Consider the following 57671-nt stretch of genomic DNA (forward strand, 5'->3'; position numbering starts at 1 on the left):
TACCAAAGGGTGAATCCATCACAATTGGGAAAGTACTACTATCGGGAATCATCATCATTTTTCGTTTCTCGCTCCATTCCCTTACTTTGTCAATGATGCTGGCAATAAAGGATAAACTGAGAATTTGATTCTCCCCGGTAGAAGCTGCAACGGGTGCTTCTATGCCTGTAGTATTTTCGACTAATGTCAGTTCATATTTATCGCTAATTTTAGGAATATATGGAGTCACAGAAATCTCCATAAATATTTCTTGTACTCGCTTTTCTAGTTGCAAACGAAATTGTTGTTCTTGACGATTTCTAACTTCTGTTAACCGCTCGATTGCATCTTGAGTAGCGTTAATTCGTCGTTGTGCTAGAGTTTGCTTGTCTTCATTCAGCTTTTGCTTTGCAATTTGTTTATTTAAACCTTCAATCTCAGTTGTGAGTTGAGCAATTTGCTGCTGATTTGCACCTTGTTCTCGATTCAATTCATCAATTTTACTTTCAATTTCATCTAACCGTTTTTGCAAACTGCTAACTTCTTCATTAGCATCTTTTCGCAACCGTTCTTGAATATTATCTAAATCGCCTTCAATCTGAGATATGCTTTGCCTTAACTGATTAATCCTAGTTTGCTCTCTATCAACTTCTTCCCAAAATCCTACCGCTTGCTTATCAATTTCATCTACTTGAGCTATCATCCTAATTGCAGTTTCTTCCACCGCCGAGGAACCTGCTTTATTTAACCAAGTACTCACATGAGTATGAGAATGATTACCCTCGTGTAATTCTGCACCACAAATACAGCGCTGAGAATTTAGTAAATCATTCACAAATTCTCTTGAAATTCCTAATGTTAACTCACCGCGCTGCTTCAAATCATTGATAATTCCTCGAAACTGGGATGTAGTTTCCGACAATAAAACTGTATAACCTCGTGCGGAAATAACTTTTTTTAGCGCTTCCTTAGTTTTTTTATATTCTTCTTGATTCGCCGTCTTCTGCGATTCTAAATCTTGCCATCTTTCTTGCAATTCTTTAGCAGCGCTCAGTTCTCGCAAACGGTTACTTGTCTCTTTTTTAAAAGTTTGCTGATATTCTAATTCTTCTTTAATTTCAGTTTGTCGTTTCGTAATGCGTTCACGCTCTCGCTCTATCTTTTCTTGCTGTCGCAACAGTTGCTTAATTTCAGAATCACCAATTGCTTTCAACTCATTTTCTAGAGTTTTTTTAGCATCTCCCAAATGTCTGATGGAACGGTTGATTACTTCTACACCCAAGAAAATTTTTGTAGCTTCAGCAATTTCAGCTTTTTTATCAGAACGGACTATTTCTTCAATTCGTTCGCCGTCAAAGAAAAAATATTGATGTAAAGTAGCGGGTAAAATTTGATTAATTATATCGTCTGGTTGCTGAGTTGGAATATTCCATTTCCCATCATCTGCACCAACCCACATCGTTAATTGAGTTTTGCCAGCGTCAAAATCACCTTCGTTTTTATAACCCCGACAGGCGCGTTTAACTCGATAGCGTTTACCTTCATGTTCCCAGCCAATCTCTACCCAACATTCTACAGCATGGCCTTTTTGAGCTTCTGCGATCGCACGCTTATTAACTAACTGTTCTATCGATGCAAATGCTGCACTAAATTTATCATACAATACCCACGTAAAGGCATTTAGTAAACTGGTTTTACCAGAGCCATTATTGCCATGAATAATCGTCGTATTCTGAACATCTCCACCAGCCAGAAGCATCTCTGGTGTCGTACCATAAAAGGAGCGAAAGTTGCATAGCTTGATTGAAGTCAGCTTCATCGCACCTCTTCCTTAATAATGTCCAAAATATTATCATTTATATGGCTATTAATCTTCTTATCTAGCCTGCCTTTTTCCAGCTTCCATACCCGTTCAATAATTCGCCGTACCTCCGGCGGAGCGCTGTTTATTGGCTCCTGTACATCATCGATATTCGTATCTTGTGACATCTTCGGTTTGGAAATATAGATTTTTCATATTTTAACTTTGTCTAGTGCTGTATTTACCACCATAAAGCCACTGTTAGCATTATCTTTAATTTTGTAAAAACTATTTTTTTAAATTTATACTTTTCTTGGAAAAAAGACTTTATTATTAAATTATGTTTTGTTATTATTAATATTAACAATTTAGATCATAATGGGATGTAAGTGAAATTTTAAAAACTACTTACATCCCATTATGATCTAATTCATAATTTTATTATTTCATACTTAGTGCTTGTTTTTTCAAAACTTGAAAATTTTTACAAAAAAATACAACTATATAGTTCATCATCAAATATCTAATAAACCATAGCGCTTTTGTAAATCAAGTAACTTCATTCTTGCTTCCCCTGCATTATCAGCTAAATCGGCAAATTCTACAAAGCGACGCAACTCCTTTTTTAACAGATTGCGCTCAACTTCTATAGTTTCTCTATCTAAATCTGGTGGCAAAACAATCATGTCAAATATAGTGGCGCGTTCTTTACCAGGATGAGGACGTAAAACTCGCCCCCGTCGCTGAATAAATTGCCGAGGATTTCCAGAACTTGATAAAATCACCGCAGTTTGAATTGCTGGAATATCGACACCTTCATCTAAACAACGAATTGCGACTAAACCTTGCAATTCTCCGCTTTCAAATTGATGGCGCAAAATTTCTCGTTCTTGTAAAGTTGTTTGGGCTGTATAGGTGCTTACCTTGTATCCCAAATCCACTCCCAGAATTTTAGCAACAGCTTTAACTTGGCGTAGAGATGAACGTTGTCCTGCATCTTGGGAACCATCACTACAATAAAAAAGTGTGTGAGTAGTTTCGCGGCGAGTAATCATTAAATCCCGCAAGGCATTTAATTTATTTTCCGCCGCACCAATTAATCTTGCCCTTTGCATTAACAACGGCTTTAAATCTTCATTGTCTTCAAAACTTCCCGCTTGTCCATTTTCTCTATCTCGGTAAAGTAGCGATCGCCCAATTCTTTTAGTTAACTTTAAATAAGCAATACTTTCTGCTTCAGTTAATTCCACCAACACCGGATAATAGAGATAATGTACTAAAGCACCTTGAGCGATCGCGTCCCTCAAAGTAAACTCTGGCTGGAGAACTGGGCCAAAATAATCAAATAAAGATTGCGTACCAAAATCATCAAAATACCTCTCTGGTGTGGCAGATAAAGCCAGTCTCAACCCAACAGCGCGCGGCAAACTTTCTTCTAACTTGGGTGCGCCTAAATTATGCGCCTCGTCCCCAATAATTAAAGTTTTGGCGGGAAAATATTTGAGTTGAGACTGAAATCCATCTCCAATTAAAGTGGAGTTCGTAGTGATTACGGTGACAAACCGTTGAGAACCAGAACGTAGATTATAAATTTGCGTAGAAAGTTGACTTTGCCAAGTGCGTAAATTCTCAAAAGCTAAAATGGGTTGCAAATTAAACTTTTCACATTCTCTCGCCCATTGAGTAACGAGATGGCGATAGGGACACACCACCAACAGAACTTGTAAATTAATCTGTTGGTAGAGTTCACAAGCGATCGCTAATGCGGTAATCGTTTTACCACTACCAGTAGCCATTTTCAGCGTTCCTCTGCCATTGTTGGTAAACCAGCTAGCGATCGCTTGTCGCTGATATTGCCGCAATTGCAGAGACACAGGCATTCTTGGGCATCCTGGTAATGGTTGCGGAGTGTAATAACTGCCCTTACTTTCCTTTGCAAACGGTAATTTCAACCGGAAAGTGGGCAGTTGCTGCACTGAATTTTGCGTCAGGTACATATATTAAATACAAAGGTAGTCATGAACCCTAATTAATGGACATTGGCATTGGGGACTGGGTACTGGGCATTGGTTATTTCCCCCTCATCTCCCCCACTCCCCATTCCCTACTCCCCACTTACCATTACTCAGTTGTAACCGCGCCAAACACCAATGAGAGAACCTTGCACCTGCACTTGTTGAGCCATGACTTCAATGGGATTGTACTTAGGATTTGCTGGTTTGAGGGTAACGCGATCGCCTTGGCGATAAAAACGTTTTAATGTTGTACCAAATCCATCGACTCTGGCGGCAACGATAGTGCCATTTTTTAAATGATTTGGTTCTGCTACTGGACGCAGAAATACTACATCGCCATCAGTAATTAAATCTTCAATCATGCTATCGCCAGCTACCCGCAAAGCGTAAGTTTGGGGAGGTAACTCGAAATTAGAAAAGTCTAAATGATCTACAGCATCAGTAAACGGTTCTATTAAACCACCAGCAGCGATCGTGCCCAAAATTGGTACACCTTGCTTAACAGGATGTAAAATCCGGATCGTTCGTGCTTGTCCTTCAGTCCATTCTATATATCCTTTAGTACGTAAATGTTCCAAACGGCTTTGAATTGGTGCTGGTGACTTCAAGTTCATCGCTTGCATCATTTGCCGAATAGAAGGCGAATGCTGGTGCGATCGGATGTATTCTGCCAACCATTCGTAAAGTTCTTGTTGAGCTTCAGTCAGACGTTCCATAAATTTGTGGGAAGTAATTATAAATGTCTCTAGAACATTAGTACTATAAAAAACTCCCCATAACAAGAGAAAAATAAAAATTATGAAAGGCAAAAGCAAGAATATTATCTTTTCTTTTACCTATTTATTTTGAATTTTTTACCAACAAGTAGTCAGAAGCCAATCGCACACTCGCTATTTTGACTCCTAACTTTTGTGCATACGCGATTAATCGCGTCTTTTAACTCTTTTCATTTTGCCCCTAAGATACTGGCAAGTAAAGCTTTTTGAGCGTGCAGACGGTTTTCTGCCTGTTCCCAAACTCGTGATTGAGAACCTTCAATAACAGCTTCAGTAATTTCTTCACCACGATGGGCTGGTAAGCAGTGTAAAACAATTGCCTCTGGGTCAGCAAGGCTTAATAGCTGCTCTGAAATTTGGTAAGGCTGGAAAATTGGCATCCGGTTGTCTGCTTCTGCTTCTTGCCCCATACTCGCCCAAACATCAGTATAAAGTACATTAGAATCCTTAGCTGCTAACTCTGGATCATTAGTTACGAGGACTTCAGTTTTGTTATTAGCGATCGCTCTTGCTTGTTCTACAATCTGAGAATCTGGCTCATATCCGGTAGGGGTGGCAACTCTAACATTCATTCCTACCAAAGCACAGCCCAACATCAGAGAATTAGCCATATTATTCCCATCACCCACGTAGGTTAAAGTTAACCCAGTAAGGGTGTTAAAGCTTTCTTGAACCGTCAATAAATCGGCTAATACCTGACAAGGATGTTCTGCATCGGTAAGCGCATTAATCACCGGAATCTTGGCATAGTGAGCAAAAGTTTCCAAATCTTGCTGTGCAAAGGTGCGAATTGCCAAAATATCCAGATATCGGTCTAACACCCGCGCTGTATCCTGTAACGGTTCCCCGCGGCTAACTTGAGTAACATTAGGATTTAGATCGATTACCTGTCCACCCAGTTGGTACATCGCCACCGTAAAACTTACCCGCGTGCGAGTAGAAGCTTTGGAGAACAGCAATCCCAAAACTTTATTACATTGCAACTTCAGCTGTTGTGATTTAAGTTGAGTTGCCAATTGCAGGAGTTCTTGAACTTCCGTAGGACTGATGTCCGCTAGACTTAGTAAATCTCGTCCGAGCAATGCTGCCATGCTTGTAATCTGTAAAAAATAATTATATATTTCTGCTCCTTTATTCAGCCGTGTCAAGAAAATACAGTTTTACAACTGCACCCAAAATTTTTGCGCCCAACCCAGGATTGGAGTTAGCTTTTGCCATGCATATTAATTTATCAACTTTATCAGCGATCGGAATCACTACAATTGCAACGCTAACTCAACCATCTAGATACACAAAAGCAGCGATATTGCCAAAATCTCTCGTCTTCTAGCCTTATTTGTGAAAAAAGAGATATTTTTTAGCAACTATAGCTAGACAAATAAATTGATTATGGTAAGATAATAAATTGTGGTTGCTAGTTGAGAGTAATCAGAAAATTGCCAGCATAGCACAGTGGTAGTGCATCCGACTTGTAATCGGAAGGTCGCGAGTTCAAATCCCGCTGCTGGCTTTAAGTATAAATAAAGATTTGAGTTGTCGATTGTGTAAAGTAATTCAGGTAATTGGCAATTTACTGGAGTGCATTATGTCTTAAAACTTCTGGAAGGAAACGAAAGGACAAATTGAACGGGTATCCTCCAGAATATCTTCAAGTTATGCAAAATTAACCTAATCTTTTAATCTTTATCCATATACACTGAAACAGATTAAAATAGTAAATCTTTTGTATAGATGGAGTTTATACTAAGCATCACTACATTTTTTACCCTCTTATATCATTAAGTATTGTGAGCTTACTTTATGGTATAAACACCTGTAATAACACGAAAGTTTACCAGCCTCTACCTTTCTAGCCTCGACGCTAATATCCGTAATATCATAGGTCAGAATAGTTAAAAAAGTTTCAGTCGTCAACTATGTTATAATTAGTATGGTTGAGAAATATTTTCGGTCATGTAACTGACTATATATAGACGCTTCTCCGAATCTAAATCTCTACACCCTTTGATTCTAGAGGTGTTTTATGTCAGTTGCTATTGCCAATCTATGCCTTTAAAGATGAGAGTCTTCAAGATTGCGAAAACGGAAATTCTGACTTAGCGCAACTTTATTGGAATATTTCGTGTAAAACTGATACATCTGACTGCCCAAAAATGTGCTAGGAGAACGGAGAAGTTTAGTGTGTCACAAGCCCAGATAATATACAGTTAGTACTTGAACTTATGCCAACGGAGATAATTACCCGTCCTGAGTCACTCACAGAAGATTGCTTTTTTACTTATGCCCTTGGGACTGATTTGCACGATACTAATTTGACTGCCCAATATTTACGCAGAATCAGAAAAGAAGATAAACCCTATATCGATATAGCTGTTTCTCCCAGACCAGGCTATCGATTTGAGGTCTGTCTTATCCCTGTTGAAGGGTTCGCTAAAGAAACAATATTGACAAAAGATGGATTCGCCCAAGCTTTAGCGATTATTTGTGCTGTATCTAACAAAGCTAGGAAGCGATTTCCGTCAGGAAATGGACAAGAAATTGTCCGGTGTCAATTTAGCAACTTAGCTGATGCAGTCGCTGTAGCGAACAGATTGTCTGCATTACCCTCTAATATGTATGAAACTCTCGCCAAGCTGCCAAATGCCTTGTGAGATGCCGTCCGCTTGAAGATTTATTTTTTAGGACTGACGTAAAGACATTTTAATGGTAAGTAACTAGACGGACAACAGAATAAAAAACTCAATGGCTCATATTTTATCTATTGAGAAAAGGCTTGTTATACAAGACTTTTAACCCTAGTGGACAATTTTCCTGTTTTTGCATAGTGATCCATAATTCAAAGTGAGTTTTTTTTATGCCTACAAGTCCTTTGCGTGAAGAACCTCGTAACCAACGAGCGCCTGTAATTCGTACAAGTAATGAATTTATTCTTTTAGAATGGTTAAAGTCAACTGGTCGTCTAATAGAGCGGGAACATCAAGAATCTGAGTATCTAAATGAAGTAGAAGAAATTTCAGAAATGATAGACCTTGACGATATCCCTTATGATCATGACGATGATGATGGTGATATTGATATAGAAGCCTAGTAGCGTAATTCGTAATTCGTAATTACTTATCCCAAAGGTTTCATTGATTTGGAATGTGTAATTTATTTACGCTTAAAGGCTAAGATTCCCGATTTTTTTAGATAAGTTGGGAATCTTAGTATTAATATGCAAGTTTGTTTAATTATTGGACTTGATTAATAGATAAAATAATTGTCCATTGCTAACTGTGACACCAGCGCGATCACCTGCTATTTTACCAGTACCTAAAAAATAATCTACCCTGCCTGCACCTTTAATTGCGCCTCCGGCATCTTGGTCAAGAACATAGCGGCTAACGATGCGCTCCTCCATCTTTCCGGTAAGATTAATAAAGGGAATAGAAGCGCGAATCAACGCTAAAGCACCAGGAGGCATGAGGGATTTATCTGTAGCGATAGAACGCTCTGCTGTTAGTGGTACGTTGATAGAACCTTGCGCTGGTTTCCCGTGGTTTTCTTGAAAAAAAACAAAACTGCGATCGCGCGGAATATAAGTATTTAATTCTTGGGGATGCTTTTGGAAATAGTCGAGAATAATTGGCATAGTCATACCTTCTAGTGGTAATTTGCCATCATTCGCTAATTCTCGCCCAATACTTTTGTAGTTATAAGCGATATTACCCGCATAGCCGATTGTTGTCTGAGTACCATCGGGAAGCTGAAGTCGCGCTGAACCTTGAATTTGAGCTAGATATGGTTCAAGGCGATCGCGAAACCAAAACAACTCTAATCCTCGCAACTTCCCTTTTGCACCTTGTAAACCATCTGCTCCTTCTAACTCTTCGCGGGTAGGATGAGGCCTACTCCAAGAGTTTAAATCAGGAGGTAATCGATAAACAGGATAACGATATTCTGCTGTGGGGACGCGGCTGGCTGCATAAAGTGGTTCATAATAGGCGGTGAATAAAACGGAACCTTTGGTGTCTTTACCAACTGATTGGTAAAGAACAAATTCCCGCTCGATGGCTTGGTGTAATTCTGTTGCAGAATTAGTTGTTGATAGGAGTTCGCGGAATCTTTTCAAGCTTTTAAAGACGCGATCGCGCGTAATCCCAGCCACCTGATAGTTTTGATAAGCAGCTCCAGCATTAGCCGTTTGCAGGTATTGGAGACTGCGAGCGATCGCACTCACCAGCGCCTTTTTGTCTGGTATTTCTCCATAGATAACCTCATCCAAACAAGAGATATCACCTTGACAACAAGTTATTGGTAACCTCTGAATTAATGGTGATTTTTGATTTTCAGCAGTCAAGGAAATTGGTATATCCCACTTTTTCACCTGACATTCTGGCGAAATGAGTTCCCGACGCGCCAAAGATTCCATACGTACCAGGAAAATTGACAAAATTACAGGGAAGCTGATGGCGATAACTTTGTTAAACTTTCCTAAACCAGTAAGTATTTTTTTCATCAAAATTCAAATTTCTGAGATTATCCCACTTCCCTCAAATTCAAAAATAATGTAATTATTTAACAATACCAAAATCTTTCCCCACTCCCCACTCCCTATTTCCTACTCCCCACTTCTTATTCATTCATATTACGATAAGTAGCAACTGCTGAAGGCGATATTCGGTTTAAATACCGGAATATCCAGTATTTAAAAATTGTATCTAAAATCACTGGGAATGTAGCAATAAATAAGAAGATAAAATCCCGATTTGCTGGTAATCCCCAATGACGCGATACACCTTCTAGAAGTACTTCCCAGCCATGAGGAGAGTGAAAACCTACAAATATATCGGTAAACAAAATAATGATAAATGCTTTAGCACTATCACTAAGTCCATAGACAATATGATCAAAGAAATCTTTGATCACAGCAATAGAAGATTTACTGACGACTAAAAGCCAGATAAAAGCAACCACTGAAAACATATCTGCAAAAACATTTTTGATAGCATTAGAACTTTCGTGGCGAAATTCTTCAGCAAGCCCAACAGCTCTCTTTTTCAGTTCAACTTCAATCTGATCAGGTAACAACGGGGGGGCATTTCTAATGAGATTTTCAAACTTGAGCTTTTCTTCAAATCTTTGTAATTCTACAAGAGCTTCTTCTTCCATTTCGGGATTGAGGAATATCTGTATTTGCTCATTGTGTCTAAACTCCTCAACAAGTGGCCCTACTACGAAAGCTTTTGCTATTTGATGCGTTAGAAGTGGTACGATAATTAATAGTAAAATAAACCTGATAGATATAATTGTTCTTCTTTGAGCTTGACGAAAATTATGAATTACCTCTTGTTCAGAATTAGGGTCTAATTCAACTTGCAGGCGAGTGATAGTACTCAATATAGAGCGTGGTAAAACGCCCATAGTATCGGCTTTAAGCTTTGATTTTGGTTTCTTGTCCGAGTCTATAGTTGGTATTTTAGGCGGTACTGTTGGAGTATTGACAAGCAGCGAATTATCATCAGATATCACATTAGCTGGTATATTTGGAGGTTTGACTATTAAAGCTTTAGAAGTTATTTGAGCAGAAGTTGTTGTGTATTTGGATATAACTTGATCGATAAAGTTTAGCTTTTCCAAAACCAAAGAAGGGCTGAGATGCTCGATACCTGCTTTCTGAGCAGCTTTTTGATTCTCTTCATTTAAAAACCAACGGCTTGCTCTAAACTCTGTTAGCCGCATTTTGGCAGTCTTTAATAGCTTATTTAGGTCTGACTCAAAATAATCCATTACGCTGTTGCTGTACATGGCTGAGTCAATGTCTATTTTATTACCATTGAAATGCTTATTTTCTATTTCCTTAATCTTTAATGCTGCATCGTAAGCTTGATGTAAAGAACGTTCAGGAGTCTGTAAGTACCATCGGTAAGTATCAAGTAGAAAAGAATAGATTTTTTGGCTAAAAACAGAGTTTTTCATTGGAGACAATCATCCAGCATTGTTTGGTGATTCTTAACCTTAAGTTAACGCACGAGGTATATTAACAAATCTATAAGGAGAGAGTTTGTGATTTCTCATTCGGTTTGGATTGTTGGCAATAGCCGCAGTGGTAAGACGACTCGCTTGGTAGAGCAATTTTGTAGTTGGGTACAACCTGATGAACAGTACTGTGAATCATTTTATACTAAAAAACAAGTGCGTAAGAAAGGCGTTCATATACCCGAATTTTTATATCTTAAACAAACAGAACCAGGAGTTTTAGTCTTAGCTGCCAATGATGATAATCGTCGAGAATTGGGAGATATAATCGTTACATCAACATTAGGGAAATATCCGGTGCGTGCCAAGACACCGCTAGGTTTTTTCCAAGATGAAGTTATTTTATTTTGGCCGTTGCTAATTAACTCGTTGAATTTAAAAGCACAGTTTCCGGTAAGATTGCGGCCAGAAACAGAGCAAGAATTAGCAACTAAACTCTGGCGTTCCCAATTAGACGAAGAAATTTTACGGATTGCGGGAGTGAATGAGTCTCGCTTGGTGCGTCGCATTCTAGACTTGTTGCAACTAGCTGCTTACAGTGGTGTACATTGCGAAGATATTGCCCAGATTTTGACAAGGGGTCTGGGGGAAAATACTACAACTTTAGAGCCGGAATTTTTGGCATCTTTGCTACTAGATTGGCGTAACTGGTGTTTAGAAAGGGGGTTACTAACTTATGGCATTATTACCGAACTCTATAGTCAATATTTGTTAAGCGATCGCAACTACCAAGAACATCTAGTTAAACGCTATCAGGCGGTATTAGCAGATGATGTAGATGATTATCCTAGCGTAGCGCGTCTTTTGTTTGAGTTGCTATTAGATCAAGGTGCAGTCGGGGCGTTTAGCTACAATCCCGACGGTGCAGTGCGATTAGGGTTAGGAGCAGATCCTAACTACCTAGAAGGGCTAGCAGAACGCTGTCGAGTAGAAATCTTGGCTGGGCCACCTCCAGAGTCTCTTGGTGAGCAAGCTAAACAGATGGTGGAATTAGTCACAGAACCAATGGTGCTGTTTAGCTTACCTGAGATTGTGCATTCAATTCAAACCACCTCCCGCGCCCAGCTATTGCGACAAACAGCAGAGGTAATTGCTAATGCTATCCAATCACAGCAAGTCGAAGCAGAAGAAGTAGCGATTATTGCACCGGGTTTAGATGCGATCGCTCGTTATACTCTAGTAGAAATCCTCATCAAGCAAAATATCCAAGTCCAATCGCTCAATGACCAACGTCCCCTAATTAGTTCACCCGTCATTCGCGCATTACTCACCATGTTGGCACTAGTTTATCCCGGCTTAGGCCGCCTCGTAGACCGGGATGCCGTGGCAGAAATGCTGGTTGTATTGAGCAGGAAACAGCAAGCACCAGAAAGCTCCTCACTTCTAACTCCTAACTTCTCACTTACCACTGATATTGACCCGGTACGCGCTGGTTTGATTGCAGATTACTGCTTTGTACCGCATCCCGATCATCCCAACTTGTTGCCAGTGTCAGCCTTCGAGCGTTGGGATAGAATCGGCTATGCAGCTACTACAGCCTATAATGAGATATTACAGTGGCTAGAACAGCAGCGATCGCAACAAGAACTGCGTTTAATTCCCAGTCCTATTTCCCTTTTAGACAGAGCAATTCAACGCTTTTTGTGGAATGGTAGCAATCTTCCCTACGAACAACTAGCAGCACTGCGGGAATTATTAGAAACCGCCCAACACTACTGGGAAATTGACACCAGATTACGACAAATTGCCCCAGCTGAGACAACGCCTCACACAACTCTTATCGAATTCATTCAATTACTGCGACGTGGTACAATCACTGCCAACCCTTACCCTGTGCGTCCCATAGGTGGAGCAAGAAAGGCCGTTACCTTAGCAACTATATTTCAATACCGATCTAGTAGGCGATCGCACCGTTGGCATTTTTGGCTGGATGCTGGTTCACCCCTGTGGGCTAAAGGTGGTGCAGCAACTTTGTTTGGTGCGCCGTTTTTCCTGCGAGACAGGTTAGGCGAACCTTGGACAGCAGAAGATGAGAAATTGGCAGAAGAACAACGACTGCGAAGAATCTTGACAGATTTATTGTCTCGTGTATCCGAGAGAGTTTATTTGTGTCACAGCGATTTAGCCGTAAATGGACAAGAACAATTAGGTCCGCTGTTACCCTTAGTGAATGCTTGTGTGACGGTTATTTCTGAGGCTACTGCTAAGTAAAGCTCAGATCCCCAACTTCTTTAAAAAGTCGGGGATATTGTTGTAAAATATTTGTTTGTATTGGGTAGTAATTGTCGCTTTTTTAATATTAAAGCTTGGGGTTGATCTTTGCAAATTTCGCGACTGTGGTTGAATTGGAACAGGAAAACGACCGGGGACTTGATCGCGCCTTAAGAGTAAAGGAATACTGAGAATTCCCAAAATAATTACTACTCCGGTCATTATCCAAACCATTAACCTATTTGGTTTATAATCTGCTCGTTCAATTTGCCAGAAAACTTGATTGTATCGCCACGCAGCTAACGCAACAGTCAAAATTCCAGAAATTACCAAAGCCAAACCCAAATTTTCCGAAGTGGATAATGGATTTACCGGAGGTTCCTGTTGAGTAATAGCAATATTCAACTGGCGCAGAAATATACCAAATCGCGCGATCGCAAAACCAAAGCTAATCAATGCGATAGAAGTGCGTAGCCAAGCAAGAAAAGTACGTTCGTTCGCTTGATGCTCCCTTTGACGATCAATTTTTGGTATTTTATCCATGAGTATCTTCTAACGCCAATTTACCTTTGAAAAGTTTCATAATTTCATAATATTGATGAATAGGATGGACTAGCGCCACAAGGTTAACAAAGCCCATTGAAGTAAAAGCCTGTACTTAGGACTCTGAGAAAACCCCAAGCGATCGCGAGAATCTTTAGAATAGTAAATAAGGTAAAGATATATATCATCAAAATCAATGGGACTATTCGGATTTGGCAAAAAGTCAGTTATGCCCACACCTGAAGAAGCTTTGTCAGGAAGGGCACAATCTATGTCAGTACCCGCAGATCATTATGTCAACAAGAATCCCTTAACACCTCCTTATCCCGATGGATTAGAGAAGGCAATTTTTGGCTTGGGCTGTTTTTGGGGTGCAGAACGCAAATTCTGGCAACTTAAAGGAGTTTACACCACCGCAGTAGGTTACGCTGCTGGGTTCACACCCAATCCCACCTATGAAGAGGTATGTAGTGGGCGAACAGGTCACAATGAAGTGGTGTTGGTTGTGTTTGATCCTAAAGTAATTAGTTATGCCGAACTGCTCAAAGTCTTTTGGGAAAGCCATAATCCTACCCAAGGGATGCGCCAAGGTAATGATGCTGGCACTCAATACCGTTCGGGAATTTATGTGTATTCTGAAAGCCAAAAGCAGCTAGCAGAAGCATCGCGGGAAGCTTATCAGGAAGCCCTCAACGGTGCTGGTTATGGCAAGATTACGACAGAAATCTTGGATGCACCGGAATTCTATTACGCAGAAGCTTACCATCAGCAATACCTGGCCAAAAATCCTAACGGGTATTGTGGTTTGGGAGGGACAAATGTTTCTTGTCCCGTGGGTGTAGTTGAATCGCAAGTTAGTGGTTAGAAATAGAGTTGGTGGGGTAGTCAACTTAACATGAGTTCGACGAACCTCTCCCTGCCTTGAACTAAAGTTCAAGTCTATCCCTCTCCAACTCGGAGAGGGATATCTTTTGTTTAGTTAAGAATATTTGTAGTTGAGGCTTTGCTAAACCCAACAAACCCCGTAAATTGATTATCTACAGCTAAAAAATTTAATAACGAATCGCTTGGCTATGACAGTTTCATAGGGTGTATTAGCACGAAAATACCGAAAGTATTGGGATGGTGCATTAGCCAAAGGCATAACGCACCCTACAAGATTACGAATTACGAATTAAATGAGCTATGCGTTTTAACACTTTGACAACAGTATGTAGGTCATCCCCACGATTTAGTGACAGTGTGTAAGATAATGCATATCTTGGTGTACCCTGTTTCATCAACTTAATAAATTGAAATTCCCGACCATTGATCACAAAACCAAATGTAGGTTTATCATTACCAGCATTAGCCACCATATAAGCTAATGCTTGAGGAATTCCTACCTCCAAAGAATAATCTGCTCGTTTTGCTTCAATAACAAGAACCCAAAATGGAGGATGGAACACCAGGATGTCAATACGTCCTCTGATAATCGTGCCTTCGTCTTCAGAAGAGATTTTTACCTCGTGTTCTGAGGCAATGTAGAAAGGCGGTTGATAAAAACCTGCTAAACGCAATAGTGGAAATAGCACCACCATTTTGACTAGAGGTTCCAAAACAGGATATTTCGATAGATGCAAATATTCTGCCTTGACTTCGTTGAGAGATTCCTTTTCTAAGTCCCTCAACTCAGGTAAATCATGCCGCCATTCTGAAAAAAAATCTTCGTTGTCTGCAAGTTGTAGGCCAAATTCATCAATCAGTTGGGCTAGGGTGATATCTTTTCCTTGAAGAATTTGAACCATTTGTAAACCCTTATACTTATCTGCCTAAAAAATCTTCGCTTGATATTTACCCAAAAGACTGACTTACAGTGCAGATTTGAGTACAGCGATCGCTCGAAGCCACAGCATAAGACTAATAGGCGCTCCAAGTAGAATTCCAGCGATCGCCCAGCCTCTCTGATGCGCTTTGAATTGTTCAACATTGCGCCACGGCCTACTTTTCCAAGCCCATTCATTGCCTTTAGCACCAAGAGCGATCGCCATTAACCACCAACCGTGGGGTATAAAACAGAATAGCCCATACCACACTTGATTCGGCCACATCCACAACCAAGGCATCAGAAATGCGCCCCAATTCCAACCGAGAATTTCCTCTGGGACTGTTTCATTGTAATTATTTATCCCACATCCAGAATTGTTGATTATCTCTTTTAGCGGCAAAACTTGATTCTTGTTTGCAGATTTGACAGCCAGACCAGATTTGAGAGCATTCAGCGCTTGGCGGGCATCAGTAAATCGTTGTTCTGGAGCAGGTTCTATCAACTTTTGTAGCCAACTGACAAAACTGGGACTGAGATTAACTCGGTCGGTAAATTGCAGCCGCAAATCTTGCTGGGGTAAATCAGAGGGCGAAGTTCCTGTTAGCAAATGAATTAAAGTCGCACCCAGTGCATAGAGGTCTGAAGCTGGAACCGCTCGACCACCAAATTGTTCCATTGGGGCATAACCATAAGTACCGACAACAGTAAAAGTAACGCCCTCTCTTGCCGCTTTGTCCTGAACTGCACCAAAATCAACTAAATAAATCCGATTATCTTCGCCCCAGATTAAATTACTCGGTTTAATATCTCTATGCAAGACCCCTGGATTCAAGTCATGTAGATACGTGAGAATATTTAAAACCTCAATAGCAATTTTTCTAGTTCGCTTTTCAGTAAACCTTTTGCCATCAGCAAGTTTTTCCTTAAGCGATTCACCAGGGATATATTCTTGTATTAAGGCAAACCAGAGGGTGCGATCGTCAATACAAAAATAATCTATATATCGAGGGATGCGGGGATGATTTAGCTGTTTAAGAATTTGTGCTTCCCTCTCAAAAAGTTTCAAGTCATCCCACTGTACAGTACCGCCAAAGGCCAAAAGTTTGACCACAACGGTCGATTTTTCGTCACTAGAGGCTTGTAAATCCTTAGCTAGCCAAGTTTGACGAATTCCATTATTGCCGAGTTGGCGTTGGATTTGATAACGATCTTGTAATATCTCTTCTGGTTGCAGCATCTTACACCTGCTGGCAGTTTACGATAATCTGATTCCCTTACTATTCAAGGATAGTCATTATCTAGAGAAATTGTAGGAACCAGATAATTGACTAAAACCAGTTGAAGATTTCAATAGCCGTGAGGAAATTTAGAAGACTCGATGAATTTGAAAAAGAGTACTTCCGCAATCATCCAGAAGAAATCGACGATTATTTGACCGAGATATTTCAGGAATATGCAGAAGACAACGATTCCGGCGCATTATTGGCATCCTTGCGCGTCGTTGCTCGTGTACGCGGAATTAGTGAGATAGCCGAGCAAACAGGCATGACACGCCGAGGATTACAAAAAGCCTTATCCAGCAATAGCAACCCGCGCCTTGAAAACGTCAATTCCATTATGAAGGCGCTGGGATATTGCCTTACGCCGCAAAAAATTATGCCTTCAGCGCCAGAGTAAATCACAATAGTAATTATCGATTGTGACATTATTGCAGAATGTGGGTTAAAGATAATTTTTACGATAATAAGCTTGATATTCCGCAGACAGCAGAGGTTCCCACCAATCACGATGATTGAGATACCATTGAACTGTTAAACGTAAACCCTCAGCAATTGTTACTGAAGGTGTCCAACCAAGCTGAGTTTTAATCTTGTTCGCATTAATTGCATATCTTCTGTCATGTCCAGGTCTATCCTTGACAAAAGTAATCAACTGTTTTGCCGGATGCACTGGTAAATCAGGTGCTAATTCATCCATCATCTGACACAAAAGCTGCACCAGATTGAGATTTTCCACCTCATTGTTACCACCAATATTGTATGTTTCCCCTGGTTGACCGTGATTAATTACCACATCTAAAGCACGACAATGATCGCCTACATAAAGCCAATCGCGCACATTTTTACCATCACCATAAACAGGTAATGGCTTACCTATCAAAGTGTTGATGCACATCAAAGGAATTAGCTTTTCGGGGAACTGATAAGGGCCGTAATTATTAGAACAATTTGTGATAATTGTTGGGAGGTTGTAAGTATGGTAATAAGCCCGCACTAAGTGATCACTCCCGGCTTTTGAAGCTGAATAGGGACTATTGGGAGCGTAAGGTGTAGTTTCACAAAAAGCTTCATCATCTGCGCTCAAACTACCGTAAACTTCATCAGTAGAAACGTGTAGAAAACGATAATCACATGGCTGTGCTTGAGCCTCCCAATGTTGCCGAAAAGCTTCTAGCAGCGTGAAAGTTCCTACTACATTAGTTTGGACAAAAGCAGCCGGCCCAAGAATTGAACGATCAACATGAGATTCAGCAGCAAAATGGGCGATGGTATCTATATTTTCGGTTGATAATAACTCGTCTATGATGGTGCGATCGCAAATATCCCCCTGCACAAACTGAAAATTCTCTCTTCCCTCAACTAGTGCCAAATTCAGACGATTTCCTGCGTAAGTAAGCGCATCCAATACCACCACACGATCGTCTGGATAAACCTGACACCAGTGATGCACAAAATTTGCCCCAATAAACCCCGCACCCCCAGTAACTAATAACCGCCGAATCATTGAATTTCCTCTTTTGTCTCTGTGATCTGTGCGCCTTTGCGATTCATTTCTATTATTTAAACTATTTCTTCCTTAGCTTCCCGTATATCTTCTGAGCGAGTAATTTTGCCACACGTATTTTTGTCAAACTTTTAATATTAGATGGCTGCTGAATTTTGTGATCAAAAAACTCATTTAACTCATTCAGAATAACTTGGAAACGTTTAATAATATTTTTAGTTCGATATTCAGCCAAAAACTCTTCAGACAAACTAAAAGCTACTGAAGAATCAATCACCTTCAGAATACGTTGGACATCATATTCTTGTGAATATCCAGCTATTTTATAACAATTAAATCCAGGGTCTAAGTAATCAGCTAGTCCACCATTGACGCTAGAAAATACTTGACAACCACAAGCAAGAGCTTCCATTGGTTGTAGACCAAATCCTTCACTAACACGCTGTTGTGCCCAGTACTCAGCCGAATCATAGAGGTAAACCTTAGCTCGGTTGAATAACCCAGGTAAATCCTCTACATAGGAATCAACAACCAATACTTTACAACGTTTTTGTAACGCTGGAATCAATTCTTTAATTAAATACTCAGAAGACTTCCGAACCTGAACTAAAACATCAATGTCCCGTTCTAGTCCTAAATTTTGAAACTCATCAGAAATTTGATTGGGTAAATAATAAATGAGAGAATTAGGTGATTTTTCTCCCCAATATCCCATTGTATAGCGGCTAACAGTGATGATCGGAATACTGGGAGGTAGCCTAAATGGATAACCTGCACTATGTGCATGGTAAATGACATTGTATTGCTTAAGTTTAGCCACAAGTTGAGCTACATCAAATCCCCAACTGATCACAAAAATTACATCACTTAAATTGTTCTCTTTTAGCAAATCATCAATAAAAAGCTTATCTTTTTCCCGTTGACGGTAAGTTACAACATCAGCACTACAGAACTGTTGAACCAGATTAAGTGCTTTTAATTCAGCCCAAAGACCACCACAGGCAAATTTGCCATCTGTACCAGGGAGTAAGAAGTAAAGTTTTCTCATAATTTTTTAGGGGAATACCGCAAGGCGGAAGTCAAAAGTCAAAATTCAAAAGGCTTTAATTTTGGGCTTTATGGCTGTTTTAATTTAAATGGTAAGTTTATTTCCGCTGACCTGTACTAGATGGAGAAAACTATGTAGAAAATTTTTTTTTGTCTCCCTCATCCCCCTCATCCTTCCTCTTGCCAACCCACTTTAACAAAATGTGCCTCACGCCCCCAAACATCGCGTCTACAGGTAATATTTTCAATTGTTAGGTTAAAAGGAATGGCTGTTGTTAGGTAACGCTGTGCCATAGAACCTAAATCAGGTGCGAGTTCGGCCGCTGTCGTCGCTGCTAACCCCAAACCAATAAGTTGCTCGATTGGTCGAAATGGTAGTAACAGATGCACACCTACAACTAGTCCAGCAGTTAAGAGCATTGCTACTGATAAATTTGTACCGCAACGAGGATGTACAGCCAAATTCCATTCTCCACTGGTGAGGCGATGTCGAGCAAGTATGACCGCACGCCGCAAATCACTTATATTCACCTCACCATAGAGGTAAAATCCCTGCTCAGTAGACAAACCGCCTAATAGTTCGTTATCTAATTGAACGTTAGTAGGTTCACCTTTAGCAGGATAGGCACTTTTTGATTCGCTAAGAACCCAAACAGTAGCGTGTTCTAAAGCGTGAACCTGCCGTATCATCAGAATTTCTTTCAACCCTGGAATAAACGATAGCTGTCTGAGTAAGTCGGCATCTTGTGTGGGTTGCGGAAAGTCTAAGGGTCGGTATTCTGGGCCCGAAACTTTCTCAGATACAGGTGTCGTAAAATCAAAGTTAAAAAATTCAAAGGGAGACGAGCCACCCTGAAAAGAAGCAGAAGTATTCATTGGAACACTGCTCTCCAAGCCGATGGAGCAACATAGATTTCTTTTAAATGTAACGCTTGCACCACTGAATTGTTGCTAATTTTTATGGATGATTGTTGAGTTTGGGCATGGGGCATTGGGCATTGGGCATTGGTCATTAATTATTCTCCTCTGCCCCTTTGCTTTTCTGCGTAAGTTTTAAATCTTGTGCCCGGAATTTGCAAAGGAATTCTGATGTTTTATAGTTTCCGAGTCCGAGGGTCAGCTGGCTCCACTAAGATAAACTCCGGCTGAGTGAAGGACTCGGAACTTTTGGTAGAATGTTCACACTGAAAACTTAGGCGTGAAGAGGGGAACAATCACTAAACCTCAAAGTTGGCTTGCCGTTATACCAGACCAGAGCAATTACTTTGCTACTAGTAAATTGTTTATTCGATCTGGTTAGGCAGAAGACAGCAATTGACATCATTCAAACAGACTTTGCCCCACTGTAACGCCCAGCGGACAAGAGCTACTCGATTTTCTGTCTCGGTTTTGGTAAGAATGTTACTGATATGGTTATCAACTGTACGCTTGCTAATCTCCAGTTTTCCTGCAATCTCTTGGTTAGTTAAGCCAGCGGCTACTAAATCGATAATTTGCAGTTCTCTGTCTGACAGACTAACGGGGGTCTCAGACTTGCCACCAGCCATGACTATTTCTATCCTCCCTTGGTATATGTACTTAATCGCTCTTTCTAATTCTAGAAGATTCTTTTGTTGGGAGGGGTTTCAAGTGTTAGCAGTAATCCAATTGTCAATATTTTCTTTGGATTTAAAGTTAGCAAAAATATAAGGCAAAAAGATACTTAAGTATTTTAATATACTAAAATAATGTAATTTTTTGGTGTAAGTACTTAGATTGCTCGGTTTGTGCTCAGAAGCATATAGATGTTATGGGGTAATAAAAATTGCTATTTAATTCTATGAAGGACTGGCGACAGATTAGCAAAAATTGTTGTAGATTTTATACTGTAAATTTCTAATCCAAAATCAAAATCTAAAATCTAAAATGAAATGAGCAATCCCCGTGTTTTATGCCTCGGCGAAGTTTTGTTTGATTGTTTAGCCGATCAATTAGGGCTAAAGCTGGAAGAAGTCAAATCTTGGACTCCCTACCCAGGAGGAGCACCAGCTAACGTAGCCTGTGCTTTAGTCAAGCTGGGGACACCAGCAGGATTTATCGGAGCCGTTGGTGAAGATGAACCAGGAAATGCACTGGTCAAGCTATTACAAGATGTAGGTGTAGAGACAACAGGGGTACAACGTCATCCTACAGCACCAACGCGGCAAGTTTATGTTACACGTGATCTGGCTGGCGATCGCACCTTCGCCGGATTTGGTCAGTATGACACCGCAGAATTTGCCGATACTCGCCTGCAAGCCAAACAATTGCCAAATTCGCTGTTTGAAGACGCAGATTTTCTGGTTTTGGGTACTTTGGAATTGGCTTATCCTGAAAGTGAACAGGCAATTCACCACGCCCTAGAGTTAGCAGAACGTTATGATCTGAAAATTATGCTGGATGTCAACTGGCGGCCTGTATTTTGGGACGAGCCAAATATCGCTCATCAAAAAATCCCAGAATTATTTAAGCAAGTCGATTTTCTTAAACTCTCCAAAGAAGAAGCTGAATGGCTATTTGAAACCGCAGATCCTGGAGCCATCACTTACCGTCTGGCTTCAATTGAAGGAGTACTAGTAACAGATGGAGAAAACGGTTGTGCTTATTGTTTGGGTGAGAATGAAGGCAAATTACCTTCCTTTTCCATGCCAGTAGTTGATACAACTGGTGCAGGAGATAGCTTTTTGGCAGGATTCATCCATCAATTGAGTCAGCACGGCATCCACAGCTTGCGGGATGCAGAAACAGCAAAACGTATTGTCACTTATGCCAGTGCTGTTGGAGCGCTGACTACCATTAAAGCAGGTGCGATCGCTTCCCAACCGACTGCTGCTGAAGTCGAAGCTTTTCTCGCCACACATCAACTCTAGGAACTAACATAAGCCACTGGGATATCAGCCACCACAGGCTGATACTCCCCACTAGAAAATAGACGAAAATCGTCATCCCATTCTGCTTATTAAATAATTTTAAAACCCTAAGATAAACACTTTTGCATTGGGTGCAAACGCTTCAGCCAGAAGCAAGGAACATATACGCCCTCTGGGGAACTTAGTTTAGAGCCTTTATTAAGCTTGATAAAAAATATATTAATTTTTAATACAATAAATTAGTTTTCTAAATCTCAATTTTATTTAGTTTTATCATAGGTCTAACAGAAGTTATTGGCAACCTTTGGTAATGATTAAAGGTTACTTGCTTTAAGGCATGAAGTACAAGGGAAGAAGGTTTAAACTGCCTGTATTCGTGGAACTTGTGGCAATAACTCAGATTCAACTTTAAAACTAGATTGTGATGCATAGGTCTGCAACCCTTGCACCGCAAAAATGATGGAGTTTTATTTCTTAAACCTTCTGAATTCTGACTTTTAAGAGCAGAGGGAGAGAAAGACATTTTCATACTTGGCGATGAAACTTATTTCATTGGGACTGCCTTCTGCCTTAACCAGCCTGTTATTGATTACCAAAATCTGACAATAAAAAATTTTAATAGAAATATGGGGGCTGTATACATGACTTCCAGCATTCCAAAAGATATCAAAATACATACTCCTTTAGTAGGAGATGTGAATAATAAAAGTCGAATTACTTACCAAGCGAGTCGCACAGCGATCGCTGGATTCAATGGAATCTTAATGACAGCAGCAGAGGCTTATATCAATGGGCTAAAAATCCCCGAGCCTCTGCTTAAAATCCTTTTAAATCTATCTATCCAAATCAGTTACAAGTATTTTCCGTCTCTTTTAGTTCCCTATGAATGGCTGTTACAAGAAAGCGATCGCCTTGCAGAAGGATCACACGAACTAATGAAGGTTCAATACAACCTACCCGAAGAAATGTTCAGTCTGATCTTAAAAGAAACAGAACTTTTATATCCCAAATACACGATGGCTTTATGGGAGAAAGGAGCATTTAACCTTGAGCAAGCTCAAATGGATATGCTCGACGATTTAATTGCAAAAGCAGGCATCGAAGATGGAGACGAAATTCTAGATTTGGGATGCGGTTGGGGTTCTGCATCAAATTACATTCTTTCCCGGTTTCCGCGTGTGAAAGTAACGGCTGTTAATTTGAGCCATCAACAATGCGAATATATGCGGAGAAAAATGCAAGATCCTAGCAGTTACCTCAGTTCAGATAGATTCACTCTATATGAAGAGGACTTTAATGATATTGATTTGGAGACTAAGTTTGATAAAATTATGGCGATTGGGCTATTTGAACATGTAGGTAATTTAACAAAATCATTCACAAAACTGGCTTCTATTCTCAAAGAGGATGGTAAGATTTTAATTCACATAATCACAACCAAACTACCTTACAATATAACCCATCCTTTTATCAATAAATATATTTTCCCCAATATGCGGGTATGGAATTATGATGTTATACCAAAGATTAATACAGACCTAAAAACCATTAATCAATGGTATTTAAATGGTGCTAATTACTCAAATACCCTGAGAAATTGGTTGATAAATTTTGATCAAAATCAAGCAAAAATTAAAGATTTAAATTATGGCATGAACTATGACAAGTTCTGCCGGATGTGGAGGCTTTATTTGCTCTTGTGCATACAGTATTTTGACGGTTGTAATGGTGAAATTCTTGGTAACGGTCAATACCTATTGGTTCATACGTGACAATTTAATTGCTAATACCAATTTAATGTGAAGTTGCATATATCTCGATCCCCCTAAATCCCCCTTCAAAAGGGGGACTTTGAGAGATTTTTCTGATTCTCCCCTCTTATTAAGGGGAACTAGGGGGGATCAAATTCTATGCAGCCTCATAAAAAATTGGTATAAGTCCTAATAATATTAGCGATCGCCTAACCTATCGAGAGCAATCCTTCGCTCCTTAGCTTGCTGCCATAGAGTATCAACAGTCACAAACTCATAACCTTGTTGTTGTAGTTTCGGAATGAGGATTTGAAGTGTGGCAGCAACATCTTGTCCACCACAAGCACCATCATGTAAAACAATCAACGAACCATTTTTGACCTGTTGCATAATTCGCTCTATCACAGTGTTTACGCCTGGGCGCACCCAATCTTCTGGTACAACGCTCCACATAACTGGGCGGTAATTCCACTGTAAAAACAATTTTAAAGTAGCAGGTGTAAACAAACCATTGGGGGGGCGGACATCTCGCACATGTTCAGGTTGCAGATTGCAGGCATTGTAAATAGCAACTTGAGTTTTTTCTAAACTGTCCTTCAAGTCATTTGGGGAAAGCATCGGAAAAGAGCGATGATCGTAGCCATGCAATCCGATCCAGTGTCCGCGATCGCTAACGGCTTTGGCAATGTCTGGTGAACGGTTAACACAAACACCCAACCAAAAAAAGCTTGCTGTAATCTGATAACGATCTAACACTGCCAAGACTTCGGGTGTGTATTGAGGATGGGGCCCATCATCAAAGGTTAGAGCGATCGCTTTAGAATCACGATTTCCAGCCCAAAGGCAGTTGGTAAAACTTGGCTGGAGAATGCGGTAGAAAATTGGGAACAGGGGAGCTAGCTGCATAAAGTTTTGTCTTTTTTGCGTAATCTTGCATAACTACACTGATTACTTAATATGAGACTGTTAAGCGGTGGGAACCACAGCTTAACTCTCTTATATCTAAAATTTAAGCATTGTAAAAATAGAGAGTTCTAGATACAAGCGCTCCTTCTAGGTTCAAACATAAGAGCGATCGCTTTGGTATGGTAATCACTACCCCAAAGTCAGTTGGGAAAGGTCGCCTGGAGAATGTCAATACTCTATTTTGTAAAAAATCTGTAACAGCAATACTCTTTGACCTAGCACTCGTCTAAATTGGTGATAAATCTACGAATAAACACTGCATAAAAAGTTAATGTTGTTCAAAGATATACGAGACTATCAAATTTCATTTCTGGGCTTGTTCCTAGTTGTGGGAATCGGTACACGAGATTGGACATTGCGGCCAGAGTTAATTGCAGTATTGATTGCTACAAGTCTTGTAAGCCAATGGATATTGTCATCGTTAACAGGCAAAGAACAAGTAGCAAATCTTCGCAGTGCTTTAATTACCTCACTGGGACTGAGTTTACTGTTGCGGGCTGATCATTGGACGACAATGGTAATAGCCGCAGCAAGTGCGATCGCTAGCAAATTTATCTTCAAATTCGGTGATAAGCATTTCTTCAACCCTGCTAATTTTGGTATCATATCTGCCTTAATTCTGACCTCCGATGCCTGGGTTTCGCCGGGACAATGGGGTGAAGAGTGGTGGTATGCACTCTTATTTGCCGGAACCGGCGGCATGATTTTGCAGCGCGTTGGTCGCTGGGACACCACAGCAGCTTTTTTGGGTAGCTACTCCTTGCTAGAAGCGATTCGTAATCTCTGGCTGGGTTGGACTTGGGATGTTTATTGGCATCGACTGATGAGCGGGTCTTTACTGCTATTCGCCCTATTTATGATTACAGATCCGCGATCAATTCCCAATTCCCGAATTGGGCGGATAGTTTGGGCATTTTGCATCGCCGGATTAACTTTTATCCTGCGAAATTATTTTTTTGTTCCTACCGCAGTCTTCTGGGCATTATTTGCCCTTGCGCCATTGACCATTCTGCTAGATGTTCTCTGGTTAGCCCCACGATTTTCTTGGCAAGAGGGAGATGTAGCTTTAGCTTCCCGCAGGGTAGGAACAGAGGGAGAACTCCTAACTCTTAACTCAGCACTAAAAAATCAGCATTAAAAAACTAAAAAAGTAGAGCTATAAAATGAAGATTTTTCGACTTTTAACGCCATTACTATTAACAATAGTAGCTGTATTTTGCTTTGCACCCGCAGCTTGGGCATTTTGTGGATTTTATGTAGCTAAAGCTGATACGAAGTTGTATAACAAAGCTTCTCAGGTAGTGATAGCGCGAAATGGCGATCGCACCGTCCTGACAATGGCAAACGACTTCCAAGGCGAAGTCAAAGATTTTGCAATAGTAGTACCTGTGCCAACAGTGCTGCAAAAAGAGCAAGTTCGTGTGACTGAACCCAAGATTATGGAGCGTTTAGATGCTTTTAGTGCGCCACGATTAGTAGAATATTTTGACCCAGATCCTTGTGCCTCACTACCAATATTTTCTGGAAACACGATAAATTTCTCAGCAGCAGCAAGAGGAGATAGTCTGGAAGTTCAGAAAACTGATCGCAGTTTGGGTGTGACAGTTGAAGCGCGTTTCAACGTGGGCGAATACGACATCGTGATCCTCAGTGCTAAAGAATCTCAAGATGCATTACAACAAACTTGGTTGTATTTCTGCCGTAATGTTTGTGAAGGTTTGACAGGTCAAACCTATGATCCCAGTTGTGGCAGTGTGATCACCTGGCTAAATGCTTACCTAAAACGGAGATTACAGGACTTTTACATTAACCAGAATCGGGAACAATCCACAACAGTCCCCCTTCGGGTTCGTCAATCTATATCAGGTGGAATAAGAGAACCCATTGATCCTGTAGATAACCTCCCAGCTATGCCCCAAGCACCTCCCATTTTGGAAGAATTGGAGATATGGGCTAAGACAGATTCCGAAGGAGAACTGTGCGGTACTTACATAAAAGGGCGTCCAGATGTCAATTGTCAGGTGTTAATTCTTAAACGCTTACCCCCGGAAGTTAGCTGGAAAGAATTATCTGAGGAATTTGGGTTGTCAATTCCAACATTAAGTAGTTTTTATCAGCGCCAATGTTTACCGCGTTTGCGTAAATTCGCCGAATTTGAGGGATTGTTATAAACAAGGAAAAAGGAAGCCAGTCTGTTATTTTCCAAAGATAAAAAGACCTCTAAAAGGTTTTACTACGCAAAACCTGTTCCTCTCTGAGTCGGCTATGGTGTACACACAAGTCTTTCTGAAGGCAATTTCCGGTTAAGTAAGTCTCACAGCCACTGAGATACCTCACCCTGGTTTTACTATGTAAAACCTGTCCCTTTCCTTAGTAAGGAGAGGGATGTCCAATAGGACAGGGTGAGGTTTTGGAGGACTTTTGACTAATTACATAACTTGTGTGTACACCGTAGCTTTGAGTTGGAGAGGTTCGTATCACTTGCTAATAGACAAAGCCCAATCGCCTAAAAGTTGGTTTACTTTATCGGGTACTTCATCATGGGGACAATGACCGGCTGTTAGGAAATGTTCTGTGAGTTCAGGATAATATTGACGAAACTTTTGGGAACGTTCTCTAGCATTCATCCAAGGATCAGCTTCTCCCCACAACATCAACAATGGACAAGTTAATTGCTTTAGTAGCACATCAACTTTTTCCCCTTGAGGAGTGCTAAAGACTGACACAAATACTTCCATTGCACCAGGATCGTAAGCAGGGCGAGCAATTTCTTCTACTAACTGATCTGTAATTGCACTTTTGTCAAGATAAACTTTTTCTAAAGTTTGGCGAATTACCCAACCTTGTCGCACGTATTGAAATAACAAAGACTGGGCTAAAGGTTGTTGAAAAATCCATTTAGTGCCGTCACCAAGAAGTTTCTGCAAAGTAGCGGGTTGTTTAGGAGGCTGAATTTCTGATTGTAAAGCTTCAGGCTCAGGCGTAGGCTGGCTTTCGCTAAAAGGCCCTGCACTATTGAGCAAAACTAAACCAGCCGCACTGTCGGGACGTTGCGCTGCAACACACAAGCCAGCGTAGCCACCAAGAGAATTACCAGCTAATACCGCTTTTTGACCAATTACTTCACTGATAAAATCATGGAGTTGGTCACGCCACAAGTCGGCGCTATACTGCAATTTTGGTTTTGCCGATCGCCCGAATCCTAAAAGATCGATCGCAAATACTTCAAAATCTTGACACAATCCTGTGATATTCTTGCGCCAGTGGTCTGTGGAAGCACCAAATCCATGTATCAAAAGCAAGGGCGGACGTTGCGCTTGCTTCTCTCCCGCACGCACATAGTAAACGTTATGCCCGCGCCACTGCCAATATTTTCCAGGAATTGGGGTTGTAGAGGAGGCTGTAGTTGCCTGCATAATTCAAAGAATTGTTAAGTAGCTTTAATAATTGTAGGCTAGTCAAAGGAGTGGGGAAGCAGGGGAGCCTGGGGGGAAATCACTAATGATTAATAACTAATAACTAATGACTAAAGAAAGATTAATTACAGGCAAAACTAAGCTATTAGGGGTAATTGGGCATCCGGTGGAGCATTCGCTCTCGCCAGCAATGCATAATGCTGCAATCGCTAATTTAGGATTAGATTACGTTTATCTTCCCTTTCCTATAGCACCAAAGAATTTAGAAATAGCGATCGCAGGTTTCGCGGCTATTGATGTTGTCGGTTTTAGTGTGACAATACCTCATAAACAGGCAATCATGCCTCTGCTTTCAGAAATTACCCCTCTTGCTCAAGCTATCGGCGCAGTAAATACTGTTAGTCGCCAAAATAATCAATGGGTGGGGACAAACACAGATATAGAAGGATTTATCGCTCCTTTGCTGACAACCTATAAGCAAGATTGGAGTCAGAAGGTAGCAGTAATTTTAGGCAATGGTGGCGCAGCTAGAGCAGTTGTAGCAGGTTGTCATCAACTAGGTTTTGCGAAAATTCATGTTGTTGGGCGGAATATGCAGAGATTGCAAGAATTTGGCAATAGTTGGAGCAATTCACCTATTAGTAAAAATTTACAAATTCATCAATGGGAAGAATTACCAAAGCTAATTCCCCAAGCTAATCTGCTGGTAAACACAACTCCCATAGGGATGTATCCCAAGGTTAATGAGTCGCCTTTGAGTGGAGAGGAAATAGCAAATTTACCAAAGGGTGCGATCGCTTATGATTTGATATATATTCCGAAACCGACGCAATTTCTAGAGCAGGCAGAAAAACAAGGTGCGATTGCGATCGATGGTTTAGAAATGCTTGTCCAGCAAGGAGTAGCAGCATTAAAAATTTGGTTACAGCAAGAAACTGTTCCTGTAGAAGTGATGCGTCAAGCATTGCAAAAACATTTGGGCTTAAGTTGATAAAATCCGGAGAACCTCACCCCGCCAAAGCTGTGCTTTGTTTCCCCTCCCCGCCTGCGGGGAGGGGTTATTTTATTAGTAATCGCTATAAGATTTATGTTTCCTAAACCCAAAATAGTTTTCTCATGGCTTGTACTCTTACTAAGTTTTGCAAGCCTATTTCTTAGCTCTTGGATTATTCTTCCGGCTCCAAATATGTTTTTACTCACGCTAGCAGTGGGAGCGCCAGAAGTTAGCCCTTGGTTATTTTTATTAAATTTACTCTTTTTATTACTTGCTTTTTTCTTCATCCGTCGCCGTAAATTACAACGTTTAGCTTATATTTTCAGCTTAATAGGATTGCTAACCTGTGCATGGGTGCTAGTGAATATCCCACTCGCTCAAATGCAGATGGCTAAAGCAATGAAACAAGGATTGGGAGCAAATTATCTAGAGCAAATTCCAGCCCAAGTAAGGGCTAAGATGCAAACCCATCCCTTTGATTTAGTTAATTTTTTCGGGGGTATTGCATTAGGTAAAACCCGTCATCAAAAAGATATTATCTTTGCTTCTCCTGCGGGAGTGCCTTTAAAAATGGAAGTCTACCAACCCGCAGAAGTAGGGAAATATCCAGCAGTGATAGTAATTTATGGTGGAGCTTGGCAATATGGTAACCCTCATGCAAATGCCGAGTTTAATCAATATATCGCTCATCAGGGATATACAGTATTTGCGATCGACTATCGACACGCACCTAAATATCGGTTTCCATCTCAGTTAGATGATGTGCGTACAGCCTTGAATTTTATTCGCAAAAATGCAGCAGCTTATGAAGCCGATCCAGAACGTATGGTGATTATAGGACGTTCTGCGGGAGCGCACCTAGCAATGCTAGCGGCTTATCAACCAGATGCACCATCCATTCGGGCTGTGGTGAACTATTACGGCCCTGTTAACTTACCTGGAGGATACAAAACACCCCCATTTCCCGATCCTATCAACACCCGCGCTGTTTTAAAAGCATTTATGGGTGGTTCATTAGAAGAATTGCCTAATCAATATAAAATTGCTTCACCAATAAATTATCTAACGCACCCTTTACCACCAACTTTATTAATTTACGGCAGTCGTGACCATTTGGTAGAAGCACGATTTGGCAAACAAATGTACGAACGTTTACATGACTCTGGCAACACTGCGGTTTTTCTAGAAATTCCTTGGGCAGAACACGCTTTTGATGCCGTTTTTAATGGTGTGAGCAATCAATTAGCGTTATATCATACTGAAAGGTTTTTGGCTTGGGCGTTGTTCAAGCAGTAATTTCATCAACGTACAGCAGCAGTTAGAGCATAAAGGCTGATTAATGGAGTTCAAAAACTCATTCATGAGTATCAAAGACTCATCCACGAGTATAAAAGACTCATCCACGAGTATAAAAGACTCATTCACGAGTATAAAAGACTCATTCACGAGTATAAAAGACTCATTCACGAGTATCAAAGACTCGTCCACGAGTATCAAAGACTCATTCACGAGTATAAAAGACTCGTCCACGAGTATCAAAGACTCGTCCACGAGTATCAAAGACTCGTCCACGAGTATCAAAGGCTCGTCCGCGAGTATCAAAGACTCATCCACGAGTATCAAAGACTCATCCACGAGTATCAAAGACTCAATGAGATTTACTCCTAACTATTTCTGCGGCCACCGCCAATTATAGCGATTCCATTCGTAAATTCCTTGAATTTCATACTCAGCGCCGTTGAAGAAGCGGACGACGCAGTTAGTAGAGGAATCATCACCGTTGTTAATTTCCTCGACCTTAATCACCATACAGGGAAACCATTCGCGCTTACAAGGCCCATCCTCTTGCACCCATTCCCATAGTGCATTGGAAACTTCAATGCGATCGCCTACTCTTAGCTTTAGTGCATCCTCAAAATAAGAATATTTATCAAAATGATATGGCTCTACACGATTGAGCCACTGTAAACCATAGCGTTGCCGAATAAATTGTACTGTTCCAGAGTCATTTTGCAATAGCCAGTCGTTGAGTAATTGCACTTTCCAAGTGCGGTTGCGTTGTTCTTCATCCTTAACAAACTGTAAAAATGCTTCTAACTCCTCTGCGGTAAGTTCGTCTAAGGGATTAGCAATAGCTGATGCTCTAGAGGTAGAATTTCCCTGAATTTGCTCCACGACTTGCAGTAATATCTCTTTCTGCGTGTCAGTGAGAGGACAGCTTGCTGCATCACAATCATTAAAGGCTGCGAGCATAGATGCTTCAATCTCATCTGGAGTCATAAGTTAATAGCAATTGAGGGTTATTTCCCTAATTATTACAAAGGTTAAATTAAAGTCTTCAATTCCTTGTAGTGAAATTCAGGTAAGCTGAGATTATAAGTTACATATTGTTAGATTAAGCCACGGAGTCTTTTATGCGCTTGCGCTCACTCACGGTCGTTTTTATTTCCTGTCTCATCACCTTTCTATCGTGGGTGAGCATTCCCCCTGCTGTAGCACTGACACAAGTTAGATTATTTGATGTTTCCTATAAAGATTGTCCACCAGAACTAGCACAAGGGGCTGTTATCAGTAGTGGTAGCGCGGCTGCTAATTGTTTTCTTGTCTTTGGTAAAGCAGAAAATGGCACTTACAAAACAGTTTACGACGCAGATATTTTTGGACGCATCTATGATGCTAACAATGACTCGGTAATGCAAAACCGCACCCGCTTAGGTTCTATTGCTGAGGTTCCACCTGGCATTAGCGATTTTGAATTGAGAATTTCTGTACCTGCGAATCAGCCTACTCCGTTGAAGCTGAAGCAATTTAAAGCAGCTGGATTTAGCGGCCAAGTGCGTAAGTAATACCAATATTTAGATTTGAGATTTTAAAGGCAGTGCATTGGTATTAATGTTAGCGAAGTGTAGGAGCAACCCATCACTTTCCAGGAAAAACTGCTGTTTTTTCACACTTCGTCTGATAACAATAAAAACTGCTGCAACAACGGCACTATTTGGCTATCCTATGAATCCTGTCTCTTGGATATAGCTGATAGTTTGACAAAAATCCTCGAAAAAGAACATTTACTACAAGTAGTCATAAGTCTAAAAGACTATCTCAGTAAACAGTTCTTATCGCTACGAAGCCGTATTTAACATCATTTGGCATTGTGCCGGAAATCTAACTTACCCAGATTTTTACAAAGCAATGAACTAAAACAATAAGCACAAAGTTCTTTATCTTCCTCCACGTTCCTCTGCGCTTCCCTCTGCGTTCCTCTGCGTTAAAAAACAATCTCTTCACTCATCCTCTCTTCCAAAACTTCTAATAACCCATCCACATCCTTACCAACTTGCTCAAAACAAATCGGTGGCGCTGGTTCCGGTGCAAATTGAATTAACATAATTTCACCCTTACCAATCCCAATCATCACAACTTCCACTTCCGGTTTATGATTCTCGACAATTCCCAAAATTTCTTGCAGCCGATTTTCAACTTTAATATTTAAATTTTCTATCTGCTCTTTTGGACAATAAACAAAATGCGGCGTTGGTTGCAAATCAATACCAATAGTACCTTGACTGTCACCATTTGCTAACCACAATCCCCAAAACAGTGCCGCCAATTCCTGCTGATTTGCTTTTACAAACTTATTCAACTGGTGACGCCACTTGTTATCACCTGATTCTGGTTGACTATTGCCAAAAAACATAAATAATTCGTAATTCGTAATTAAAACACAAAGAATGAGGGAAAGTTATCTTAAGCCTGATTGTACACGCCAGAGGCCGGAATAAATTCCATCTTTCTCTAGCAATTGTTCATGGGTTCCCGACTCTACTAATTTCCCATGTTCCATGACATAAATGCAATCGGCATTGCGGATGGTAGAAAGACGATGAGCGATCGCAATTGTAGTTCTATCTACTGTAATCCGGTCGAGCGATCGCTGGATTGCCGCTTCTGTCTCATTATCCACTGCTGAGGTTGCTTCATCTAAAATCAGAATGGGCGGATTTTTCAAGACTGCACGAGCGATCGCAATCCGTTGTCTTTGTCCACCAGATAACTTTTGTCCTCTTTCCCCCACAATTGTCTCATAACCTTGGGGCAGATCAACAATAAATTCGTGTGCCTCGGCTATCTTCGCCGCCGTGATAATTTCTTGCTCTGTATTCTCAAAGCTACCATAAGCAATATTTTCCGCTACAGTGCCATGAAATAGAAAGACATCTTGACTAACCAAACCAATGCAACGGCGTAAATCTTTTAAATTCAAACTTTGCAAATCAATGCCATCAAGAGTAATGCTTCCCGTTTGCACTTCGTATAACCGCAACAAAAGTTTGACTAAAGTACTTTTACCAGAACCAGTAGAACCGACAATTGCAATGGTTTTCCCCGCCGGAATATCCAAAGACAGGTTTTTAATCACTGGAAATCTATCTTTATAGGCAAAATAAACATTTTTAAATTGCACTTCACCGCGCACTTCATTGACTGGTAATGATACATCGCCTGTATGAATAGCAATAGGAGTATCCAACAAATTCATGACTCGATTCGTAGAAGCCATTGCGCGTTGATATTGGTCAAATGTTTCGCCTAATCTAGTTAAAGGCCAGAGCAAACGCTGGATTAAAAATACTAATACGCTGTAAGCACCTACAGACATTTTTCCAGAAACTGCTGCCATCCCGCCATATAAAAGTAATGCTGTGAAACCCACCAAAATCAGCATCCGAATTAACGGCACAAAAGCAGCAGAAAGAGTAATTGCCTTGGCGTTACTGTGTCGATAAGCGTCACTATCTAATTCCAAACGAGAAGCTTCATAAGTTTCGGCGGTGAAACTTTTAATAGTAGTAATCCCACTAATATTGTTTGACAAACGTGAATTTAGGAAACCTACTTTTTCCCGGACATCAGCGTAGCGAGGTGCAAGTAGTCGTTGATAAGCAAAAGAACCCCAGAGGATAAATGGCATCGGTGACAAAGCCATCCACGCCACATCAGGAGCCAAAATAAAGAAAGCAGCGCCAATAATTAGAACAGTTGCAGAAACTTGGAGAATATCATTTGCTCCTCCATCCAAAAACCGCTCTAATTGGTTAATATCATCACTGAGGATAGACATTAAACCGCCAGTGCTGCGTTCTTCAAAATAAGCTAATTCCAACTCTTGCAAATGTTTGTATGCATCCAAACGCAAGTCATGCTGAATATTCTGACCCAAATTCCGCCAAAGGCGAGCGTAGGCGTACTCAAAAACAGATTCTAGTATCCAAATGATGACTGTCAGGAAGGAAATAATCAAAAATTGTTGAAAGACATCGCGTACCCCGAACTGGGCAATTATGGAATCTTGCTGTTTAACTACCACATCCACCGCGACGCCAATTAGGGCTGGTGGTGCTAAGTCGAAAAATTTATTGAGGATAGAACAAGTAGTCGCCAGCCAAATTTGTTTACGATACTGGTGTCCATACTCAAGCAAGCGCTGGAGAGGATGCGTTGAATGTTTACGCCTTCTTGATGCCCGATGAGATTTTAATACAGTAGCCACGGCTTTTTGCGGTTTCGTGCTACTGATATTACCACGGAAAAAAGTTTTGAGTCTTGAGTCTGAAGATGAGTGATTACCTACGGTACGCTACGCGAACGCAATTGTAGTTCTATCTACTGTAATCTGTTTGAGCGATCGCTAAATTGCCGCTTGTATATCATTATCCACCGCCGAGGTAGCTTCATCTCAAACGCAAATGTCGCAGGGTACAAGTTAATAACAATATAATTTTGACTTTTTTGGGAGATGTTTATAATGAAAGGGTTTTTGCCCCAGGCATCTTTGAGGTTCCGGGTATTATGCTTAATTGCTCGCATATCATGTGATATCTATCTTTGCATCAACAAAGTTTGTATGAGAGTTGAAACAGAATATGGCAATATCTGATATCCTCCAAGAACCAAAGTCTTTGAGTGGCTTGTTTAAGGGACTGCGTGGCGATTTTACCGGAGGGCTAACAGCAGCAGTGGTAGCCTTGCCTTTAGCTTTAGCCTTTGCAGTAGCAAGTGGAGTAGAACCAAAAGCTGGACTTTACACAGCTATTGTGGCGGGAATTGTAGCGGCAATTTTTGGTGGTTCGTCAGTACAGATTACAGGGCCAACAGGTGCAATGGCTGTAATTTTGGTGGGAATTGTCGCCAAGTACGGAATTGAGAAAGTTTGGATTGCTGGGGTGATGGCTGGGATTATCCAGATTGCCTTGGGGGTTGCCAAACTTGGACAGCTAGTGAAGTTTATTCCCTATCCAGTCACGGCAGGCTTTACTAATGGTATTGCCGTGATTATATTTTGTGGTCAATTAAATAATTTCTTTGGTTTACAACTACCGCGCAGTGAACATTTTGCGCCGGGGCTTTGGCAAAGTGTAACTCATGTAGAAGCTTTAAATTGGGCTGCTGTTGGGTTGGCAATAGTGGTGATAGCAACCACGGTTTTGTGGCCCAGGATTAATTCTACAATACCGGGTTCTTTAATGGGGTTGGTGTTGGCAACAGCTATCGCTGCTTATTTCCATCTGCATATACCCACAATTGGTAGCATTCCGCAATCTTTACCGATGCCCCAAGGTATTCCCCACTGGAATGATTTTGGCTTGATTCGAGAACTGATTAATCCGGCTTTGGCTTTGGCTGCACTGGGAAGTATTGAATCGTTGCTGTCGGCAGTGGTGGCTGATGGGATGACAGTGAGCGAAAAACACAATAGCGATCGCGAATTAATTGGTCAAGGATTGGCAAATATGATTGTCCCATTTTTTGGTGGCATTCCGGCAACAGGTGCGATCGCTCGAACTGTTGTCAATGTCCGTTCTGGGGGTAAAACCCGGCTATCTGGAGTAATTCACGGCGTTGCCTTAGCTATTATTGTTTTAACTTTAGCACCTCTAGCAGCACAGATTCCTTTAGCAGCACTTGCTGGCATTTTGATGGTGGTTAGTGTGCGGATGATTGAGTGGGAAGCCATTGGTTTATTGATGCGTGCTACCTACTCTGATTTTGCGGTGATGATTCTCACTTGGCTAGTAACAATCTTATTTGACTTAGTTCTCGCTGTAGAAGTGGGATTGATTGCAGCCGGAGCATTGTTCATCAAACGGATGAGCGATTTAAGCTTAGTCAAAATACCTGAAACCGAAGTATTTCCTCCTGGTACTCCTTTGGAATTAGGTAAAGAAATTGCCGTTTATCGCGTAGATGGCCCTGTATTTTTTGGTGCTGCTGAACGGTTTGCTACCTTCCTCCGCGATGAACCGGAAGTAAAATATTTAATTCTCCGGTTACGCTTTGTACCAAATATGGATACCACTGGGTTAGTAGCTTTAGAAGATATTTACCACGACTTAGAACGGCACAATTGCCGCTTAATTCTCACAGGTTTACAAACCGAAGTTAAAGAACTATTAGAACGAACAGGATTGCTACAAACAATTGGATTATCAAATTGTTTTGAAACAACAACAGATGCGATTTGCTCTATCTCTCCTCAAATTCAACAATGTTCTCAACCTGTAGCGGCTGATTTGAAAACAAAAGAATTGATGGAATTAAATGAATGACAATATTTTGCCAAAACATAGATACCTGTAAATAGACAAGGTAGGTATTGTTTGTTATGTATACATATTTAGTTGTTTGAACCGTAGCGATCGCTTCTTGTAATATTAGGCTGAATCACTTTAATATCAACCACAATAAGCATCATGAGCGTTATCGTCTTCGGCAGCATAAATATAGACTTAGTAGCAACAGCACCCCAGTTGCCAGTCGCAGGAGAAACGTTGCTAGGAGAAGAATTTTTTAAAGTTTCAGGAGGTAAAGGAGCTAATCAAGCCGTAGCATTAGCAAAATTGGGAATTCCTACCCAAATGGTGGGGCGTGTAGGTGCAGACAATTTTGGTGTGGAACTTGTTAACAATTTACAAGCATCTGGTGTGCAGATTGACAATATTTTTGTGGATGAGACTGTTAGTTCTGGAGTCGCCATCATCGCCGTAAATCATGCTGGTGAAAATCAAATTATTGTAATTCCTGGTGCAAATGGCTGTGTGAATCAAGAAGATGTAGAACGATTGTCCCATTTATTACCAGAAGCGACAGCACTGCTTTTGCAATTAGAAATTCCGATTACTGCCGTGGTTGCAGCCGCTAAAGCCGCAAGAAAAACCAAAATAAGGGTAATTCTCGACCCTGCACCCGTACAATCCGATTTTCCAGATGAACTTTATCCGTTAGTGGACATTATTACACCGAATGAAGTTGAAGCCGCACAGTTAGTGGGTTTTCCTGTGGATGGAGAAGAACTTGTAGCCAAAGCAGCCGAAGTTTTATTAGAACGGGGAGTGAAATGTGCGATCGTTAAACTGGGTGCTAAAGGTGTTTTTTGTGCCACTGCTGAGGAAAAGTTTTTTGTACCCGCGTTTCCAGTTCATGCGGTTGACACAGTAGCTGCTGGCGATGCTTTTAATGGCGGCTTGACGGCAGCACTTTTTGAAGGACTTTCTTTACACCAGGCAGTTGTTTGGGGTGCAGCAACGGGTGCTTTGGCGACGACAAAACCAGGCGCACAAACTTCGCTACCGGATAGGTTTACATTTGATGCGTTTCTTAGGGAAAGGGCAGGGAGTAGGGAGTAGGGGAAGTAGGGGAAGCAGGGGGAGCAGGGGGAGCAGGGGAGGCAAGGGGACAAGAGGTGAGAACTTGAAACAAGTCTTTCCCCTTGTCCCCAATTCTCCTTGTCCCCAAGTCCTTTTGCCCAATGCCCAATGCCCAATCCCCTATTCTTCAATCCCCTCTAACCACGAGCAAGCGTAATCTGACTAATGCCCAATCCCCTATTCTTCAATCCCCTCTAACCACGAGCAAGCGTAATCTGACTAGCGTTAAAGTCTTGTAGCCGAGTCATGTTTCCACTTTGCTTATCTACGTTATACACAGCATTAGGTGTCTCATACCTCATAGCTCCAAAGGCAAGGAGTTGACCTGTTGCAGAGCAAACTAAGCTTTGTAAGCCATTATTCCATGCTTGACCATTAAATTTCAATTGTGCCAGTCTGATCGGGCTTTTTTGATTTGAGTCTAACTGCACCAGAGTTGTTTCACCATTCAATCCAACTAAGGATGTATAGAGTTTTCCGTCTGGGCATTGTGCTAGATTATTAGCCCGCTCATCGTTCGGGAATTTAACCTTACTAATAGAACTTATTTCTCCTGTTTGAAGGTTAATATCTACCAATGTAATAGGTGGTGTACCGTTAGTTTTACCTACTAAACCTATGAGCCGCCCATCAATCGTGCCTAGCAAGCTGCCAAGCTGTTGATTCTGTTTAAGTCCTGAGACTATCAAAGTTTTTACAGGCGTACCCAAAAATGTAATGCGAGTAGGTGCCGCCTGTTTCTTACCAATTGCAACAGGAGTAATAGCTACGACAAGTGTGCCATCGCTTAAAGAAGTGAAGCCAGTCAATGTCTCATTAGCTTCTACTAAAGGTTTAACCTGATCAGCAACTATGCCATTCCTTGGAGCAATGAGGCTATTCAATGTCTCGTTAGACTCTATTAAACCTGTACCAAGCTTGGCAATGCTGCCATCGTTTAAAAAAGCGAAGCTACTCAATGTCTCATTAGACTCTACTAAAGCTGTACCGCGCTCGGCAAGTATCTGAGAAACTAGTGGACTTAGAAGCTGAACCTTTCCTGTATTTAAGGATTGCAAAACAAGGGATTCCAAAACAAGTCCTAGCCCTACAGGCTTAATATCTGTGGGTACAATGTTTGGGACAGTGCTATCTAATTCAGTGATATCTACCTCTGGAACAACCGTTTGGTCGGTGGTGATGATAGAGCCAGAATCTATACCTATAATTTTGTAACTTGGTGTTTGCGCCAAAGTTTTGTTGCTTATATAACTAAGCCCAGATACTATAGTTCCACCAAGTACTAACTGGCCAAACTGCCGACGTGATAGCTTGTAACTCATATTTCTACTCCTAAAATTAATGACGTTTATTAAGTAGCAGTGTATTAGACCTCTTGCATCAATCAAAAATAAAGAACTCTACCCCGCATTTGAGTACAAACGCTCCCTGCCCCGCAAGCGCAGGCAGAAGTTGGGGGTGCGGTATTAGAGACTTTTGCAAGAAGTCTATTGAACATAAACGGGTAAGGCTATGATACTTGCGTCCAGGTTGCTACTGAGGGTGTTCCATTATTGTCACTAATGAAAAGCATGTACCAGCCTGGTACTGCTATGTTTCGATTGGCTCTTAGCGTGACATTAAGAGAAGTAGCGTTCCTAGAATTAATCGGCACATCCACTAACCTTTGTTCTGTATCGCAGGAATGAGTGGTTGCCATTGGTCTAATCAGACTAACCCATTTAATATTGCCAGCCTGGGGTGTTTGAATAGTAAATTGCTGTCCGTATTTTAATGCTTGAGGAGCACTCTGAATAATTGGTCGTGACCGCGACATATACGCAGGACTGTAAATTTCCAATCGCAGTTCATTGATAGTCCGCCTAGGGTTCCCCCCAGCTGTGGCTACTCTACCATCTGGTAGGAGCAAGGCCACCGAGTGATATACGCGGGGGACATTTTGTTTAGCTACTACTGTCCAGGTTTTTGTGGCTGGATTGTAGATTTCTGCTGGTAGCATTGATTGTGTTAGATCCTCATTCATTTTGCTACCATTGCAAACAAACACTGTGCGATCGGGTAACAAAACTGCGTTGTGATGCATCCGGGCATAGTTTAGAGGCTGTGCTGCTACATAAGTTGGGTTACTAGCTTTTAAATCTACAATATTTACCCTGTTGGTTGCGTTTTTACCACTACCCCCACCGATAATCATCACTTTTTGGTCTTGTGCAGGTGGTAAAAGCACACTGGTAGCTTGGTTACCGAAACTTGGATCTTGTAGCCCTGACACTACTTGTTCTGTAATGGGTTCGGTAAATGTCTCTGGCAGAGTTAGTATAGTTGGCACTGCTCCAAAGTTACCGCCCATCTGAGCACCTGAATAAAAGATTTTTCCACTATTGAGTAGAAACAGATTTGCGTATTCTGGGTAGGAACGAGTTGTCGGAAAAGCGTTCCAACCATTTGGAAAGAAAGCAGAATAAATTTCTGGTTGTTTGTTGACATTGCCATCTTTGTCCGCCCCAGATATTACAAAAATCCGACCACTGCCTAGCGTTAACACAGTAGGATACCAACGACCATTATTCATTGGTGCTATTTTGACCCATTTCTCGGTAATGGGATCAAACAGTAGACCAGAGGGTGAACCATAAAATGGGTCATAGCGCAAAGTTCCACCCGCAACCACTAACCGACCATCAGGGCGGAAGGAGTGACCAGCGCAAAAAAGATCAATAGGTTGATTATTACTATCCAATGGAGCCTTCTGACGGGTAAAGGTTCCTTTATTTACATCCCAAACCACACTGTCATAGGGAGTATTTAACCGACTAGGATCATTACCTGAACCGCAGAAAAAGAATACTTTACCAGTACGAAGTAGAGCGGCATGTATAGGTAGGATTGGAGCATTGTACGACAATACTTGCCATTTGTCTGTGGTATTAGTTTGAGCGATGAGAGTCCCTAAATCCGTTTCCTCTAGAAGGTTAGGGTTGTTATGAGATTGAGTCACTTTATTTACAATTATTCCTACGTAAGTTTTTTGTTTTTGTTCTTTGTTTCAGTAACTTCTTCTTCAAATTATATCTATACTTTTTTGCGTTTAACTAATGTCAAGATGTGATGTTTTTTATAAAAAGATCAGGTAAATACCGATTTTTTATTAGTAATTACGCGAGTATCTAATTAAGCTTTGTACTGTGTTTTCTCGGAAAGGGTAAACCATGCTTTTAAATATGACGTATATACCTCTTAGAGCTTGATATTGGGCATTAATGGCTAAAAAATTGTGTTTTTGACTTCGATTTATAACTAAGTTAAACACTCAGATGCCGCGCATTTGATTTGGATAACTAGGGCGGGCAAAATGCCTACCCCACAAGAGATTTATTTTTTGGAGGATGTAAATTAAAATTTTTATGATTATTATTTATTGACAAAAAAATAATTAGGCAAAAACATTATTACAGGTATAATACATTACAAAATACATGGTTAATATAATTAAGAGGATCGCGACATCACTCATTAAGTCTTTCTTAAATAGATTGGCAATTTGTTACAGGAGATGAGCAGATTAAACTGGGAAAAGTAAGTAGGTTTTTAGATGGGACGATCGCTCTTGGCTACGATATCTTTGGTGGGCTTTGCCTACGCAAATTTGAGATGATTACGCTCAAAGGCTAGAGATTTTTCTAATCAGGATGATACAAAGCGTAGTAAAGTAGAGTAGTAAAGCTCAGAGTGGCTTGTAAAAATCGAAACCTACTTAGTAGAAACAGTGGTAACGTCAATCGCTCCCAAAGCAAGATTGTCGCCATGAGCAACTCAACTCCAATGAATGACCAGAAAAATCTTCCCAAAAAAAAGGGCAGGACACTCCCTCCCAAGCTGATCATCTGGCTGGGAAAGTTTGTCTGGACGACTATGTGGCAGATCATGATGTCAAAGCTGGCTCCTAGTAATCAGTCGGGAGCTTATATTCGTCCTAATAGCCAGTTTCGGAAGTTCATTGGCACAGAAGAAGGGAATCCTTACCCACCAGCAGCAGGGCGCTACAAACTCTATGTTGGGCTGGGCTGTCCTTGGGCGCACCGAACTTTAGTTGTGCGATCGCTCAAAAAACTCGAAGCAGTAATATCAGTATGTATCGTCTCTCCTTCTCCCATTGAAGGCGGTTGGATATTCAACGAGGAAGAAGAAGGTTGTCGCACACTGGCTGAATTTTATCAACTGGCAGAACCTGCTTACAGTGGACGCTCTACAGTTCCAATCCTATGGGATAACCAAACAAAAACCATCGTCAATAATGAGAGTTCAGAGATTATCGTCATGCTGAACTCTGAGTTTAATGAGTTCGCCAATAATCCCACGCTCGATCTTTATCCAGAAGCACTCAAAGAAAAAATTGACTGGTGGAATGAGAAGATTTATCACGCGGTAAATAACGGCGTGTATCGCTGCGGCTTTGCCCAAAGTCAGGAAGCATACAATCAAGCCTGTAATGAACTGTTTGCAACTCTCGATGAGATTGACATTGCATTGCAGACTAGTCGATATCTGTGTGGGGACAATCTCACGCTTGCAGATGTCCGTTTATTCACGACGTTATTTCGGTTTGATAGTGCCTACTATGGGTTGTTTAAGTGCAATAGGCGGCGAATTCAAGACTATCAAAACTTGGGAGCTTATTTACGTGATCTATATCAGCTTCCAGGTGTTGCTGACACCTGCGATGTAGAAAGTGTGAAGCGGGACTACTACGGAAATCTATTCCCACTCAATCCGGGCGGGATCATTCCCAATGGCCCTGATATGTCTTATCTTTATCAACCACATGGGCGCGATCGCATCGGCACAGTGAATGCTTCATAAGGTACATTAAGAACTGATACCTCGATGGCTAATTCTGGAGTTGGTGTAATCGTGAACCAGATTAATCGAGTTGCAATTGTCGGTGGAACTCATGGCAATGAGTTTACGGGGGCATACTTAATCCAAAAATTTGCCCAGTTTCCTGACTTGGTTGCTAGACCAAGTTTTGAGACAATCACTCTGTTAGCAAATCCTAACGCTTTTGCGGTGGGGAGGCGATATGTAGAGAAGGACTTAAATCGCTGTTTTCTCAAGCAAGATTTACAAGATCCGACTCTGAGCAGTTATGAAGAATTACAAGCTAAATCAATCCAGGATACCCTAGCATCAAACAGGGATAAACAAGCAGATTTTATTTTAGACTTACACAGCAGTACAGCTAATATGGGTCTGACAATTATTTTGGTAAACAGTCATCCCTTAAACTTGAAATTGGCTGCTTATCTGAGCCAGATTAATCCTTTAGTTAGGGTTTATCGTTGCTCTTTTAAATCAATTGAAGAAAACCCCTTTGTAAATTCTTTGTGTGAATTAGGCTTTGCGATCGAGGTTGGCCCTATTGCCCAAGGACTCTTAAAAGCGGAGCTATTTCAAAAAACAGAGGAACTTATTTCTACGGTTCTCGACTATATAGAAGGGTTTAACCAGGGTAAAATTCCATCATTCAAAGAAACGTTGATTCTCTATGATCATTTATCAGTTGTGGGCTATCCAAAAGGACAAAATGGTAAAATCTTTGGCATGATTCATCCAGAGCTTCAGGATAAGGATTATCAAGCCTTAAACCCAGGAGATCCAATTTTTCTAGCCTTTGATGGTAAAACAATTATTTATGAAGGCACATCTACCGTTTGGCCGATTTTTATTAATGAGGCTGCTTATTACGAAAAGGGAATTGCAATGTGTTTTACCCAGAGGCAGCAAATCAATATATAGGGTGTGTAAAATATTTTTTGTATGATCGCTTTTTATTGGAAGTAATGATATAAATTGAGCATCCAAATCATCAATTACTTCTATAATCTAGTGCGATTGCTAAAACTTACTTATACGTTTAAATGTGTCTTGGTTATGATATATTGATGACCAGTAATTAAATATCAGGGTAAAAGGTTGTCTGAAGGGCTGATCAAGTCGAGATTAAAGGAGCGCTGAAAACCCATTAGCTAATTTACAGAAATATCTTTTAGACATAGGACTTACACCTTACGCATCCTCCTCTGGGAGACGCTGCGCGTTGGTGGAAGCCTCTCGCAGAGAAGGCGTTATTGGCGTATTGGCATTATCTTGCGGTAAGCTACTACGTGTCTATAGATAAATTCAGCTTTTTAGCAATTTTTGCCTAAGTATTGAAACAAACAGAATTTGTTTACAAATATGAGACACTTCTTAGTGTTCAATCTAGGCGATGTCTACCACGAGCTACGCCTAGAAGATACTGCTCTTAAAATCACTATTGATTTTGTAAATGATGAGATGAACCACAAACCTTTTGACTTGAGATTTCCCTAAAACCAGCGCTGGGTCGAAGAACAAAACTTGAGCGATAAAGCCCAAATCTAACATTATCTATAATTTACCTTTAATAATTATCTAAATACTTGAACTCATGATGAAAACGAAGCGACAAGGAAACAAACCAATAGCTAGTCTTTCTTTAGATTTGGATAATGTTTGGTCTTTTCTAAAAAATCAGGGCGCTCCGGGTTGGGAGACTTTCCCCTCATACTTAGATATTGCAGTTCCTCGTTTCTTAGATATTTTTCAGCAATGGGATTTGACAATCACAGTATTCATTGTGGGACAGGATGCGGCGCTGGAAAAGAACACCAAGGCATTACAAGCGATCGCGATCGCAGGCCACGAAATTGGCAATCATTCATTTTACCATGATCCTTGGCTACATCTGTATTCAGAGGATGAGATTGAAGAAGAGATAGCCTTGGCCGAGAAACATATCAAGCGTGTCACTCATCAACATCCTATCGGCTTCCGGGGGCCTGGATATAGTTTTTCTCCTGCGGTGTTGAAAGTTTTAGCACGACGGGGATACGAATATGATGCTTCAACTTTTCCCACATTTTTGGGGCCCATCGCACGAGCGTATTATTTGATGACTTGTAAACTGAGCAAGGAAGAACGGAAGAAACGGGAAGCTCTATTTGGCGGTTTCAAAGAGGGTTTACAGCCTCTGAAACCTTATCAGTGGAACATGGGTAAGGATAAACTCACTGAAATTCCCGTTACGACGATGCCAATTTTTAAAGTGCCAATTCACTTCAGTTACATAATGTACCTGAGTACATTTTCTTCGGAAGTAGCGTTACTCTACCTGCGAATTGCCCTGTGGCTGTGTAAACTTATGCGTGTCCAGCCTTCTTTGCTATTCCATCCTACAGACTTTGTAAGTCAAGAGGATGTGCCAGAGCTATCATTTTTCCCTGGAATGAGTCTCCCCACCTACAAAAAGCTGGCAATAGTGAACAAAAGTTTGGAACTTATATCCAGTCAGTTTAATGTTTTGACTGTTGGACAACACGCCAAATTCGTAGCAGGTGACCGTCAACTACCTGTATTAGTGCCTCAAAAGAGGTAAAAATATGAGCTATGCGATTTATCAGTCCAATTTTTATCCTTAATTACAGGCAGAGTTAACTTTGACCTGTTTTTGAGAAGGAAAAAGCAGTGTTGGCAAAAGATAAATTTATTTTTATAATAGTTCCCTATTCCAATGTCTTTATTAAAAACTTCTGGTGATATCCCTTCCCCAGAGGTTATTTTTTTAAGATGCAATGTCTAATCAGATTTTTTAATAGTTGTCTAGGTTTTGAACAGCAACCACTTTTCTTAAAACCAGCTGACATTTGCTAGCAAGTACGTGTAAAGTAATTGAGAGTGAATCACTATCTTTAATCTTTGACACATCTATCTATGGTTAGAAAAAGCCGTCGCCTCTTGCTGCTAGTTGTTTCCTGTAGTGTAATTGGTGTAATTTTAGGAGGTACTGCTGCTTGGGCAGAAAGCAGCCTCTGCTTGGAAGACACTAAGGTTACAAGTGAATGTCTAACCCAAGATCCAATGCAAAAAACTATACTAGGAATGAGTACCGGATTGATAGCTGGGGCTGGGGCCGCTTGCGGTGCAGCATGGCAGTTACGGCATGAAGATTGAGTGTAAACTATCTACTATAAAAATCCATCCCACGCCTCGCTAAACGGAGCGTGGGGCTTCTTTTCGTTTAAGCTAACAATTGCGTCCTCAGAAGGCGCAAGATTTTTAAGGAGATTTGCAGTGGCTGATCGGCAATTAGAACATATCTTCATAGTCCCTAGTGGTCTGTCTCATTAATCTTGATGAGTTATTAGTAAACACTTCACTGCTTCAAAATCCAGGTCTAAAGTCCTAACTACGAACTTGTTCACCCCTCATAACTAATGCGATAGACCACTAGTTTCTTCTTGAGAACGTGAGTGAAGCTCATTAAGAGACCATTTATAAAGTAAACCTAAAATTGTAGGGTGCGTTAAAGCAGCGCGTAACGCACCTAAAAATATGGTGTGTTACGGCTAAATTAGACTTTCTCAAACCCTTAAATTCCTAAACAGCCGTAACACACCCTACTTAATATTTACTTTATAAATAACCTCTAAATGTTTCACTTTGTAATAAACTTCTCATAACTTGTGACAATCAAAGATTCAGTCCTCGTCACGTTGATCTGCTTTGCCCGTTTGTCGTTCAATGGGTGTCAGTATACGAAGCGTCAAGTAATTTACTAGGCTTAGGAGAATTGCTATCTCGTATCGAGAATAAGCAATAGCGCTACCAATTGCTCCTGTAGTCCATACACTTGCAGCAGTGGCTGTCCCACGCACATTAACCCCTTCTTTGAGAATTGCACCTCCCCCAATGAAACCTATGCCACTCATGAGTCCTTGAATAATACGGGCTTGACCATCTTCACTTGCTCCAATGACCGCAAGAGCAATTAAGACATAACCACAACTAGCTACTGCAACGAGCGGAAAAGTACGGAGTCCCATAATCCGAGTTGATTGCTCTCGCTCCCAAGCTATTGGCAAGGTGAGAAGAAAAGCAATGCCCAGTTTCAGCAGGTCAATACCAAATTGCCCCCAGTCGAAGCGAAATACCTCCATTACGGTTCTTTCTCACCTATATATCAGTTGCACTGTTAACAGGCCATAACACAAACATAGGATTCTTCCTCAGTCTCGGAAAAAATCACGAAATTTTCAGGGAATAGCAAGCGTCTGGGCACATTTGCATTGTTGGTGGCTTATAGAGAATAATCAAAAATAAAGCAGCTTTGGCTTCTTCGTGCGAGATAATAAATATAAAATATGGCGATCGCAATCGATTTTGGTACTAGCAACACAGTCATTGCTCGTTGGAACCCTGTAACCCAGCAGCCAGAAACCCTAACTCTACCAGGTTTATCAATTAAACAAAGTCTCAATCCGCCTCTGATTCCCAGCTTGGTTTATGTTGAAGACGCAAGCCAAAATCAAGTCTTAGTCGGGCAACAAGTACGCGATCGCGGTCTTGACCTCAAGGGCGAAACCCGATTTTTCCGCAGCTTCAAGCGGGGTATTGGTGCAGATATCCAAGGTTTCTTACCCGAACTAGATGGGCAAATTGTTACCTTTGAGCAAGTAGGGCAATGGTTCCTCACCAAAGTGATTGAAGAACTAGCACCCCAGGAAGGAGGGTTAGACTCTCTAGTATTAACCGTACCCGTAGACAGTTTTGAAGCTTATCGTCACTGGTTGGGGAAAGTTTGTCAAGCCCTCCCGGTGGAACAGGTGCGGATGTTGGATGAACCTACAGCTGCTGCCTTGGGTTATGGCTTGGCAGATCAAGAAATTCTTTTGGTGATAGACTTTGGCGGCGGCACTTTGGATTTATCCCTTGTCCGGTTGGATCAAAATGTACAAACAACCACAAAGCCACTCGGATTTCTCCTCAAGTGGGGTAATAAGTCCCTGGCTGAAGATTCAAAACAAAAAGTCAAAACTGCTCGTGTCCTGGCGAAAGCTGGGCAAAATCTGGGCGGTACTGATATTGATAATTGGTTAGTAGATTACTTTGCCAAAACTCAAGAACTGGCGATAAGTCCCTTGACAACGCGCTTGGCAGAACGGGTGAAAATTCAGCTATCAACCCAAAACCAAGCTAGTGAAGTTTATTTTGATGATGAAACATTTGAAAGCTATGAACTGGAATTAAACCGTGACACTTTTGATAATATCCTCAAAGAACACGCATTTTTTGAGTTATTAGATGACTCGATGACGACACTGTTGCAGCAAGCAAAACGCCAAGGGATAGAACTTCCTGATATTAATGCAGTTTTGTTAGTTGGTGGGACAGTGCAATTACCAGCAGTGCAGACATGGATAAAACAGTATTTTGAGCCAGAAAAAATCCGTTGCGAACGTCCTTTTGAAGCGATCGCTCAAGGTGCATTACAGTTAGCTCAAGGTGTGCAAATCAAAGACTTTCTCTATCATAGTTATGGTATCCGCTACTGGGATCGCCGCAATCAGCGTCATAAATGGCATTCTCTGATTAAAGCTGGACAAGCATACCCCATGAGTCAGCCTGTGGAATTAGTCTTAGGCGCTTCTGTGGAAAATCAGCCCAGCATTGAATTAATCATGGGAGAATTGGGAGCAGATACGGGTAGTACTGAAGTTTATTTTGATGGCGATCGCTTAATTACTCGCCGTATGGATAGTAGTGAAACCAGCGTCAAACCTCTCAACGATCAAGAAGGCGCAAGAACAATTGCTCAACTGACACCAGCCGGATATCCTGGAAGCGATCGCATCAAAATCCTCTTTCAAGTTGATGAGCAACGCTTTTTGCGAATCACCGTTGAAGACTTGTTAACGAATGATACGCTGTTGGAAAATCAACTTGTGGCACAATTGAGTTAATTAAAAGGATTCAAAAGTGGGATACCACAACCGTCGAAATCCCGGATGTTGTGCGTTACTAAAGTCAATTGATGAATTTGAGCAGTAGCAGCAATCATCATATCTGCTTGGGTGTGTGTTTTCCCACTTAATCTTAGTTGACCTCGCAATTCCCCGGAGCGCTTGGCAATTTCAATGGTGATAGGCAATACTTGACAGTTATTTTCCAAAAAGCTTTCAAACCATATTTGAATTCTAGGATTAGGCTTGGATGTCAGTCCGTAAAATATTTCTTCAACAGTGATTGCACTCAAAACTATTGAAGAAACTCTTTCTGCCCATTTCACTACACCAGAGTTAGGTTGCAGTCTTACTAATTCGCTGATAATGTTAGTCTCAGAGAGAAAAGTCATCGATGGCATCAGCGAAAGGGTTTAGACGGTCTTGGCGGCAGGGTACTTCGAGGATATAATTTTCCTCAGTCGCTATCTGACGTAGTTCTTTGAAAGCATCAGCTAAAGAAATCTTTTCGCGTTGATTGCGCCACGTCAAAAATTCTTCAAACATCTCAGCTTCAACAACAACAGCCACCAGTTGATTTCGGTTGTAGATGAGTTGCGGTTCTTTAGTTACGGCATGAATCAGTTCGGAGAACCTCTGTTTCGCTTCTGCAATTCTCCAGTTCATTCTCCTACCTCTTTTATTCATAATCATGTCTATAATAGACATGATTTATATCTATAATTTATTTTTTGCCAGAGAGCGATGTCTACGATGGGCTATTTCTAACCACCCATTTTTAACCATCCAAAAACTTGATTGACGGTTATTGCAAGTTGAATTTCTGGTAATACAGGCAAAAAATCTTCTCCCTGGAGTAACACTGGTTGTTGCTCTGGTAAAAATACCAAAATACTGGAATCATCAGGGTCAAGAAACCATCCAAGGCGGCTACCATACTTTAGACAGTAGAGAATGTTGCCAATTACTTTGTTGGGTTTTTGTTCTGGGGAAAGAATCTCAATCGTCCAGTCTGGCGGAAGTTCAAAATTATCAGGTACTTCATTATCAACGGTGAACGGTATGCGTCCCCACTGAAATACAGCTACATCAGGTACAATTGACCGTTCCCCAAAACTACACCGTAATTCGGGAAATGCATAGGCAATTTTCTGATTCTCTGTGACTTCATTAACAACAGCACCGAGTTTGCCTTGCAAGCGGCTATGTCTCCCTTTCGGCATTGGCTTAGAAATAATCTCACCGTTAATATATTCACTTGTAGGCTTTGTTTCTGGGAGCTTCAGAAACTCCTCCAGGGTAAGTCGTTGAGTAGTTGTAGCGCTCATAGCTCCTAAATCCCTCGAAGATGTGTTTTTAGTCTAGCAGTGATTTAGGATGCGTTTACCGAGTGTAACGCACCCTAAATTAAAGGCAGAATTGCAACTCTTAATTACGAATTATTTCCGCACCACCACTAAAGTTCCATTCCTAGCCCAGTTATAAACATTGCGTGCTTGCTTAACAGGCAAATTCACGCAACCGTGGCTGACTGGAGTTCCAAAACGATTATGCCAGTAAGCGCCGTGGATGGCATAGCCTCTGTAGAAATACATTGTGTAAGGAACGTCAGGAATGTTGTAGCCTCTGCCTCGCATCCGGTGAGTGCGATACTTAGAATTAATCCGAAATCTACCTATAGGTGTAGGGGTTGATCGCTTGCCTCCAGAAATGCGATATGAATAAACAAGTCTTTTACCTTCCCATGCACGTAAGCGTTGCTCTGACAAATCAATTTCAATCCAGCGAGTTTGGGATGTTTGTCTAATATTAGATGCAGTGATGTTGTTTTCATTTACTGACGCGGCTGTTGCTGTAGTAAAGTTCGGTGTACCTGCTAAAGGTGATGACCAAGAGAATAAAGTTGTCATCATCAGCGCCACGCCTGTACAAAAAGTTCCTGAAGAACGAATCCTACCACTGCGAATCCAAGATTGCATTATGCCTTGCCTTATAAACTACGCAAAAATTATGAAGTGAAGTAACTTTCTGGAAAACTACAAATTTTCAGATCGACTACTTGTTTACTGTCGAGGATTTACGCAATTCATCCGCTAATGCTTTTCAAAACAAGTCCTAAGCTAATCTGCATCCAATTTGCACATTTGTCATTTGTCCTTGATTAAATGATGAGTTCTAATTAATGACCGATGACTAATGACTAACTAGAAAGGACACCTTTAAAAAAATATGTCATTTAAATGCCTAAATACAAACTTTCCCCAAATTTATATTTGCATTTTTAATTTCACACAGGAATTGTCAGGATCTACGCTTATTTTATTGGGCAAATCGTTAAATGCCCGCTTCTATATTTTATTTCAAATTCCGTAATTCCGACTCCGAAGATTCCCAGCATAAAATATTGCTGGGAATCACTCAATTGTCTTGATTTGTTGTTATTAATGATTTTCTCTAAATTGCCTTTTAGTTGCTTCACCTACTATTTCTGAATTACTACTGGTGTTCCTACCGATGCCCACTCAAATAGCCATTTAGCATGTTTCGGTGCGAGATTCACACAGCCGTGGCTGACTGGAGTGCCAAACCTTTTATGCCAGTAAGCTCCGTGAATACCGTAGTTACCTTGGTAAAACATCGCATGAGGAACGTTAGGGACATCGTAGCCATTCCCGCGCATCCGTGTAGTTTTGAACTTGGATTGAATATTAAAAGTACCAATAAGAGTGGGAGTGGATTTTTTGCCAGAGGAAATAGCACTTCCATAAACCACTCTGTCACCTTCCCAAGCTATTAACCGTTGCTTTGAAAGATCAATTTGAATCCAGCGTTTATCCGATTTTTGTAATGTCTGGATTTTTTGTGCAATCACTTGATTTTTGGAATTCGCCCAAACTTCACGGGTTCCAGTAGTAGTAAAAACACTTACGGACAGTGCTGTACCAGTGAGGAGTATTTGTAAGCGACGCACCCAGTCAGTATAAATCAGTTTTTTCATTTTAGATACACTCACACTTAAATCATCAAGTCTTGAGAAACTTATCAGTTTTCACCTTTATTTCCCTATCTATTACTTTAATAGACGTGAACTTTTGATGATTTGATTCTAAGTTAACCTAACTGTTGTACCAGCTTTTTTGCTCCAGATGCGATCGCTTCCCAATTCCTCTCTGTAACAAGCTTTTTGGGAAATAATTCACCGCTTAAACCGACAGCGATCGCTCCGGCTTGTAAAAATTCTTTAGCATTTTCTAAAGTCACGCCGCCAGTAGGAATTAAGGGAATTTGACCTAGTGGCCCTTGCAAACTTTTGATATAGTCCACTCCTCCCACTGCTTGTACGGGGAATACTTTTACACAACTAGCGCCCTGACTCCAGGCGGTAACAATTTCTGTAGGAGTCATAGCTCCTGGGATGATGGGTACATCTTTTTCTTGTGCTGCTTTAATCATTGCGGAGTCAACATAGGGTGTGAAGAGGAATTGCGCCCCAGATGCAATCGCTTCTTGCAACTGTTGCACATTGAATAGCGTACCAGTGCCAATGGTACAGGCTGGTAATTCTGAACGTAGTTGACTGATTAATTCCCCAGCGCCATCGCTATTCCAGGTAATCTCAATTAAATGCATTCCTCCAGATGCTACAGCCATTGCCATTTGCTGCCCTACTTCGATTTTAGGGGCGCGGATGACTGCGATCGCCCGATGTTTTTGCAACTGTGATAACCAAATTTGATTAGGCATTTTGACTGGAAATTAGCGATTGGGAAACTCGATGCCCCTTTTGAGAATAAGGGTAATGGGGATTAAGGATTCAAGATTGGGTTAATATCAAGCAAATCTTCTCAGTCCTTATTCCCCAATACAAGCGTGACATAGTAAGAGCGATCAATTCTCAAGCTTGCTTCTTGTATCAAGTTATGTTCACGTAGCATCCATCCTATAGAGATGAAATACGATCGCGGCAGGTAGCCTGGCAATGCCCAAGTACGGAATGTTAGTAATAGACTGCAACTACACCTGTTGTAGACATCGCCTAATCTTGCTTCCTTTACATTACTTTAGAGACAGTCTTTGAAAACTCAGCCTAATTCTTCTAGTAGAGGAGAGAGCTAGTTAAAAATGCATATACTGCAATTACCAAGCAATAGTTTGATAAGCTCCTATATTCAAGACCTACTAGGAGCTTTTTTTTAATGGATTATCTAGTTTAATTAAGGTATATATCAAAAAATCGGCATTGCAATTAAACTCTTCCTTATGGTTATTAATGATTAATTCTGATGATAGATGGAATCAAAAGATTAAGATTGATACTATATATTCGTGAGTGAAAAACGTTTACCGAATTAATAACAATGAATATTCTTGCTTGGATTGTTTTAGGTCTAATTGCTGGTGCGATCGCTAAGGCTATCTATCCTGGTCATCAAGGTGGCGGAATTCTAGGAACAATCTTACTAGGAATGATAGGTGCTTTGATTGGCGGTAGCTTAGGTGTATTCTTCAATACGGGAACCTTAGCTATAACAGGCACTAGTCTCAGTATTCCTGGTGTTGCATTAGCAGTTCTTGGTGCAATTATTGCAGTTTTCCTGTGGAACTTGTTAACTCGTCGCAGTGCTGTATAAGAGCAAATTGCGAATAATGAGTGACAAAAATTTAGGAGATTCATTTAATTATTATGAATTAAATCCAAAAAACAGCGCTAGCCAAATATAAGCTAGCGCTGTTTTTTAATTATTAATAAATAAAATAACAATTGGTAGTAATCTAATACCGTGCGATCGCTGTTAAAAAACTTCTGGTCATTCTTGCGAATATGAGTTGATGCACATATTGGACATTGCATAACAATGGCTATGATGTGCTACGCCTACGCACTAATTCATCTTTTTATTCTGGAATACCTAGCTTTGTGAAAGACCCGAAACGCGGAGATATTCAAGATTACCCCTAGTGTAATCTTGAGTACCGATGCTGGAAAAAGGTCGACAAGCATCCCTCCAATAATGGCTCCAATCACGGAACCAACTCCCATAGGCGCGATGGTATTGCTCAACGCTCTACGATCTACAAATGCACCTCGACTAGCATATTTGATAACCCCTACAAGTACAGTTGGTAAGCTAACTAGAAGACTGGCTGTACCTGCTGTCTTAATATCTGCACCAAAAGCGAAAATAAGTGTTGGGATAATAACTTCACCCCCTGCAACCCCAAGTAGACTGCTTACCAGCCCAATTGCTAGTCCAAATAAGATACCTGCCAAAATGCGCCAACTTAAAGCAGGGGGTAAAAGGGCTGGTATTTGTTGAGGTAGAAAACCCTCGACTATCAAGGCAATGCCAATGAATACCAATAGCACTAAGATGATTCGTTCAAGCTGTTCGTTTGAGAGCTTTGCCGCGATCACTACCCCAAAAAAAGCAGTGATAACCGCTCCGGCAATCAAGGAGAAGATTACAGGCAGCAATGGAATAATCGGGCTGAAGGAAAGCCTACTGCCCCGAATTACTAAGGATGCAGCAATCGTAATCAAGCTGACAGCCAAGTTGATAGGCACAGCCTGCCGCACTGAATAGCCCAATGTTCCAGCAAGGACTGGCAACCGAAACTCTGCACCCCCCAAGCCAATCAGCCCTCCTAATAGCCCAATTGGCACGGCATAAAGAAAGGATAATCGGAAACGGCGTACTTCCAAGCTTGTATTTGTAGGCTCCAGAGCAGACGGGTTCTTCTTTTTCATCAATTTTCTGAGAATCTGTTAGGGTGCGTTATAAACATTAGTTCATCATGCACCGAAAGTCTGGGATGGTACGTTAGCCTACCTGACTTTTGGCGTTGCATAATTAAGGGATGAACTGTCCACATTGTGCATCCAACCTTATCCGTAAGAACAGACATCGTCGTAGTAAACAGAACTACATCTGTGTCTTTTGCGACGTGCGTTTTGCCCCGCTTCTCTACGAGACGCTACGCGAACGCTAACGCCAATTTATAGAATCATATTCAAAACGCGGATACGACGAAATTAAACAACAATGTCTAACCATGTATGTAAATGGCATTGATTTTCGTGCTATTGAGCGGCTGACTGGAGTCATATCATGTCCGGTTGATTGCTTATTAAACCTGAAGAACCCCACCCCCAACCCCCTCCCCGTTCACGGCTACGGTGTACACACAAGTCGGCCCAGAGCGAGTTTCCAGCCAAAAAAGGTGGATTCAAACTGCTCAAGTCCGCGACTCAACGTAGTAATACCAGGAGGTTTTTGAGACTTGTAACCAGACCAACCACCAAGTCGAGCAATAATCCAAGTAGCCCAAGCCAGGGTTTGAGGAGGATAGGGATTTTGTTGCAGTCGAGTTTTACCCTCTAAAGTAAGCGCAAGAGTAGATAAACAATGTTGTTGCTCGTGAGAAAAAGCAACAGTAGCTGGTAAATCAGGATTATCCCGTCCAAAAATCAGTTGTAAAATTCGCACAGCAACAGACAAAGCTAATACGGTTAGTCGTTGAATGGCGGCAATCGATTCTAATTGGGTAGCTTCAAGATTTAATCCCGCAGTTTTCAGGGTGGCAAAGAGTTGTTCAATTCGCCATCGCCATGTGTACCATCGAATCACTTGTAGTCCTTGCTCTAAACAAACAACTTGGTGGGTAGTGAGCAATCGCCAATGAATCGGTTGTTGACCTGGTGGTGGATTTACTTCCACTGCTTCAACAGCGTAAAGCGTCAGACTAGGGGCATAGTCTTGCCCATTCAATTTATCTGGACGTTGAATTGTCACTCTTCCACGGCGAACAATTAATAATGCTTCTCTTGCTGTTCTACCGATACGTGCATCTGCTGGGACATCTACTATGTAAGTCCCCTCGCTCGGCTGTTGGTTTAAGTATGTATAAAGTGATGGGGTCTTTCCCACAAGGCGACGGTCAATGCGCGCTCTGACCAGCACATGATTGTCGTGATTTGGGACTGTGGCGAATTCCTCATACATATCGCTTTCGCGGTCGGCGATGTGAGTCACGATTTTGGCATTACCAATAGTTAAACATTTTTGCGTTTCTTCGGCAGAACGTAGCCACTTGTATGATTCTTTCTTTTCTATTGGTAATAGGTGGTAGTTGCGCTCATGCTTATCTTGATGGTTAATATCTCTCGTCCACAGTTTTACTGTGCTGAGACCGTAGTGCCAAAACCTTTGCCAAACTGTGAAAAATTATTAAATGTTGGAAATGTTATTTTTACAAGCAACTTCGAGCGATCGCGTCATATCCAAGGAAACTCATAGCCATTCATCAAGTTATAAATCCGGCAATGATCTTGCACTGGATCAAGTTGCTGAAGTAGCTGAAAATTTTTATAGCAATTGAGAAGCATCTGAAATTTCTCTGTATAAATTCAGTTATTTATTGACGTCCAGCAACCGCGAAGTTTCTAACCGACTCATCCACTTTTCTAAATAAACTCGATTACCTTTTTCCTCATTTGGATCTTTAGTATCCAAAGGATAAGGCATCAGTCCCAAAATCGTTGCTGTCGTTACGCAAAACATCGATTTTTGGAAACTCATGCAAATTTGTACCCGCAAATCATCTTCACCCCGAAGACTGCGACGATAAGTTTCGTGCAAATACTCTGGAAGATAATGACGCATATCCTGCATCAACAAGGTGGGAGGAATACCCGCACCGCCAATAGGTAAAGGATCGGCATACAATGCGCCATATTGAAATCGCGTTTGATCTGGGGGAATTTGATATCCTTGGGCATTGTATGAAACTGTACCGTGGAAAGGCGTTCCCCGGAAAAATACTGCTTCTACATAAGGTATTGCTGTATCTGCTAAGAAGGTCAAACCAACGCTTTTGGGAATGATTTCATAGACCTCGCCTCGAATTTTGACGGCATAGGTAATTGGGTTTGATGCATTTGCCACTAACCCTGCTTTAATGTGTTCTACAACTTGGGGAATTGACTTAATTTCGCCTCGGTCGTAGCGGTCTGATAAGTTAAGGAACATATCAGCCATGACTCGCCAGAATTGACCTAAACCAGTGTAGTAAGCAGAGACACGCAAGTTTTCTGTTAAGAAATCTGGAAACAGTTGGTTAATAGCCGAAATTAAGGGATTATTTTTAAATTTTGCAGCGATGACAGCTTGCGCTCTTTCTTGAAATTCTTCTGTATCTAAATACGTGTCTAGTCCGCCGCCACCGTGCCACATCATGGCTTTCATGCAATATTCGGCATATTCAAAATTAATTCGGTTATGCCACCAGTGACGGAGTAATTTCTGAAAAGAAACCTCTCCATTAAAGTATTTAAAAAATGGGAAAAATATTAAAAACTGATGCTCGGCAATATAATTAAGATTTTTTGAATAGGCATCTAAAACTACGCCATAACTTTTAAGAATACCAACAACTTCCAGCACATTTTCTGGATTATCGGGAACTAATGCCTCTCCTTTTTGCAAACCTTCAATATACTCAGCTAAGGGATTGTGAGTCGCTTTCTTTTTAATCGTTACCATTGCTATCTCTCCAAAAAATTTAGGGATTAGGGATTGGGTACTGGGTACTGGGCATTGGGCATTGGGAAGGCAGTGCGGTCTTGGGGTCTCCCCAAGTGGAGCAACTGCCGTCATTGGGCATTGGGAAAACTTTTTCCCGTTCCCAGTCCCTAGTCACCAATCCCTAATCCCCATTCCCTATACCCTAATCCCCATTCCCCACTTTATCCAAGGACACTGCTACTACTACGTTTTGGCTATTCACCATTGCTGTAATTGTTGGTTCAGTCCAGCGTGCTAACCAACCAGGTTGAATACCGAAAATCACAATCAGCACAGCTAAAATTGCAGCTGGACCGCGATCGCTCCAATACACCCGTGGTAAGTTGGTAACTTGTGCAGATAAGCGTCCAAAAAAGGCACGGTTGAGAAGTATTAGGAAGTAAACCGCAGTTAAGCCTGTACCAATCATCGATAGCAGGGTTTGCACTGGAAAAACTGGGAAACTCCCCCGAAAAACGATGAATTCCGAAATAAACCCGACCATTCCCGGTATTCCAGCGCTGGCCATCGCTCCCACAACAATCAAGCTACCAATTACGGGCATACCACGTTCTGGGTTCAGCAGTCC

Annotated in this window: 52 protein-coding genes, 1 tRNA gene and 3 pseudogenes (2 of these 56 only partly in view); 23 read left to right on the forward strand and 33 right to left on the reverse strand. The window is 41.1% G+C overall.

The annotated features are described in order from the left end of the window. From H6G96_RS03925 to argF, 5 genes are all read right to left on the reverse strand, one after another. Positions 1-1798: the 5' portion of an AAA family ATPase gene (locus H6G96_RS03925; protein ID WP_190910237.1), read on the reverse strand. It extends 275 nt beyond the left edge of the window; the window shows 1798 of its 2073 coding nt (coding positions 1-1798); it begins with the start codon at positions 1796-1798; its stop codon lies off the left edge, out of view. After that, the gene (locus tag H6G96_RS03930; protein ID WP_190910238.1) at positions 1795-1968 is read right to left on the reverse strand and encodes a hypothetical protein; all 174 of its coding nucleotides are present in this window, start codon (positions 1966-1968) and stop codon (positions 1795-1797) included. Before H6G96_RS03930 ends, H6G96_RS03925 begins: the two co-directional genes overlap by 4 nt. 327 nt (positions 1969-2295) lie before the next feature. Further along, a complete protein-coding gene (locus tag H6G96_RS03935) occupies positions 2296-3777 on the reverse strand; it encodes a DNA phosphorothioation system restriction enzyme (RefSeq protein WP_190910239.1) in 1482 nt (493 codons plus the stop codon). Positions 3778-3905: 128 nt separating this feature from the next. Next, positions 3906-4511, reverse strand: a complete 606-nt coding sequence (lexA, locus tag H6G96_RS03940) for a transcriptional repressor LexA (RefSeq protein ID WP_190910240.1) — start codon at positions 4509-4511, stop codon at positions 3906-3908. A 230-nt stretch (positions 4512-4741) separates the two neighbouring features. Next, positions 4742-5662 carry an ornithine carbamoyltransferase gene (argF, locus tag H6G96_RS03945; RefSeq protein WP_190910241.1) on the reverse strand — a complete coding sequence of 307 codons (921 nt, stop codon included), beginning with the start codon at positions 5660-5662 and terminating at the stop codon, positions 4742-4744. Positions 5663-6009: 347 nt separating this feature from the next. Here argF and H6G96_RS03950 point away from each other — a divergent pair. From H6G96_RS03950 to H6G96_RS03960, 3 genes are all read left to right on the forward strand, one after another. Then, positions 6010-6081: transfer RNA gene (locus H6G96_RS03950), tRNA-Thr, on the forward strand. Positions 6082-6793: 712 nt separating this feature from the next. Next, positions 6794-7222: a hypothetical protein gene (locus H6G96_RS03955; protein WP_190910242.1), complete on the forward strand. Its 429-nt coding sequence runs from the start codon at positions 6794-6796 to the stop codon at positions 7220-7222. A gap of 203 nt (positions 7223-7425) precedes the next feature. Continuing rightward, positions 7426-7659 (forward strand): DUF3134 domain-containing protein, encoded by a 234-nt coding sequence (locus tag H6G96_RS03960; protein WP_190729592.1) that lies wholly within the window; start codon positions 7426-7428, stop codon positions 7657-7659. 138 nt (positions 7660-7797) lie between these two features. Here H6G96_RS03960 and H6G96_RS03965 read toward each other — a convergent pair whose 3' ends face one another. Together H6G96_RS03965 and H6G96_RS03970 are read right to left on the reverse strand one after the other, a co-directional pair. Beyond that, positions 7798-9069: an MltA domain-containing protein gene (locus H6G96_RS03965; RefSeq protein ID WP_190910243.1), complete on the reverse strand. Its 1272-nt coding sequence runs from the start codon at positions 9067-9069 to the stop codon at positions 7798-7800. A gap of 116 nt (positions 9070-9185) precedes the next feature. Continuing rightward, a complete protein-coding gene (locus H6G96_RS03970) occupies positions 9186-10538 on the reverse strand; it encodes a proton extrusion protein PcxA (RefSeq protein ID WP_190910244.1) in 1353 nt (450 codons plus the stop codon). Between the two features lie 78 nt (positions 10539-10616). On the opposite strand from H6G96_RS03970, the gene H6G96_RS03975 reads away from it, so the two are divergent. Next, a complete protein-coding gene (locus H6G96_RS03975) occupies positions 10617-12800 on the forward strand; it encodes a recombinase family protein (RefSeq protein WP_190910245.1) in 2184 nt (727 codons plus the stop codon). A 153-nt stretch (positions 12801-12953) separates the two neighbouring features. Here the strand turns inward: H6G96_RS03975 and H6G96_RS03980 are convergent. Continuing rightward, positions 12954-13343, reverse strand: a pseudogene (locus tag H6G96_RS03980) (DUF202 domain-containing protein); the annotation flags it as partial. A gap of 196 nt (positions 13344-13539) precedes the next feature. Here H6G96_RS03980 and msrA point away from each other — a divergent pair. Next, positions 13540-14208, forward strand: a complete 669-nt coding sequence (gene msrA / locus H6G96_RS03985) for a peptide-methionine (S)-S-oxide reductase MsrA (RefSeq protein WP_190910247.1) — start codon at positions 13540-13542, stop codon at positions 14206-14208. A gap of 295 nt (positions 14209-14503) precedes the next feature. Here msrA and H6G96_RS03990 read toward each other — a convergent pair whose 3' ends face one another. After that, the gene (locus tag H6G96_RS03990) at positions 14504-15130 is read right to left on the reverse strand and encodes a type I restriction endonuclease (protein WP_190910248.1); all 627 of its coding nucleotides are present in this window, start codon (positions 15128-15130) and stop codon (positions 14504-14506) included. 63 nt (positions 15131-15193) lie between these two features. After that, entirely contained in the window at positions 15194-16387 is a 1194-nt protein-coding gene (locus H6G96_RS03995; protein WP_190910249.1) for a serine/threonine-protein kinase, read from the reverse strand. A 101-nt stretch (positions 16388-16488) separates the two neighbouring features. On the opposite strand from H6G96_RS03995, the gene H6G96_RS04000 reads away from it, so the two are divergent. Further along, positions 16489-16827 (forward strand): addiction module antidote protein, encoded by a 339-nt coding sequence (locus tag H6G96_RS04000; protein ID WP_199339378.1) that lies wholly within the window; start codon positions 16489-16491, stop codon positions 16825-16827. A gap of 45 nt (positions 16828-16872) precedes the next feature. Here the strand turns inward: H6G96_RS04000 and rfbB are convergent, their stop codons facing one another. From rfbB to H6G96_RS04025, 5 genes are all read right to left on the reverse strand, one after another. Next, positions 16873-17934 carry a dTDP-glucose 4,6-dehydratase gene (gene rfbB, locus H6G96_RS04005; protein ID WP_190910250.1) on the reverse strand — a complete coding sequence of 354 codons (1062 nt, stop codon included), beginning with the start codon at positions 17932-17934 and terminating at the stop codon, positions 16873-16875. A gap of 61 nt (positions 17935-17995) precedes the next feature. Then, entirely contained in the window at positions 17996-18982 is a 987-nt protein-coding gene (locus tag H6G96_RS04010; protein WP_190910251.1) for a glycosyltransferase, read from the reverse strand. Positions 18983-19149: 167 nt separating this feature from the next. Further along, positions 19150-19857 carry a DUF6391 domain-containing protein gene (locus H6G96_RS04015; RefSeq protein WP_190910252.1) on the reverse strand — a complete coding sequence of 236 codons (708 nt, stop codon included), beginning with the start codon at positions 19855-19857 and terminating at the stop codon, positions 19150-19152. Next, entirely contained in the window at positions 19854-19994 is a 141-nt protein-coding gene (locus H6G96_RS04020) for a hypothetical protein (protein ID WP_190910253.1), read from the reverse strand. Before H6G96_RS04020 ends, H6G96_RS04015 begins: the two co-directional genes overlap by 4 nt. Positions 19995-20264: 270 nt before the next feature. Beyond that, positions 20265-20528, reverse strand: coding sequence for a helix-turn-helix transcriptional regulator (locus H6G96_RS04025; RefSeq protein WP_012410583.1), 264 nt, complete (start codon positions 20526-20528; stop codon positions 20265-20267). 363 nt (positions 20529-20891) lie between these two features. Here H6G96_RS04025 and H6G96_RS04030 point away from each other — a divergent pair, with 363 nt between their 5' ends. Both H6G96_RS04030 and H6G96_RS04035 read left to right on the forward strand, forming a co-directional pair. After that, positions 20892-21869: a carbohydrate kinase gene (locus tag H6G96_RS04030; protein WP_190910254.1), complete on the forward strand. Its 978-nt coding sequence runs from the start codon at positions 20892-20894 to the stop codon at positions 21867-21869. Positions 21870-22510: 641 nt separating this feature from the next. Further along, complete coding sequence (locus H6G96_RS04035; protein ID WP_190910255.1) at positions 22511-23641, forward strand: class I SAM-dependent methyltransferase; 1131 nt, start codon at positions 22511-22513, stop codon at positions 23639-23641. 177 nt (positions 23642-23818) lie between these two features. On the opposite strand, the gene H6G96_RS04040 is transcribed toward H6G96_RS04035, so the two are convergent. Further along, a complete protein-coding gene (locus tag H6G96_RS04040) occupies positions 23819-24526 on the reverse strand; it encodes a polysaccharide deacetylase family protein (protein ID WP_190910256.1) in 708 nt (235 codons plus the stop codon). A gap of 331 nt (positions 24527-24857) precedes the next feature. Between H6G96_RS04040 and H6G96_RS04045 the strand changes: the two genes are divergently transcribed. Together H6G96_RS04045 and H6G96_RS42275 are read left to right on the forward strand one after the other, a co-directional pair. Then, positions 24858-25724 carry an RnfABCDGE type electron transport complex subunit D gene (locus H6G96_RS04045; RefSeq protein WP_190910257.1) on the forward strand — a complete coding sequence of 289 codons (867 nt, stop codon included), beginning with the start codon at positions 24858-24860 and terminating at the stop codon, positions 25722-25724. A gap of 25 nt (positions 25725-25749) precedes the next feature. After that, on the forward strand, positions 25750-26757 hold the full coding sequence (locus tag H6G96_RS42275; protein WP_277932892.1) for a DUF2330 domain-containing protein: 1008 nt from the start codon (positions 25750-25752) through the stop codon (positions 26755-26757). Between the two features lie 306 nt (positions 26758-27063). Here H6G96_RS42275 and H6G96_RS04060 read toward each other — a convergent pair whose 3' ends face one another. Continuing rightward, positions 27064-28002 (reverse strand): alpha/beta fold hydrolase, encoded by a 939-nt coding sequence (locus H6G96_RS04060; protein ID WP_190910258.1) that lies wholly within the window; start codon positions 28000-28002, stop codon positions 27064-27066. 106 nt (positions 28003-28108) lie between these two features. On the opposite strand from H6G96_RS04060, the gene H6G96_RS04065 reads away from it, so the two are divergent. Both H6G96_RS04065 and H6G96_RS04070 read left to right on the forward strand, forming a co-directional pair. Further along, positions 28109-28993, forward strand: a complete 885-nt coding sequence (locus H6G96_RS04065) for a shikimate dehydrogenase (protein WP_190910259.1) — start codon at positions 28109-28111, stop codon at positions 28991-28993. A gap of 96 nt (positions 28994-29089) precedes the next feature. Next, on the forward strand, positions 29090-30292 hold the full coding sequence (locus H6G96_RS04070; protein ID WP_190910260.1) for an alpha/beta hydrolase: 1203 nt from the start codon (positions 29090-29092) through the stop codon (positions 30290-30292). Between the two features lie 372 nt (positions 30293-30664). Here H6G96_RS04070 and H6G96_RS04080 read toward each other — a convergent pair whose 3' ends face one another. Next, positions 30665-31276: a hypothetical protein gene (locus H6G96_RS04080; RefSeq protein WP_190910261.1), complete on the reverse strand. Its 612-nt coding sequence runs from the start codon at positions 31274-31276 to the stop codon at positions 30665-30667. A 134-nt stretch (positions 31277-31410) separates the two neighbouring features. On the opposite strand from H6G96_RS04080, the gene H6G96_RS04085 reads away from it, so the two are divergent. Then, positions 31411-31842, forward strand: a complete 432-nt coding sequence (locus tag H6G96_RS04085; protein WP_190910262.1) for a biotin carboxylase — start codon at positions 31411-31413, stop codon at positions 31840-31842. 419 nt (positions 31843-32261) lie between these two features. Here the strand turns inward: H6G96_RS04085 and H6G96_RS04090 are convergent, their stop codons facing one another. Both H6G96_RS04090 and H6G96_RS04095 read right to left on the reverse strand, forming a co-directional pair. Continuing rightward, the gene (locus tag H6G96_RS04090) at positions 32262-32690 is read right to left on the reverse strand and encodes a hypothetical protein (RefSeq protein ID WP_190910263.1); all 429 of its coding nucleotides are present in this window, start codon (positions 32688-32690) and stop codon (positions 32262-32264) included. Between the two features lie 45 nt (positions 32691-32735). Continuing rightward, positions 32736-34544, reverse strand: a complete 1809-nt coding sequence (locus tag H6G96_RS04095; RefSeq protein WP_190910264.1) for an ABC transporter transmembrane domain-containing protein — start codon at positions 34542-34544, stop codon at positions 32736-32738. A gap of 373 nt (positions 34545-34917) precedes the next feature. Between H6G96_RS04095 and H6G96_RS04100 the strand changes: the two genes are divergently transcribed. Both H6G96_RS04100 and rbsK read left to right on the forward strand, forming a co-directional pair. Further along, complete coding sequence (locus tag H6G96_RS04100; protein WP_190910265.1) at positions 34918-36600, forward strand: SulP family inorganic anion transporter; 1683 nt, start codon at positions 34918-34920, stop codon at positions 36598-36600. 144 nt (positions 36601-36744) lie between these two features. Beyond that, positions 36745-37677: a ribokinase gene (gene rbsK / locus H6G96_RS04105; RefSeq protein WP_190910266.1), complete on the forward strand. Its 933-nt coding sequence runs from the start codon at positions 36745-36747 to the stop codon at positions 37675-37677. Positions 37678-37892: 215 nt separating this feature from the next. On the opposite strand, the gene H6G96_RS04110 is transcribed toward rbsK, so the two are convergent. Both H6G96_RS04110 and H6G96_RS04115 read right to left on the reverse strand, forming a co-directional pair. Beyond that, positions 37893-39020, reverse strand: coding sequence for a hypothetical protein (locus H6G96_RS04110; RefSeq protein WP_190910267.1), 1128 nt, complete (start codon positions 39018-39020; stop codon positions 37893-37895). A gap of 188 nt (positions 39021-39208) precedes the next feature. Further along, positions 39209-40696, reverse strand: a complete 1488-nt coding sequence (locus tag H6G96_RS04115) for a galactose oxidase-like domain-containing protein (protein ID WP_190910268.1) — start codon at positions 40694-40696, stop codon at positions 39209-39211. Positions 40697-41502: 806 nt separating this feature from the next. Between H6G96_RS04115 and H6G96_RS04120 the strand changes: the two genes are divergently transcribed. The 4 genes from H6G96_RS04120 (at position 41503) to H6G96_RS04135 (ending at position 45729) form a co-directional block, all read left to right on the forward strand. Then, positions 41503-42558 (forward strand): glutathione S-transferase family protein, encoded by a 1056-nt coding sequence (locus tag H6G96_RS04120; RefSeq protein WP_190910269.1) that lies wholly within the window; start codon positions 41503-41505, stop codon positions 42556-42558. A gap of 51 nt (positions 42559-42609) precedes the next feature. Then, positions 42610-43494: an aspartoacylase gene (locus H6G96_RS04125; RefSeq protein ID WP_190910366.1), complete on the forward strand. Its 885-nt coding sequence runs from the start codon at positions 42610-42612 to the stop codon at positions 43492-43494. Positions 43495-44167: 673 nt separating this feature from the next. Next, complete coding sequence (locus H6G96_RS04130; RefSeq protein ID WP_242063161.1) at positions 44168-45154, forward strand: polysaccharide deacetylase family protein; 987 nt, start codon at positions 44168-44170, stop codon at positions 45152-45154. 335 nt (positions 45155-45489) lie between these two features. Beyond that, positions 45490-45729 carry a hypothetical protein gene (locus tag H6G96_RS04135; RefSeq protein ID WP_190910270.1) on the forward strand — a complete coding sequence of 80 codons (240 nt, stop codon included), beginning with the start codon at positions 45490-45492 and terminating at the stop codon, positions 45727-45729. Between the two features lie 527 nt (positions 45730-46256). Here H6G96_RS04135 and H6G96_RS04140 read toward each other — a convergent pair. Then, positions 46257-46715, reverse strand: a complete 459-nt coding sequence (locus tag H6G96_RS04140; RefSeq protein WP_190910271.1) for an MgtC/SapB family protein — start codon at positions 46713-46715, stop codon at positions 46257-46259. 204 nt (positions 46716-46919) lie between these two features. On the opposite strand from H6G96_RS04140, the gene H6G96_RS04145 reads away from it, so the two are divergent. After that, positions 46920-48518 carry an Hsp70 family protein gene (locus H6G96_RS04145; RefSeq protein WP_190910272.1) on the forward strand — a complete coding sequence of 533 codons (1599 nt, stop codon included), beginning with the start codon at positions 46920-46922 and terminating at the stop codon, positions 48516-48518. Here the strand turns inward: H6G96_RS04145 and H6G96_RS04150 are convergent. The 6 genes from H6G96_RS04150 to H6G96_RS04175 all read right to left on the reverse strand — a co-directional run bounded on the left by H6G96_RS04150 (position 48515) and on the right by H6G96_RS04175 (position 52262). After that, positions 48515-48910 carry a type II toxin-antitoxin system VapC family toxin gene (locus H6G96_RS04150; protein WP_190910368.1) on the reverse strand — a complete coding sequence of 132 codons (396 nt, stop codon included), beginning with the start codon at positions 48908-48910 and terminating at the stop codon, positions 48515-48517. The two genes, H6G96_RS04145 and H6G96_RS04150, sit on opposite strands and share 4 nt — an antisense overlap. Then, positions 48894-49184 (reverse strand): type II toxin-antitoxin system prevent-host-death family antitoxin, encoded by a 291-nt coding sequence (locus tag H6G96_RS04155; protein WP_190910273.1) that lies wholly within the window; start codon positions 49182-49184, stop codon positions 48894-48896. Before H6G96_RS04155 ends, H6G96_RS04150 begins: the two co-directional genes overlap by 17 nt. Positions 49185-49282: 98 nt before the next feature. After that, entirely contained in the window at positions 49283-49846 is a 564-nt protein-coding gene (locus H6G96_RS04160; RefSeq protein ID WP_190910274.1) for a Uma2 family endonuclease, read from the reverse strand. 111 nt (positions 49847-49957) lie between these two features. After that, positions 49958-50497 carry a L,D-transpeptidase gene (locus H6G96_RS04165; protein ID WP_190910275.1) on the reverse strand — a complete coding sequence of 180 codons (540 nt, stop codon included), beginning with the start codon at positions 50495-50497 and terminating at the stop codon, positions 49958-49960. 503 nt (positions 50498-51000) lie between these two features. Continuing rightward, positions 51001-51516, reverse strand: coding sequence for a L,D-transpeptidase (locus H6G96_RS04170; RefSeq protein WP_190910276.1), 516 nt, complete (start codon positions 51514-51516; stop codon positions 51001-51003). Positions 51517-51629: 113 nt separating this feature from the next. Continuing rightward, positions 51630-52262 carry a bifunctional 4-hydroxy-2-oxoglutarate aldolase/2-dehydro-3-deoxy-phosphogluconate aldolase gene (locus H6G96_RS04175; RefSeq protein WP_190910277.1) on the reverse strand — a complete coding sequence of 211 codons (633 nt, stop codon included), beginning with the start codon at positions 52260-52262 and terminating at the stop codon, positions 51630-51632. 614 nt (positions 52263-52876) lie between these two features. On the opposite strand from H6G96_RS04175, the gene H6G96_RS04180 reads away from it, so the two are divergent. Beyond that, positions 52877-53149: a GlsB/YeaQ/YmgE family stress response membrane protein gene (locus H6G96_RS04180; protein WP_190910278.1), complete on the forward strand. Its 273-nt coding sequence runs from the start codon at positions 52877-52879 to the stop codon at positions 53147-53149. 257 nt (positions 53150-53406) lie between these two features. Here the strand turns inward: H6G96_RS04180 and H6G96_RS04185 are convergent, their stop codons facing one another. After that, positions 53407-54267, reverse strand: coding sequence for a sulfite exporter TauE/SafE family protein (locus H6G96_RS04185; RefSeq protein WP_190910279.1), 861 nt, complete (start codon positions 54265-54267; stop codon positions 53407-53409). A 110-nt stretch (positions 54268-54377) separates the two neighbouring features. Here H6G96_RS04185 and H6G96_RS41115 point away from each other — a divergent pair. Then, positions 54378-54614, forward strand: a pseudogene (locus H6G96_RS41115) (hypothetical protein); the annotation flags it as partial. A 77-nt stretch (positions 54615-54691) separates the two neighbouring features. Here the strand turns inward: H6G96_RS41115 and H6G96_RS04190 are convergent. Beyond that, positions 54692-55711: pseudogene (locus H6G96_RS04190) on the reverse strand (IS4 family transposase); the annotation flags it as partial. A 49-nt stretch (positions 55712-55760) separates the two neighbouring features. On the opposite strand from H6G96_RS04190, the gene H6G96_RS04195 reads away from it, so the two are divergent. Next, a complete protein-coding gene (locus H6G96_RS04195) occupies positions 55761-55898 on the forward strand; it encodes a hypothetical protein (protein WP_190910280.1) in 138 nt (45 codons plus the stop codon). A gap of 32 nt (positions 55899-55930) precedes the next feature. Here the strand turns inward: H6G96_RS04195 and H6G96_RS04200 are convergent, their stop codons facing one another. Both H6G96_RS04200 and H6G96_RS04205 read right to left on the reverse strand, forming a co-directional pair. Then, positions 55931-57061 (reverse strand): CO2 hydration protein, encoded by a 1131-nt coding sequence (locus H6G96_RS04200; RefSeq protein ID WP_190910281.1) that lies wholly within the window; start codon positions 57059-57061, stop codon positions 55931-55933. Between the two features lie 184 nt (positions 57062-57245). Further along, positions 57246-57671: the 3' portion of an NADH-quinone oxidoreductase subunit M gene (locus H6G96_RS04205; protein WP_190910282.1), read on the reverse strand. It continues 1077 nt past the right edge of the window; 426 of the gene's 1503 nt are visible here — the last part of the coding sequence; the start codon falls outside the window, past its right edge; the stop codon is at positions 57246-57248.

Source organism: Nostoc sp. FACHB-892 (assembly GCF_014698795.1).
Taxonomy (GTDB): domain Bacteria; phylum Cyanobacteriota; class Cyanobacteriia; order Cyanobacteriales; family Nostocaceae; genus Nostoc.

Excerpts from the sequence above, each read along its gene's own strand:
- rfbB (WP_190910250.1), bottom strand. The coding sequence starts at position 17,934 with ATGATTCGGCGGTTATTAGTTACTGGGGGTGCGGGGTTTATTGGGGCA.
- H6G96_RS03960 (WP_190729592.1), top strand. The coding sequence starts at position 7,426 with ATGCCTACAAGTCCTTTGCGTGAAGAACCTCGTAACCAACGAGCGCCT.
- H6G96_RS04010 (WP_190910251.1), bottom strand. The coding sequence starts at position 18,982 with ATGAGAAAACTTTACTTCTTACTCCCTGGTACAGATGGCAAATTTGCC.
- H6G96_RS04155 (WP_190910273.1), bottom strand. The coding sequence starts at position 49,184 with ATGAACTGGAGAATTGCAGAAGCGAAACAGAGGTTCTCCGAACTGATT.
- H6G96_RS04090 (WP_190910263.1), bottom strand. The coding sequence starts at position 32,690 with ATGTTTTTTGGCAATAGTCAACCAGAATCAGGTGATAACAAGTGGCGT.
- H6G96_RS04175 (WP_190910277.1), bottom strand. The coding sequence starts at position 52,262 with ATGCCTAATCAAATTTGGTTATCACAGTTGCAAAAACATCGGGCGATC.
- H6G96_RS04020 (WP_190910253.1), bottom strand. The coding sequence starts at position 19,994 with ATGACCAATGCCCAATGCCCAATGCCCCATGCCCAAACTCAACAATCA.
- argF (WP_190910241.1), bottom strand. The coding sequence starts at position 5,662 with ATGGCAGCATTGCTCGGACGAGATTTACTAAGTCTAGCGGACATCAGT.
- H6G96_RS03995 (WP_190910249.1), bottom strand. The coding sequence starts at position 16,387 with ATGCTGCAACCAGAAGAGATATTACAAGATCGTTATCAAATCCAACGC.
- H6G96_RS04100 (WP_190910265.1), top strand. The coding sequence starts at position 34,918 with ATGGCAATATCTGATATCCTCCAAGAACCAAAGTCTTTGAGTGGCTTG.
- H6G96_RS04085 (WP_190910262.1), top strand. The coding sequence starts at position 31,411 with ATGCGCTTGCGCTCACTCACGGTCGTTTTTATTTCCTGTCTCATCACC.
- H6G96_RS03930 (WP_190910238.1), bottom strand. The coding sequence starts at position 1,968 with ATGTCACAAGATACGAATATCGATGATGTACAGGAGCCAATAAACAGC.
- H6G96_RS04170 (WP_190910276.1), bottom strand. The coding sequence starts at position 51,516 with ATGAAAAAACTGATTTATACTGACTGGGTGCGTCGCTTACAAATACTC.
- H6G96_RS04135 (WP_190910270.1), top strand. The coding sequence starts at position 45,490 with ATGGTTAGAAAAAGCCGTCGCCTCTTGCTGCTAGTTGTTTCCTGTAGT.
- H6G96_RS04120 (WP_190910269.1), top strand. The coding sequence starts at position 41,503 with ATGAGCAACTCAACTCCAATGAATGACCAGAAAAATCTTCCCAAAAAA.
- H6G96_RS04195 (WP_190910280.1), top strand. The coding sequence starts at position 55,761 with ATGTTATTTTTACAAGCAACTTCGAGCGATCGCGTCATATCCAAGGAA.
- H6G96_RS04140 (WP_190910271.1), bottom strand. The coding sequence starts at position 46,715 with ATGGAGGTATTTCGCTTCGACTGGGGGCAATTTGGTATTGACCTGCTG.
- H6G96_RS04015 (WP_190910252.1), bottom strand. The coding sequence starts at position 19,857 with ATGAATACTTCTGCTTCTTTTCAGGGTGGCTCGTCTCCCTTTGAATTT.
- H6G96_RS04035 (WP_190910255.1), top strand. The coding sequence starts at position 22,511 with ATGACTTCCAGCATTCCAAAAGATATCAAAATACATACTCCTTTAGTA.
- H6G96_RS04065 (WP_190910259.1), top strand. The coding sequence starts at position 28,109 with ATGACTAAAGAAAGATTAATTACAGGCAAAACTAAGCTATTAGGGGTA.
- H6G96_RS03965 (WP_190910243.1), bottom strand. The coding sequence starts at position 9,069 with ATGAAAAAAATACTTACTGGTTTAGGAAAGTTTAACAAAGTTATCGCC.
- H6G96_RS04045 (WP_190910257.1), top strand. The coding sequence starts at position 24,858 with ATGTTGTTCAAAGATATACGAGACTATCAAATTTCATTTCTGGGCTTG.
- H6G96_RS04070 (WP_190910260.1), top strand. The coding sequence starts at position 29,090 with ATGTTTCCTAAACCCAAAATAGTTTTCTCATGGCTTGTACTCTTACTA.
- H6G96_RS04160 (WP_190910274.1), bottom strand. The coding sequence starts at position 49,846 with ATGAGCGCTACAACTACTCAACGACTTACCCTGGAGGAGTTTCTGAAG.
- H6G96_RS04130 (WP_242063161.1), top strand. The coding sequence starts at position 44,168 with ATGATGAAAACGAAGCGACAAGGAAACAAACCAATAGCTAGTCTTTCT.
- H6G96_RS04180 (WP_190910278.1), top strand. The coding sequence starts at position 52,877 with ATGAATATTCTTGCTTGGATTGTTTTAGGTCTAATTGCTGGTGCGATC.
- H6G96_RS42275 (WP_277932892.1), top strand. The coding sequence starts at position 25,750 with ATGAAGATTTTTCGACTTTTAACGCCATTACTATTAACAATAGTAGCT.
- H6G96_RS03990 (WP_190910248.1), bottom strand. The coding sequence starts at position 15,130 with ATGGTTCAAATTCTTCAAGGAAAAGATATCACCCTAGCCCAACTGATT.
- H6G96_RS04110 (WP_190910267.1), bottom strand. The coding sequence starts at position 39,020 with ATGAGTTACAAGCTATCACGTCGGCAGTTTGGCCAGTTAGTACTTGGT.
- lexA (WP_190910240.1), bottom strand. The coding sequence starts at position 4,511 with ATGGAACGTCTGACTGAAGCTCAACAAGAACTTTACGAATGGTTGGCA.
- H6G96_RS04040 (WP_190910256.1), bottom strand. The coding sequence starts at position 24,526 with ATGCAGCTAGCTCCCCTGTTCCCAATTTTCTACCGCATTCTCCAGCCA.
- H6G96_RS04145 (WP_190910272.1), top strand. The coding sequence starts at position 46,920 with ATGGCGATCGCAATCGATTTTGGTACTAGCAACACAGTCATTGCTCGT.
- H6G96_RS04025 (WP_012410583.1), bottom strand. The coding sequence starts at position 20,528 with ATGGCTGGTGGCAAGTCTGAGACCCCCGTTAGTCTGTCAGACAGAGAA.
- msrA (WP_190910247.1), top strand. The coding sequence starts at position 13,540 with ATGGGACTATTCGGATTTGGCAAAAAGTCAGTTATGCCCACACCTGAA.
- H6G96_RS04150 (WP_190910368.1), bottom strand. The coding sequence starts at position 48,910 with ATGACTTTTCTCTCTGAGACTAACATTATCAGCGAATTAGTAAGACTG.
- H6G96_RS04200 (WP_190910281.1), bottom strand. The coding sequence starts at position 57,061 with ATGGTAACGATTAAAAAGAAAGCGACTCACAATCCCTTAGCTGAGTAT.
- H6G96_RS04030 (WP_190910254.1), top strand. The coding sequence starts at position 20,892 with ATGAGCAATCCCCGTGTTTTATGCCTCGGCGAAGTTTTGTTTGATTGT.
- rbsK (WP_190910266.1), top strand. The coding sequence starts at position 36,745 with ATGAGCGTTATCGTCTTCGGCAGCATAAATATAGACTTAGTAGCAACA.
- H6G96_RS04165 (WP_190910275.1), bottom strand. The coding sequence starts at position 50,497 with ATGCAATCTTGGATTCGCAGTGGTAGGATTCGTTCTTCAGGAACTTTT.
- H6G96_RS03955 (WP_190910242.1), top strand. The coding sequence starts at position 6,794 with ATGCCAACGGAGATAATTACCCGTCCTGAGTCACTCACAGAAGATTGC.
- H6G96_RS04060 (WP_190910258.1), bottom strand. The coding sequence starts at position 28,002 with ATGCAGGCAACTACAGCCTCCTCTACAACCCCAATTCCTGGAAAATAT.
- H6G96_RS04185 (WP_190910279.1), bottom strand. The coding sequence starts at position 54,267 with ATGAAAAAGAAGAACCCGTCTGCTCTGGAGCCTACAAATACAAGCTTG.
- H6G96_RS03935 (WP_190910239.1), bottom strand. The coding sequence starts at position 3,777 with ATGTACCTGACGCAAAATTCAGTGCAGCAACTGCCCACTTTCCGGTTG.
- H6G96_RS04080 (WP_190910261.1), bottom strand. The coding sequence starts at position 31,276 with ATGACTCCAGATGAGATTGAAGCATCTATGCTCGCAGCCTTTAATGAT.